General features: G+C 61.0%; 42 protein-coding genes and 4 tRNA genes (1 of these 46 only partly in view). 11 read left to right on the plus strand and 35 right to left on the minus strand.

Going from position 1 to position 41,954, the window contains the following annotated elements; all coding sequences use genetic code 11:
- The 3 genes from rne to M5B42_RS10145 form a co-directional block, all read left to right on the plus strand.
- A protein-coding gene (gene rne, locus M5B42_RS10135; RefSeq protein ID WP_248745709.1) for a ribonuclease E crosses the window boundary here: on the plus strand, window positions 1-826 show its final stretch. Its footprint begins 2,501 nt before the window's first position; 826 of the gene's 3,327 nt are visible here — the last part of the coding sequence; its start codon lies beyond the left edge, outside the window; its stop codon occupies window positions 824-826.
- A gap of 210 nt (window positions 827-1,036) precedes the next feature.
- The gene (locus M5B42_RS10140; protein ID WP_248745710.1) at window positions 1,037-3,166 is read left to right on the plus strand and encodes a pesticin C-terminus-like muramidase; all 2,130 of its coding nucleotides are present in this window, start codon (window positions 1,037-1,039) and stop codon (window positions 3,164-3,166) included.
- Between the two features lie 4 nt (window positions 3,167-3,170).
- Window positions 3,171-3,590, plus strand: coding sequence for a hypothetical protein (locus M5B42_RS10145; protein ID WP_248745711.1), 420 nt, complete (start codon window positions 3,171-3,173; stop codon window positions 3,588-3,590).
- 68 nt (window positions 3,591-3,658) lie between these two features.
- On the opposite strand, the gene M5B42_RS10150 is transcribed toward M5B42_RS10145, so the two are convergent.
- The 12 genes from M5B42_RS10150 to M5B42_RS10205 form a co-directional block, all read right to left on the minus strand.
- Window positions 3,659-4,249, minus strand: coding sequence for a nucleotidyltransferase family protein (locus tag M5B42_RS10150; protein ID WP_248745712.1), 591 nt, complete (start codon window positions 4,247-4,249; stop codon window positions 3,659-3,661).
- Window positions 4,242-5,228 (minus strand): XdhC family protein, encoded by a 987-nt coding sequence (locus M5B42_RS10155; protein ID WP_248745713.1) that lies wholly within the window; start codon window positions 5,226-5,228, stop codon window positions 4,242-4,244. The genes M5B42_RS10150 and M5B42_RS10155 overlap by 8 nt, the downstream gene beginning before the upstream one ends.
- Entirely contained in the window at window positions 5,228-7,546 is a 2,319-nt protein-coding gene (locus M5B42_RS10160) for a xanthine dehydrogenase family protein molybdopterin-binding subunit (RefSeq protein WP_248745714.1), read from the minus strand. Before M5B42_RS10160 ends, M5B42_RS10155 begins: the two co-directional genes overlap by 1 nt.
- Window positions 7,543-8,013: a (2Fe-2S)-binding protein gene (locus M5B42_RS10165; protein WP_248745715.1), complete on the minus strand. Its 471-nt coding sequence runs from the start codon at window positions 8,011-8,013 to the stop codon at window positions 7,543-7,545. Before M5B42_RS10165 ends, M5B42_RS10160 begins: the two co-directional genes overlap by 4 nt.
- 272 nt (window positions 8,014-8,285) lie before the next feature.
- Window positions 8,286-9,305 carry a UDP-N-acetylmuramate dehydrogenase gene (gene murB, locus M5B42_RS10170; RefSeq protein ID WP_248745716.1) on the minus strand — a complete coding sequence of 340 codons (1,020 nt, stop codon included), beginning with the start codon at window positions 9,303-9,305 and terminating at the stop codon, window positions 8,286-8,288.
- Window positions 9,302-9,766, minus strand: a complete 465-nt coding sequence (locus M5B42_RS10175) for a low molecular weight protein-tyrosine-phosphatase (protein WP_152737135.1) — start codon at window positions 9,764-9,766, stop codon at window positions 9,302-9,304. Before M5B42_RS10175 ends, murB begins: the two co-directional genes overlap by 4 nt.
- The gene (gene kdsB / locus M5B42_RS10180; protein WP_152737136.1) at window positions 9,766-10,530 is read right to left on the minus strand and encodes a 3-deoxy-manno-octulosonate cytidylyltransferase; all 765 of its coding nucleotides are present in this window, start codon (window positions 10,528-10,530) and stop codon (window positions 9,766-9,768) included. Before kdsB ends, M5B42_RS10175 begins: the two co-directional genes overlap by 1 nt.
- On the minus strand, window positions 10,527-10,712 hold the full coding sequence (locus M5B42_RS10185; RefSeq protein ID WP_007931663.1) for a Trm112 family protein: 186 nt from the start codon (window positions 10,710-10,712) through the stop codon (window positions 10,527-10,529). Before M5B42_RS10185 ends, kdsB begins: the two co-directional genes overlap by 4 nt.
- 25 nt (window positions 10,713-10,737) lie before the next feature.
- Window positions 10,738-11,748 (minus strand): tetraacyldisaccharide 4'-kinase, encoded by a 1,011-nt coding sequence (gene lpxK, locus M5B42_RS10190; protein WP_248745717.1) that lies wholly within the window; start codon window positions 11,746-11,748, stop codon window positions 10,738-10,740.
- Window positions 11,748-12,176: a biopolymer transporter ExbD gene (locus M5B42_RS10195; protein ID WP_103496757.1), complete on the minus strand. Its 429-nt coding sequence runs from the start codon at window positions 12,174-12,176 to the stop codon at window positions 11,748-11,750. Before M5B42_RS10195 ends, lpxK begins: the two co-directional genes overlap by 1 nt.
- Complete coding sequence (locus M5B42_RS10200; RefSeq protein WP_177100317.1) at window positions 12,173-12,808, minus strand: MotA/TolQ/ExbB proton channel family protein; 636 nt, start codon at window positions 12,806-12,808, stop codon at window positions 12,173-12,175. The genes M5B42_RS10195 and M5B42_RS10200 overlap by 4 nt, the downstream gene beginning before the upstream one ends.
- 116 nt (window positions 12,809-12,924) lie before the next feature.
- Window positions 12,925-15,141 (minus strand): DNA internalization-related competence protein ComEC/Rec2, encoded by a 2,217-nt coding sequence (locus M5B42_RS10205; protein WP_248745718.1) that lies wholly within the window; start codon window positions 15,139-15,141, stop codon window positions 12,925-12,927.
- Window positions 15,142-15,277: 136 nt separating this feature from the next.
- On the opposite strand from M5B42_RS10205, the gene M5B42_RS10210 reads away from it, so the two are divergent.
- Window positions 15,278-15,799, plus strand: a complete 522-nt coding sequence (locus M5B42_RS10210; RefSeq protein WP_152737138.1) for a DUF2062 domain-containing protein — start codon at window positions 15,278-15,280, stop codon at window positions 15,797-15,799.
- A 6-nt stretch (window positions 15,800-15,805) separates the two neighbouring features.
- Here the strand turns inward: M5B42_RS10210 and M5B42_RS10215 are convergent, their stop codons facing one another.
- The 3 genes from M5B42_RS10215 to M5B42_RS10225 all read right to left on the minus strand — a co-directional run bounded on the left by M5B42_RS10215 (window position 15,806) and on the right by M5B42_RS10225 (window position 18,271).
- A complete protein-coding gene (locus M5B42_RS10215) occupies window positions 15,806-16,585 on the minus strand; it encodes an ABC transporter permease (RefSeq protein WP_152737139.1) in 780 nt (259 codons plus the stop codon).
- Window positions 16,582-17,514, minus strand: coding sequence for an ABC transporter ATP-binding protein (locus M5B42_RS10220; RefSeq protein WP_248745719.1), 933 nt, complete (start codon window positions 17,512-17,514; stop codon window positions 16,582-16,584). The genes M5B42_RS10215 and M5B42_RS10220 overlap by 4 nt, the downstream gene beginning before the upstream one ends.
- Before the next feature lie 133 nt (window positions 17,515-17,647).
- The gene (locus M5B42_RS10225; protein WP_248745720.1) at window positions 17,648-18,271 is read right to left on the minus strand and encodes a glutathione S-transferase; all 624 of its coding nucleotides are present in this window, start codon (window positions 18,269-18,271) and stop codon (window positions 17,648-17,650) included.
- Between the two features lie 308 nt (window positions 18,272-18,579).
- On the opposite strand from M5B42_RS10225, the gene M5B42_RS10230 reads away from it, so the two are divergent.
- Together M5B42_RS10230 and M5B42_RS10235 are read left to right on the plus strand one after the other, a co-directional pair.
- On the plus strand, window positions 18,580-21,027 hold the full coding sequence (locus tag M5B42_RS10230) for an acyl-CoA dehydrogenase (RefSeq protein ID WP_248745721.1): 2,448 nt from the start codon (window positions 18,580-18,582) through the stop codon (window positions 21,025-21,027).
- A gap of 96 nt (window positions 21,028-21,123) precedes the next feature.
- Window positions 21,124-21,531 carry a PA2817 family protein gene (locus M5B42_RS10235; RefSeq protein ID WP_100940784.1) on the plus strand — a complete coding sequence of 136 codons (408 nt, stop codon included), beginning with the start codon at window positions 21,124-21,126 and terminating at the stop codon, window positions 21,529-21,531.
- Between the two features lie 27 nt (window positions 21,532-21,558).
- On the opposite strand, the gene M5B42_RS10240 is transcribed toward M5B42_RS10235, so the two are convergent.
- Complete coding sequence (locus M5B42_RS10240; RefSeq protein WP_177094646.1) at window positions 21,559-22,494, minus strand: LysR family transcriptional regulator; 936 nt, start codon at window positions 22,492-22,494, stop codon at window positions 21,559-21,561.
- A 103-nt stretch (window positions 22,495-22,597) separates the two neighbouring features.
- Between M5B42_RS10240 and M5B42_RS10245 the strand changes: the two genes are divergently transcribed.
- Both M5B42_RS10245 and M5B42_RS10250 read left to right on the plus strand, forming a co-directional pair.
- Complete coding sequence (locus M5B42_RS10245) at window positions 22,598-23,236, plus strand: LysE family transporter (protein WP_248745722.1); 639 nt, start codon at window positions 22,598-22,600, stop codon at window positions 23,234-23,236.
- A 177-nt stretch (window positions 23,237-23,413) separates the two neighbouring features.
- Complete coding sequence (locus M5B42_RS10250; RefSeq protein ID WP_248745723.1) at window positions 23,414-25,153, plus strand: dipeptidase; 1,740 nt, start codon at window positions 23,414-23,416, stop codon at window positions 25,151-25,153.
- Between the two features lie 138 nt (window positions 25,154-25,291).
- Here the strand turns inward: M5B42_RS10250 and M5B42_RS10255 are convergent, their stop codons facing one another.
- From M5B42_RS10255 to M5B42_RS10275, 5 genes are all read right to left on the minus strand, one after another.
- Complete coding sequence (locus M5B42_RS10255) at window positions 25,292-25,492, minus strand: hypothetical protein (protein ID WP_248745724.1); 201 nt, start codon at window positions 25,490-25,492, stop codon at window positions 25,292-25,294.
- Between the two features lie 210 nt (window positions 25,493-25,702).
- Window positions 25,703-25,778, minus strand: a tRNA-Gly gene (locus M5B42_RS10260).
- Between the two features lie 3 nt (window positions 25,779-25,781).
- Window positions 25,782-25,857: transfer RNA gene (locus M5B42_RS10265), tRNA-Glu, on the minus strand.
- Window positions 25,858-25,962: 105 nt separating this feature from the next.
- Window positions 25,963-26,038, minus strand: a tRNA-Gly gene (locus tag M5B42_RS10270).
- A 2-nt stretch (window positions 26,039-26,040) separates the two neighbouring features.
- Window positions 26,041-26,116: transfer RNA gene (locus M5B42_RS10275), tRNA-Glu, on the minus strand.
- A 331-nt stretch (window positions 26,117-26,447) separates the two neighbouring features.
- Here M5B42_RS10275 and M5B42_RS10280 point away from each other — a divergent pair.
- On the plus strand, window positions 26,448-27,218 hold the full coding sequence (locus M5B42_RS10280) for a hypothetical protein (protein ID WP_177100331.1): 771 nt from the start codon (window positions 26,448-26,450) through the stop codon (window positions 27,216-27,218).
- A gap of 67 nt (window positions 27,219-27,285) precedes the next feature.
- On the opposite strand, the gene M5B42_RS10285 is transcribed toward M5B42_RS10280, so the two are convergent.
- A complete protein-coding gene (locus M5B42_RS10285) occupies window positions 27,286-27,630 on the minus strand; it encodes a YggL family protein (protein ID WP_152737145.1) in 345 nt (114 codons plus the stop codon).
- A gap of 231 nt (window positions 27,631-27,861) precedes the next feature.
- Here M5B42_RS10285 and dacB point away from each other — a divergent pair, with 231 nt between their 5' ends.
- Window positions 27,862-29,316, plus strand: coding sequence for a D-alanyl-D-alanine carboxypeptidase/D-alanyl-D-alanine-endopeptidase (gene dacB / locus M5B42_RS10290; RefSeq protein ID WP_152737146.1), 1,455 nt, complete (start codon window positions 27,862-27,864; stop codon window positions 29,314-29,316).
- A gap of 38 nt (window positions 29,317-29,354) precedes the next feature.
- On the opposite strand, the gene rlmKL is transcribed toward dacB, so the two are convergent.
- On the minus strand, window positions 29,355-31,622 hold the full coding sequence (gene rlmKL / locus M5B42_RS10295) for a bifunctional 23S rRNA (guanine(2069)-N(7))-methyltransferase RlmK/23S rRNA (guanine(2445)-N(2))-methyltransferase RlmL (protein WP_248745725.1): 2,268 nt from the start codon (window positions 31,620-31,622) through the stop codon (window positions 29,355-29,357).
- Window positions 31,623-32,238: 616 nt separating this feature from the next.
- Between rlmKL and M5B42_RS10300 the strand changes: the two genes are divergently transcribed.
- The gene (locus M5B42_RS10300) at window positions 32,239-32,454 is read left to right on the plus strand and encodes a ribosome modulation factor (protein WP_002553055.1); all 216 of its coding nucleotides are present in this window, start codon (window positions 32,239-32,241) and stop codon (window positions 32,452-32,454) included.
- A gap of 116 nt (window positions 32,455-32,570) precedes the next feature.
- Here M5B42_RS10300 and M5B42_RS10305 read toward each other — a convergent pair whose 3' ends face one another.
- From M5B42_RS10305 to M5B42_RS10360, 12 genes are all read right to left on the minus strand, one after another.
- Complete coding sequence (locus M5B42_RS10305; RefSeq protein ID WP_100940793.1) at window positions 32,571-33,593, minus strand: quinone-dependent dihydroorotate dehydrogenase; 1,023 nt, start codon at window positions 33,591-33,593, stop codon at window positions 32,571-32,573.
- A gap of 87 nt (window positions 33,594-33,680) precedes the next feature.
- Window positions 33,681-34,280 carry a winged helix-turn-helix domain-containing protein gene (locus tag M5B42_RS10310; protein WP_103499197.1) on the minus strand — a complete coding sequence of 200 codons (600 nt, stop codon included), beginning with the start codon at window positions 34,278-34,280 and terminating at the stop codon, window positions 33,681-33,683.
- A 193-nt stretch (window positions 34,281-34,473) separates the two neighbouring features.
- On the minus strand, window positions 34,474-34,782 hold the full coding sequence (locus M5B42_RS10315; protein ID WP_152737149.1) for an acyl carrier protein: 309 nt from the start codon (window positions 34,780-34,782) through the stop codon (window positions 34,474-34,476).
- Window positions 34,779-35,234: a SycD/LcrH family type III secretion system chaperone gene (locus tag M5B42_RS10320; RefSeq protein ID WP_103499195.1), complete on the minus strand. Its 456-nt coding sequence runs from the start codon at window positions 35,232-35,234 to the stop codon at window positions 34,779-34,781. Before M5B42_RS10320 ends, M5B42_RS10315 begins: the two co-directional genes overlap by 4 nt.
- Before the next feature lie 44 nt (window positions 35,235-35,278).
- Window positions 35,279-36,088: a helix-turn-helix domain-containing protein gene (locus M5B42_RS10325; protein WP_152737151.1), complete on the minus strand. Its 810-nt coding sequence runs from the start codon at window positions 36,086-36,088 to the stop codon at window positions 35,279-35,281.
- Between the two features lie 122 nt (window positions 36,089-36,210).
- Complete coding sequence (locus M5B42_RS10330) at window positions 36,211-37,197, minus strand: OmpA family protein (RefSeq protein WP_248745726.1); 987 nt, start codon at window positions 37,195-37,197, stop codon at window positions 36,211-36,213.
- A gap of 107 nt (window positions 37,198-37,304) precedes the next feature.
- Complete coding sequence (sigX, locus tag M5B42_RS10335; protein ID WP_100940799.1) at window positions 37,305-37,895, minus strand: RNA polymerase sigma factor SigX; 591 nt, start codon at window positions 37,893-37,895, stop codon at window positions 37,305-37,307.
- A 90-nt stretch (window positions 37,896-37,985) separates the two neighbouring features.
- A complete protein-coding gene (locus tag M5B42_RS10340) occupies window positions 37,986-38,810 on the minus strand; it encodes a mechanosensitive ion channel domain-containing protein (RefSeq protein ID WP_100940800.1) in 825 nt (274 codons plus the stop codon).
- A gap of 2 nt (window positions 38,811-38,812) precedes the next feature.
- Window positions 38,813-39,058 carry a CrfX protein gene (locus tag M5B42_RS10345; protein WP_103499192.1) on the minus strand — a complete coding sequence of 82 codons (246 nt, stop codon included), beginning with the start codon at window positions 39,056-39,058 and terminating at the stop codon, window positions 38,813-38,815.
- A 64-nt stretch (window positions 39,059-39,122) separates the two neighbouring features.
- Window positions 39,123-40,118 carry a zinc transporter ZntB gene (locus M5B42_RS10350; RefSeq protein ID WP_248745727.1) on the minus strand — a complete coding sequence of 332 codons (996 nt, stop codon included), beginning with the start codon at window positions 40,116-40,118 and terminating at the stop codon, window positions 39,123-39,125.
- 26 nt (window positions 40,119-40,144) lie between these two features.
- Entirely contained in the window at window positions 40,145-40,636 is a 492-nt protein-coding gene (gene rraA, locus M5B42_RS10355; RefSeq protein WP_103499191.1) for a ribonuclease E activity regulator RraA, read from the minus strand.
- A gap of 153 nt (window positions 40,637-40,789) precedes the next feature.
- Window positions 40,790-41,779 carry an alpha/beta fold hydrolase gene (locus tag M5B42_RS10360; protein WP_152737154.1) on the minus strand — a complete coding sequence of 330 codons (990 nt, stop codon included), beginning with the start codon at window positions 41,777-41,779 and terminating at the stop codon, window positions 40,790-40,792.
- Window positions 41,780-41,954: the final 175 nt, after the last annotated feature.

The raw sequence follows: 41,954 nt of genomic DNA on the forward strand, positions 1-41,954 counted from the left end.
GATCAGTGCCCCAGCCGAAGCCGAGGCGCACCAGCAGGCCGAACTGGCCACTGCCGCGATCCAGGAAACCCCGGTGGTTGAAGCTCCGGTCGTTGAAGCCACCACCCCGGTGGAAGCGCCAGCGGTACCGGAAGTGGAAGTCGCCCCGGTTCGTGAAGCCGAGCCCGTGGTTGAAGCCGCCGTCGAGCCAGCGGTTGCCGCTGAACTGCCGGTATTCGTGGCACCTGAACCGGCCATCGAAACCGCGGTTGTCGAAGCACCGGTTGTTGCAGCGCCAGTCGTTGAAGAACCTGTTGCTCCAGCCCCTGTCGTCGAAGCTCCGGTTGCGGAGCCCGCGCCAGAGCCGGCTCAGGAAGTCCAGGCCACGTTCCAATGGTCCGAGCCAGCCGTCGAAGCACCTCAGGCACCCGTGACCGAAACTGTGGTGGCTGAAGAGCCCGCCGTGGTTGCACAGCCAGAGCCTGCTCCGGTGGTTGCTCCAGTCGTGGCTGAAGTCGCTGCACCGGTTGCCGAGGCGGCTCCGGCCAGCGCCCTGACCAGCAACGGTCGCGCTCCGAACGATCCGCGTGAAGTGCGTCGTCGCAAGCGTGAAGAAGAGCGCCTGGCTCAGGAAGCTGCCGAACGTGCCGCTGCTGCCCCCGCAGTAGAAGCCGTGGTCGCAGCCGAACCGACGCCTGCGCCTGAAGCGACTCCAGCGGAGTTCGTGCCGGCTGAAAGCGGAGCGGCTGCACCGACCATCGACGAAAACCTGCAGTCCGTCGAAGAAGTGGTTGAACATAACCACAAAGCCCAGGAAGAAGCCCACGAGCCTAAACCCCTCGCCTGACTCTGACGGCTGTTGAAAAGCCCCGCCTGCAGCGATGCAGGCGGGGCTTTTTTTGTCCGCCATTCATAGCCCACCTCCTTTCCTGCCTGAAGATCCAGCCGCCATGCAGCAAGGAAAAGCCCTACATCACAAACTGAAGCCCACTGACTGACTCCCGCTTTTCGTCGGCGCACAGTCAGCCTCTCAGGGACGGGTGAGAGGGCAATGTTCATGAAGAACGCAAACAAGAGGCTGGCCTGGTGCTTTCCTTTCAAGGTTGCAGGTGCTCGCAGCCGGGAAGTCGCGGACCCGCAAACCTGCTACGACGCCCTGGCCAAAGCCACGGGCGGCACCTACCCGCTGGGGCAAGGCGGCCTCTGGCATGGCGGGGTGCATTTCGACAAGAACACGGCGGCGCTCCTCGACCAGGAGGCCGTACGTTGCATTGCCGATGGCGAAGTCATTGCCTACCGCATCGATCAGGCCTACCCCACCTCCCCCAAGGCCAACGGCGAGCCGGCGGCCTATTCAACGGGGTTCGTGCTGATCAAGCATTGCCTGAGCCTTCCCGGCCAGACGTACAGCGCAATCTCCCCGCTGCCGCCACAGTCGCTGACGTTCTACAGCCTCTATATGCATTTACTCAGTTGGGAGCACTACCAGCGCGACCCCGGCAGAGCCAGGCCGGCTTTCTGGATGGAAGAACCTCAAGCCAAGGCCCGGGTCATCTCTCTCGATACTCCGTTCGCCATCAAGGCCGGAGCACTGATCGGTCATCCCGGCATCTTCAGTACACCCAGTCATGGGGATGGCGAAGGCCTGCTGCATCTGGAAGTCTTCAGTTGCGACGATGTGCCGGCCTTTATCGAAAAGAGTCGCGCCTATGCCGCCAGCCTCCCCGAGAGTGAAAGAAGCCTGGCCCGCATCAGTAGAATCGCCAGTGCTCTGGTGCCACACACTCCTGATATCAACGCCAGTCACCCGCCGAAGATGGCAAAACGCAGCCTGCGGACGCTCCCGGGCCTGATCCTGCCACGGGTGGTCCTCGATAACCTGCCGTCCGATCACCGGATCCGCGACACCTTTGCCCTGCCCGGCCTGAAGCCCTACACCCAGCACTGGTGGCACCTCAAGAACCGCATGGCCGATGCCAGTGGCCAGCGTGTCAGCGGCTGGCTGGGCGAGAGTGCGCTGTTCTTCGACGACTACAGTCCGTGGGATTGGGCCGGCTTTGATTGCCTGCGCGAAACGACCTGCCATAGCGAACAGTTGGCCTGTCACTTCCAGGCCATGGAGTTGTTCAGCAAGGCACAACAGGCCGACTACGACTTGCAGGTGCACAAGGCGAACAACGGCCCGATCAAGACCCGACTGCGTCAGATTATCCAGGGCAACGCTGATTCCATCGCGGTCAGCCCGCTGCTGACACCAAAGCGAATTCGCGCCGCGCTGGACAATCCCCATCACGCCCAAGCCATTTCGCAGTTGATTGTTCATTATGAAAGCGAGTGGTTCTGGAACCCCGCCAAATGGAATGAACTGGATCACCTGCTACGACACAGTGACAGCGAACCCAATAAACGCTGGGAGCAGGAGAAAAAGCGGATTCAGAAACTGTCCTGGTGGGCCGAGTTGGCGGGAAAGCATGGGATCAATCCGGACGGGAAAGCCTGGTACTTTCATCCCATCGGGTTATTGGCAAACTTTGTGGTCATCGAAGATGAAAACGACCTCAAGTGGCTCACGGTGGAGCGAGGACAACTGACGTTTGATGTGGAAGGTAATGATATTGATGATCCAACCCATCCGCTGCATATCTACTTCAGTCGCAAGGTGCACTGGCCGGGTGGGGCATCGGGAATAACCATTGGTCGCGGGTATGATCTGGGACAGAACAGAAATGCCGAAGCCGATCTGGCGGCGGCCAATATTCCTGAGCCGTTGTATAGCTGGTTGATTGGGGCCAAAGGGCTTCGTGGTCAGGCGGCAAGAAACTATCTCAAGGCTGCCAGCTCGGAGATCAAAAGACTTTCCATCTCTAGAAAGCAACAGCATGAACTCTTCCAACCCGTCTACGATTTTATGGAAAGCGAGGTCCTTCGAGTCTCAGAAAAAACCGACATCACAGACAAGTATGGGAAATTGAACTGGCATTCAACCCACAGAGCGATCAAGGACCTAATAGTCGACTTAAGATACCGTGGGGATTACGACGCCCGATCCAGGGCACTGCTGCAACGACACCTCATAAACAATGACCTCGACAAACTGTACTCAGTCATCAGCACCCCATCAAACTGGCCAAACGTACCCAGCGACCGCTTCAACAGGCGCATAAGCTACCTAGATAAATCCAGGTAACCACATGAAGAGCACAATCATTCTACTACTCATTTCGGCCCTCACCAACGTCAACGCAGCCAGTGATAAAGCAAACTACAACACCATATACGAAGCTCACTCAAGAAGAATCGGCGAAGTCGTAGCCCGCTACATTAAAACCCACGATGACCCCTGCCTGACTATAGAAGTGCTGGATCCGGACAAAAAATGGATTATTCTATCCAGAAAGAAAATATGTTCCATAAACGGAAAATCTTTTATAGATCAAGTTACTTATTCAAATTTTGAAAAAATAACCTTCTCGGACAAAGGGATAACTAGCAGCCTACTTGTTTTCCCTCTATTGCCCGCTGCACGAGAGAGATACGACTGTCTGATCCCAATCAAAGGTCCCACAATAGGAGCGCTCGCCTGCTCGAAACCGACATACGAGTACGATTAAACCCGAGCCAATACCAACGAACAGCCAAATTTCGTTGATATCAGAAGTATCGTCTAGCTAAATACTCGCTACAAAAACATCAAATGCTCAGGCCTATCAACATCCCAAAGCACACCAGGATCTTCGACAGAAACCTCTCGCACTTTGCCTTCCGCAAACAGTGGCTTGGCCCCGCGATCTCCCGACAAACCCATCAGGGCCGGTCCAAACGAACGCCCGAATCCCACCGGATGCCCATACTCACCTCGAAAAACCGGCACAAAAACTCCGTCGCCCTCAATCCCTGCCATCACCTGTGCAATCGTCCCCGGCAGGATAAACGGCATATCCCCCAGCACCACCAGCCAGCCCGCCGATTCGGCCGTCGCCGTCACTGCAGCGGCGAGACTGTCGCCCATGCCCGTCGACTCGATCAGCAGCACCCGGCAGCCATACACCTGCGCCAGACGAATGACCTCCAAGCGATCCGCCGTCGTCGCCAATAACCGGGTTCCAAGCCCCTGCGGCAAACTCAGCAGCACATGCTCCAACACAGCCCGCTCGACACCATCACGCCCAACACAGCGCGCCAGCAATTTGTCCTGATCGGCCCCCGCCGCCTGTCGAAAACGACTGCCCTGCCCCGCCGCCAGGACAAGGGCCGTGACCGCCTCATTCACTGGTCGCCAGCTCCGGCTTTTTCTGCCGTAACTCGACGCCGTTCTTGATCGCGACGATTTCCGCCATCAAGGACAAGGCAATCTCCGCGGGTGTATGGCTGCCGATATGCAGGCCAATCGGACCATGCAGGCGAGCAATGGCCTCCGCACTCAAGCCCAACGCCGCCAGATTATCTCGGCGCTTCTGGCTATTGACCCGCGAGCCCAGCGCACCGATATAAAACGCCCGGGAATTCAGCGCCGTCAGCAGCGCCATATCGTCAAGCCGGGGGTCATGGGTCAGGGCGACGATCGCCGTGCGTTCGTCGGTCTGGATATTCAGCACCGCCTCATCGGGCATGCCCGGTACAAAACGCCCGTGCTGTTCTTCCCAGCCGTAGACGAACTCCTTGCGCGGATCGCAGATCAAGACTTCGAAATCCAGCAACCGGGCCATTTCCGCCACGTAGCGCGACAACTGACCGGCACCGATCAGCAGCAAGCGCCAGCGCGGACCGTAGATCGCCCGCAAGCGCTCACCGTCAAAACTCAGGGTGTCGCTCTTGCCCGCGTCGCTCAAGGTCACTTCGCCGGTGGCCAGGTTCAGCTCCCGAGCGACAATCTCATGGGCCTCGCAGCGCGCCAGCAACTGCGCCACCCAACCCGGATCGCCTACCCGCTCCTCGGTCAGGCGCAAGGTCCCACCACAGGGCAGGCCAAAACGCGCAGCCTCGTCACGGCTCACGCCATAGGTCACCAGTTGCACCGGCGGCCCGCCGTCCGACAGACGTCCATCCTGCAAACGCTGGATCAGGTCATCCTCGATGCAGCCTCCGGACACCGAGCCGATCACCACGCCGTCCTCGCGCAAGGCCAGCATCGCCCCCGGCGGCCGTGGCGCACTGCCCCAGGTCTGGACTACGCTGTAGAGCACCACCCGCTGCCCCGCGCGACGCCATTGCAGGACACTGCGCAGGACATTCAGATCGACACTGTCCATCAGGCTTTCACCTGGTTCCAGCCTTGCAGCTGGTAACGCACCGGCAGGTTGCGGATACGCTTGCCGGTGGCGGCAAAGATCGCGTTGCACAGCGCCGGCGCAATCGGTGGCACGCCCGGCTCACCGACACCGCCCAACGGCACCTCGCCCGGTGGCGTGACCAGATGCACCGCCACCTCCTTCGGCGCCAGGGACATGCGCGCCACTTCGTACATATGGAAATTGTCCTGCTGGACCTTGCCCTCCTTGAAGCTGATCTCGCCCAGCACGGCGTTGCCCAGGCCCATGACGCAGGCCCCTTCGAACTGCGAACGGATCCGCTCCGGGTTGATCTGCGGGCCGCAGTCCACGGCGATATCGGCCTTGTGCACGATCAGGCTGCCATCATCCTTGACCTCCACCTCGATCACCGCCGCCACGTAGGTGACAAAGCTGTAATGCACCGCCAGCCCCAGGCCACGCCCCGGCGGCAACTTGCGCCCCCAGCCGGCGGCCTTCGTCGCGGTTTCCAGGACCACGCGCATACGCCCGGTATCGATGGGATAACGCTCGGGGGACTCACCGTAGTTCCACTGATCGCTCAGGGTACGCGGGTCGATCTGGCGATCCGGCGCCAGCAACTTGAGCTGATAGGCCAGTGGATCCTGGCCGGCTTTATGGGCCAGTTCATCGACAAAACTCTGGATGGCGAAACCATGGGGGATATTCGATACCGAACGGTACCAGCCCACCCGCGTATGCACCTTGGCCTCCGGGTTTTCCAGGCGCACGTTGGGAATGTTGTAGGCCATGTTGGTAAAGCCCATGCCCAGTTCAAAGGCGCCCTCGTTGTTCATATTGGGCGCGAACAGTGCCGTGATACTCGGTGCCACGGTGCGGTGCAGCCAACCGGACGGCGTGCCATCCTTGTTCAGGCTGGCCCGCAGGTATTCCGCCGACACGGTGTGGAAATACGAATAGTGGATATCGTCCTCGCGGGTCCACTGCACGCGCACGGCCTGGCCCGGCATTGCCTTGGCGAGAATGGCCGCCTCGATGATGTAGTCAGGCTTGGACTTGCGCCCGAAACCGCCGCCGAGCAGGGTCACGTTGACCGTCACCTGGTCGAAGCCGATCCCCAGGCGCTCGGCGATCCGCTCGCGGGTCACCTGGGGTGCCTGGGTCGGCGCCCAGGCTTCGCAGTAGCCGTCGTTGAAACGGGCGATGGCAACCATCGGTTCCATCGGCGACTGGGCCAGGTGCGGCAGGTAATAACCGGCTTCGAACTGGCTGTCGGCGCGTTTCAGGGCCTCCTCGACATTGCCGGTATCGCGCACCACCTTGCCCGGCTGGCGTGCCGAAGCTTCCAGCTCCTGACGGTAGGTCACAGAGTCATAACTGGCGTTGGCACCGTCATCCCAGACGATCATCAGCGCGTCGCGGCCCTTGATCGACGCCCAGGTATTGCTGGCAATCACCGCCACACCACCCAGCGGCTGGAACTCGGAAGGCAACGGACGACTTTCGATTTCCACGACCTTGAGCACGCCCGGGACCTTCAGCGCGGCGCTGGCATCAAAGGATTTGACCTTGCCGCCGTACACTCGAGGACGAGCTACAGTGGCGTAGACGGTGCCTTCAAAATGCACATCGGCACCGTACAACGCTCGACCATTGACGATATCCGCGCCGTCGATGGCCCGGAACGCTTCCTTGCCGATATAGCGGAATTCCGACGCTTGCTTGAGCTTCAGGCTGTCGCGGGCAGGAACGGCCAGTGCGGCGGCCGCGGCCGCCAGGGCACCGTAACCGAGCTCGCGCCCGCTCGGGCTGTGGATAACCTTGTGCAGCTGCGCCCGGCATTCCGCCACCGGGACTTTCCACTGCGCGGCCGCCGCCTGTTCGAGCATGGTCCGGGCCGCCGCGCCGCAACGCCGCATCGGTTCGTACCAGTGGCGCATGCTGCGGGAACCGTCGGTGTCCTGGTTGCCGAAACGCACCTCGTCGCCCGGCGCCTGCTTGACCTTGACCCTTGCCCAGTCGGCCTCAAGCTCGTCCGCCACCACCATGCTCAGGCTGGTGCGCACGCCCTGGCCCATCTCGGCGCGGTTGCAGATCACCGTCACACTGCCATCGGCCTCGATACTCACATAGACCTTGGGATCATCGACCCAGCCATTGGGCATATGGTCGGCCCCATATTTCTGCTCGCCTTCGGCAAAGGCCTCGGGCAGGCCCCAGCTTGCCGCCAGGACCAGTGCACCGGTGGCGCCGACACCCTTGAGAAAGCCACGCCGGCTGAGATTGCTCAGGACGAAATCGTTCAGGGACGGGTTCATGCCTTGGTCTCCTGCAGATGGGCCGCAGCCTGGTGAATGGCCGTCTTGATGCGGTTATAGGTCCCGCAACGGCAGATATTCCCGACCATGGCCTCTTCGATCTGGGCATCGCTGGGCTTGGGGTTGACCTTGAGCAAGGCCGTGGCCGACATGATCTGCCCACCCTGGCAGAAGCCGCACTGGGCAACGCCGCCGTCCAGCCACGCCTGCTGCACAGCCTGGCCGACCGGATCGCTGTGCAGGTTGTCGATGGTGCTGATGCTCTGCCCCGCCACGGAGCCGACCGGGGTGATGCAGGAACGTGCCGGCAGCCCGTCGATGTGCACGGTGCAGGCACCGCACAGTCCCATGCCGCAGCCGAATTTGGTCCCGGTATAACCCGCCACATCACGGATCGCCCAGAGCAGCGGCATGTCCTCGGTGACGTCCAGTGGATGGTCTTGACCGTTGAGTTTCAGGGTAATCATGGGCACGCCCGCATAGTTCAAGGTTATGGGGTCGAGCCATCCGCCGTTGAGTGCCACGGTTCGACACGGGGCGGATCGACTCAGGCTAATAGGCTCTCTCATGAAGCAAACGCTTCATCGGGCCTTTCATGGGATCTGTTTTTACGCCGTTGGCCGGCGAAGGGAAAGCCGTATTCGGAAAAAAGCCTTGTGTACGCTGGATCGCTCTGAATCGGGCTTGCCGGTGATAACGCTGCGACAGATGCCAGCGCTATCACCGAAAAAGCATAGCCTCAGTAGAGATTCGGCTCCATTTCCAGCTCAACGGTAAATCGTTGCAAAATGTCAGCCTGGATCCGCCGGGCCAGGGCCAGCAATTGCAGGCCGCTCGCCGTGCCATAGTTGACCAGCACCAAGGACTGCAAAAGGTGTACACCTGCATCTTCTTCGCGAAAACCTTTCCAGCCCGCCGCCTCGATCAACCAGCCCGCCGCCAGTTTCACCTGGCCGTCAGGCTGTGGATAACTCACCAGCCCGGGATGCGCCAACTTCAATTCGGCAGCCTGGGCAGCCGACACCAGGGGGTTCTTGAAGAAACTCCCGGCATTGCCCAGCACAGCGGGATCGGGCAGCTTTTCGCTGCGGATACTGCAAATGGCCCGACTGACATCGCTGGCGGTCGGCTGGCTGACCCCCTGCTCGGCCAGGCGCTGGGCCACCGGGCCGTAGCCCAGGTGCAGATGCTCGGCACGGCTCAAGGCAAAGCGTACACGCAGGATCAACCAACGCCCGGCGGCGTGTTTGAACAGACTGTCGCGATAACCGAACTGACATTCCTGCAGGGAAAACTCGCGCAACTCACCCGTCTCGCGATCCAGCGCGGTCAGGCCGGCAAACACATCCTTGATCTCGACCCCGTAGGCGCCGATGTTCTGCATCGGGGCTGCACCAACGGTGCCGGGAATCAGGCTGAGGTTTTCCAGACCGTTCCAACCCTGGGCCAGGGTCGACAGCACAAAGGGATGCCAGGGCTCGCCGGCCTCGGCTTCGATCACGACATTGATGCCATCATCGCGCAGCAGGCGAATCCCCCGGGTGCCCATGCGCAACACCAGCGCCTGGATATCCGCGGTCAGCAACAGGTTGCTGCCGCCACCGATCACCAGCAACGGCAACTGATGCTGCGCCGCATAGGCCAGGGCCTCGCGGACATCGACATCGCTGTGGGCCTCGGCGAACCACTGCGCACGAACATCGACACCAAAGCTGTTATAGGGTTTGAGGGAGACCCCGGCTTGCACTTGCAGGGTCATAGACGCCCCTTGAGTTCGATCACCAGCCGATCGCTGGCCTGTTCGATCAGGTCCAGGACCTGCTCGAAACCCTGTTCTTCGTCGTAGTACGGGTCCGGCACTTCCTCCACCGCCCCGTCATAACGTCGCAGGAACAGGTCCAGTTCGGCCTTGCCCTGGGCCGGCTGGAGCAACTTGAGGTTGCGCAGGTTGCTCTGGTCCATGGCCAGGATCAGATCGTAGCGGTTGAAATCCGCCGCCGCGACCTGTCGGGCACGCTGGGCCGACAAGTCATAGCCGCGCATCCGCGCCGCCCGCTGGCTGCGGCTGTCCGGCGACTTGCCGACATGCCAGGCACCAGTGCCGGCGGAGGCCACTTCGATCTGTTCGGCCAGGCCAGCCTCACGCAATTTGTGCCGCAACACTCCTTCGGCCGTGGGCGAACGACAGATATTGCCCAGGCAGACAAACAGAACCCGCATCAGGCCTCCAGCAACCGACGAACACGATCAAGGTCTTGTGCCGTATCGACGCCGGTCGGTGGCGCCTCCAGGGCATCGGCGACATGAATCCGCACGCCGTGCCACAGCGCTCGTAGCTGCTCCAGGCGCTCGGTGGTTTCCAGCCAGCACGGGCCCCAGCTGACAAAGTCATGCAGGAAACCGGCACGGTAGGCGTAGATGCCGATATGCCGGCGGAACGGTATGCCTGACGGCAGTTGCTCGCGGCTGATGGCGAAGTCATCCCGCGCCCAGGGCAGGGTCGCGCGGCTGAACGTCAGCGCCAGGCCGTTGATGTCGCTGACCACCTTGACCACATTCGGGTTGAACAGGGTTTCCACGTCGTGGATCGGCTCGGCCAGGGTGGCCATGCGCGCTTCACTGTGGGCCGCGAGGTTGGCCGCGACCTGATCGATCACCACGGGGGGAATCAGCGGCTCGTCGCCCTGGACGTTGACGACGATGTCATCCGCCGCCAGGCCCAGCAAAGTGGCGACCTCGGCCAGGCGATCGGTGCCGGACTCGTGATCTTCGCGGGTCAGCAGCACTTCGGCACCAAAGGCCCGGCAGGCCTCGACGATACGTGCATCATCAGTGGCCACCACCACCCGCTGGGCGCTGCTTTTGCACGCCTGCTCCCAGGTGTGCTGGATCATCGGCTTGCCGGCGATCAGTTGCAGCGGCTTGGCCGGCAGGCGGGTGGAGGAAAAGCGCGCCGGAATCACGACGACGAACGGGGTGCTCATTTGTCCAGGCGCTCGTCGGTGCTCAGGGTCCGGGCTTCGCTTTCCAGCATGACCGGAATGCCGTCGCGGATCGGATAGGCCAGGCCCGCGCCCTTGCTGATCAGTTCGGTCTTGTCGGCGCTGAGCTTGAGGGGACCTTTGCAGATCGGGCAGGCGAGGATGTCGAGCAGTTTGGTGTCCATGAGGATTCCCTGGATAAAAACGGGTTTAGGGCAAGAGACGGTCGGGCAACAGGCGCAGCAGCTGGGTGTCGAACCAGGCCGTGAAGGCCTCGGACGGTAATGCATCCACCGCCAGGTACCACCAGTCGGGCGCCGCGAAGGCCCGGCATTTCACCGCATCCTTTTCGGTCATCACCAGTGGCAGCGTCGGTTCGAAGCTCAAGGCTGCGGCGCTGTACTCGGCATGATCGGCAAAGGCGTGGGGCACAGGCTGCCAGTGTAGCGTTTCAAGGGTGTTGAAGAAACGTTGCGGGTTGCCGATACCGGCGACCGCATGCACGGTCTGTCCGGGTGGAAAATGATCGACGGGCTTGCGCTCGCCGGTCAGCAGGTTGACCAGCGCCGTCGGCTGCAGGTGGAAGGCGAAGCCGTTGTCACGGTCCTCGCTGGCACCGTTGTAGAGCACGCCATCGACACTTTGCAGGCGTTCAATCGGTTCGCGCAGTGGGCCGGCGGGCAGGCAACGACCATTGCCCAGGCCCCGGACGGCATCGATCAGTACCAGTTCCAGGTCGCGGGCCAGGCGGTAATGCTGCAGGCCGTCGTCGGACAGGATCAGGTCGAGTTTTTCCGTCGCCAGCAAGGCCCGGACCGCTCGACTGCGGTCCGGGTCGATCATCAACGGCACGCCGTTGCGCTGGACGATCAGCAGCGGTTCGTCACCGGCCAGTGCCGCAGCCTGATCGGCTTGCACACGCCAGGGTAACTGCGGCGGCTTGGCACCGTAGCCGCGACTGACCACACCGACCCGCAGGCCGCGCTGCCGACAATGCTCGATCAACCAGAGAATCATCGGGGTCTTGCCGGTGCCGCCGACAGTGATATTACCCACCACGATCAACGGCACCGGCGGCTGGTAGATCATTCCTTCACCCGCGACGAAACGCGCACGCTTGCCGTCGACCACCCGCCGATACAGCCACTCCAGCGGACGCAGCAGGGTCAATGCCGGATGACCGTCGTACCAGGCGGCGAGCAGGCGCTCGGAGAAGCTCATCAGGGGGCCGGCGCCGCTTCGACAGTGGTCATGCGCAGATGGCTGAAACCCAGCTTGCCGGCCGCATCCATTGCGGTGATCACGGCCTGATGCTGGGTCTTGCCATCGGCGCTGATCGACAGTGGCAGGCTGGTATCGCCGCCGGACTCTTTCTGCACCGCGTCCATCAGGCTGGCCAGGTCATTGCTCGGCAGGCGCTGGTTGTTCACCGTGTAGACACCCTCGGCACTGATGGCGATATCCAGCTGCTTGGGAATATGGTCCTCGGCCGGCGAGCCGCTGACCGCCTGCGGCAAGTCGACCCGCAACTCGGTCTGGCGGGTAAAAGTGGTGGTGGTGACAAAAAACAGCAGCAGGACGAACACCACGTCGATCAACGACGTCACGTTGATATCCACGGGCTCCAGGGGCTTGCGGCGGAATTTCACGCTTTGCCCTCTGGCATGTCGACGTCGCGGTCGCCTTGCACCACCTCGACCAGCTTGATCGCTTCCTGCTCCATGCCCACTACCAGCTCATCGACCCGGCGCAACAGGAAACGATGGAAGAACACCGCCGGAATCCCGACCATCAAGCCCGAAGCCGTGGTGACCAGCGCCTTGGAAATCCCCCCGGCGAGCACGGCGGCATTGGTGGTCATGCCCGTACTCATGAACGAGCTGAAGATATCGATCATGCCCAGCACCGTACCCAGCAGCCCGAGCAAGGGCGCCATGGCGGCAATAGTGCCGAGGGCGCTGAGGTAGCGCTCCAGTTCGTGGATGACCCGGGCAGCGGCTTCCTGGATGCACTCTTTCATGATCTCGCGACCATGCTTGGAGTTGGCCAGGCCCGCGGCAAGGATCTCGCCCAGGGGGGAATCGGCGCGCAGTTGCTTGAGTTTTTCCTTGTCCAACTGCTTGTCCTTGATCCAGCGCCAGACCTGCCCGAGCAGATGCTCCGGGGTCACGCGGCTGGCCCGCAGCGTCCATAGGCGCTCGGCGACGATGCCCGTTGCAGCGATGGAGCTCAAAATGATCGGCAGCATCATCCAGCCGCCGGACTTGACCAATTCCCACACAGTGACAGTCCCCTCGAAAAAGTGCGCCACTCTAACATAGGGGTTGCGCGGGCCGAAGATCGTGATGACGCATGCCGGGGGACTTTAATAACCCAGGGTTATTGAAAGGCAGCGGGCTATTGCCGCCAGAAGCGTCGTGCGGCTTGCAAGGACCGCGGCTCGTCGAAACGCCCCAGCACCAGGCGCAGTGCGCCCTGCTCCGCGCTGTCGAAGATAGCCATGTCCAGAGCTTTGTAACGCGCGATGACCTGTGGGTGGGGATGACCGAAGGCATTGCCGCGCCCACGGGAAATCAGCACGCCGCGCGGGGCCAGACGTTGCAGGAAAACCATTGATGAGGAACTGCGGCTGCCGTGATGGGGCGACTGCAACCAATCGCTGGCAACGGCCAACGGACTCTCGAGAAAGGCCCGTTCGGCCTCGATATCGATATCGCCGGTCAGCAGTAGACGCTCACCATTGGCTTCGATCTGCAAGACGCAGGAGGATTGATTGCTGTCGCGGGCCAGAGGCCAGCGCCACAGGGAAAAGCGTACGCCATCCCACTGCCAGTGCCGGCCACTGACACACGGCTGGGCCTGCAACGCCGCTGGCAAACCCTCGACGTCGCCGCCGAGCACCTCGCTCACCGGCAAACCGCGTTGCACGGCCAGGGCCCCACCGGCGTGATCGGCATCGGCATGGCTGAGCAACAGCGTGTCGAGCCGGCGTACCCCCAGCTTGCGCAAGGATGGCAGCACCACCCGTTCGCCCTGGTCGAACTCGCCGAAGCGCGGTCCGGCGTCGTACAGCAGGCTGTGCTCACGGGTTCGGACAAGGATCGCCAGGCCCTGGCCGACATCCAGTTGCCAGACCTCGGCCTCGCCCTGGGCCACTGGCGTTGAAGGCGCGAATACCGCCAACGCCGCCAATGGCCACCCCAAGGGACGCAGAGGAATACCGGCCGGCAGCAACAGCAGCAGGATACCCAGGCCACTCAGCGCCCAGGCCCACAACGGAACCGCCGCCGGTATCCAGGCCGGCACTTGCGCGGCCAACCATTCGAGCCCTTGAAACAACCCAGCGAGCAAACCGCCGGCCAGCCACAGCAGCCCCTCGCCCAACCAGGGCAGCGGCAACAGCAGCGTGCCGAGCAGGGCCAAAGGCAATACCAACAGACCGATCAAGGGCACGGCGACCCAGTTGGCCAACGGCGCACTGAGACTGACCGGCAGGCCCAGCAACAGCAACGCCGGAAGCAGGCCGAGGGCAATCACCCATTGCCCCCGGCTCCAGCTCTGCCAGAAGCTCCAGGCACCCAGTCGCCCACTGAAGGTGAAGATCAGCACCGCCACGGCGGCAAAGGACAGCCAGAATCCCACCTGCAGACTCACCAGCGGGTCGAACAACAACACCAGGTTCAAGGCCGCCAGCAACGGCACCAGCGCCCCCAGATGGCGATAACGCAAACGCCACAACAGCACCATCGCAAGCATCACGCAGGCCCGGCGCACTGGCACGCCGAAACCCGCCAGCAGCGCATAGCCCAGCGCCGCCGCAAACGCCAGGCCACAGGCCCACGGCAACCAGGGCCAGCGGCCCGGCCACAGGCCATAACGCGCCAACCCGGCGATCAGGGCGTAGACCAATCCCGCGAGCAAGCCGATATGCTGGCCGGAAATCACCAGCAGATGCAGGGTGCCGGTGTCCTGCAGCACGCGCCAGGTCTGCATTGACAGTCCCGAACCGTCACCAAGCACCAGCGCCACCAAGGTGGCCGATTGCCCTTGGGCATCGACTTCCAGCAAACGCCGCCTGATCGTATCGCGCCAGGCACTACTGGCGGGCCCCAGCAATTGCCCATCCTTGATCGTGCCGGTCGCGCCGATACGCCGGGCGAGCAGCCAGGCCTCATAGTCGAACCCGGCGGGATTGAGCAAGCCGTGTCCACGCTTGAGCTGCACCGCCAGGCGCCAGCGCTCGCCGCTGCGCAGATCCGGGCCGCCGAACCAGGACAACCGCAAACGCGCCGGCAGCCGGGCCCGACGGGAAATCGCGCCGTCCAGTTCGAAGCGCACCACCTGTTCTCCCCGCTGCGGCAGACCGACCACCCGCCCTTCCACCCACAGGGTCTGGCCCTCCAACGCCGGCGCCAGTCGATCGTCCAGCGCCCGTTGCGCCTGGTAACAGGCCCAACTGAAGCCGAACAGGAATAACGCCAGCGGATAAGTGCGAAACGGCAACAACATCAAGCCGAGCATCGGCAGCACCAGCAACAGCCATCCAGGCGGCAGTTGCGGCAGGAATCGCAAGAGCACAAACCCCGCCGCCAGCGCCAACATCCCTGTTCGCATAAAGCACTCCTTGAACCCGTTCAGCTCTCGGAATAGCCGGGTTATGCGGACGGTGCTTTATTTACTGTCACAAAGTCTGAATCGGCCGCCCGTAAAATCCGGGCATACTGCCCGCCTGAACTGCCCGAGAAGCCTTATGCCGCGTCGCTTATTCAAACGCTACATGCCGGACCCGACCCGCATCAGGGAACACAAACACTTACGCTTTTTTGGTCCCCTGCTCCACGACCCGAACCTCTGGCACCTCAATCGGCACTCGGTGGCACGGGCCATGGCGGTGGGCTTGTTCGCGGCCTTGATGCCGATGCCCTTGCAGATGCTGCTGGCGGCATTTCTGGCGATTCTCGTGCGCGGCAATATGCCGATTGCCGTCAGCCTGGTGTGGCTGACCAATCCACTGACGATCCCGCCGATTTTCTATTGCGCCTACCAGCTCGGTGCCTGGTTGCTGCACGTGCCGCCCCGCGGCCTGCCGGATGAATTGACCTGGGCCTGGATCAGCGGGCAGCTGTCGACGCTCTGGCAACCGCTGTTGCTGGGTTCGCTGGTATTGGGAGTGGCGCTGGGCGCCCTGGGTTATTACCTGACCATGAGCTACTGGCGCTGGTGGGTGGCCAGGCAATGGAAGCGGCGCCTGGAACGACGCCGCCATCCATGAAACCCGTTACTGGCGCATACCGCGGCCACTGACCAGCAGTCGCGCGCAACCGATATAGAGGGCCAGGGTCGCCACGACCATAAAGGTGATGGCCACGCTGATGCGGATGTCCGACACCCCGAGAATGCCGTAGCGGAAAGCGTTGACCATATGCAGCACCGGGTTGGCCAGCGACACGGTCTGCCAGAACGGCGGCAGCAGGGTAATCGAGTAGAACACCCCGCCGAGGTAGGTCAGCGGCGTCAGCACGAAGGTCGGGATAATAGAGATATCGTCGAAGTTACGTGCAAAGACCGCGTTGATAAACCCCAGCAGTGAGAAGATCGTCGCCGTCAGTACCACCACCAGCAAGGTCACGCCCAGGTGATGGACCTGCAAATCGGTGAAGAACAGCGACAGCAAGGTCACGATAATCCCCACCATCAGCCCGCGCAGCACACCGCCCAGGGTGTAGCCGATCAGGATGGTATGGGGCGAGACCGGCGAAACCATCAATTCCTCGATGGAACGCTGGAACTTGCTGCCGAAGAAACTCGAGACCACGTTGCCGTAGGAGTTGGTGATCACCGACATCATGATCAGGCCTGGCACGATGTACTCCATATAGGTGAAACCACCCATGCCGCCGATCTGCCTGCCGATCAGGTTACCGAAGATCACGAAGTACAGGACCATGGTGATGGCCGGCGGCAGCAGGGTCTGCGGCCAGATCCGGGTAAAACGCCGGACTTCGCGGTAAACGATGGTGTTGAGGGCGACCAGGTTGGGTTGCAGTTCCGAACTCATACCGCCACCTTCGACAGGTTTTTTTCCACCAGGGACACGAACAGCTCCTCGAGGCGATTGGTTTTGTTACGCAGGCTCAGCACTTCGACCTGCTGCGTGGCCAGTTGCCCGAACAGCGCGGTGATGCCCACCGCCTTGTCGACCTGGACTTCCAGGGTGCGACTGTCGAGCAGCTTGCTCGGATAGCCGATCAGCTGGGGCGGCTGCTGCAGGTCATTCTTCAGGTCGAGCAGGAAGGTTTCCACATGCAGCTGGCTGAGCAACTGGCGCATGCTGGTGTTTTCGACGATGGTGCCGTGATCGATGATGCCGATATTGCGGCACAACTGTTCAGCCTCCTCCAGGTAGTGGGTGGTGAGGATGATGGTGATGCCTTTCTGGTTCAGCTCGGTGAGAAAGGTCCACATCGAACGACGCAGTTCGATGTCGACCCCGGCGGTCGGCTCGTCGAGGATCAGCAGGCGCGGTTCATGCACCAGTGCCCGGGCGATCATCAGCCGGCGCTTCATGCCGCCGGACAACGACCGCGACGGCACGTCGCGCTTGTCCCACAGGCCCAGTTGGGTCAGGTACTGCTCGGCGCGTTCCTTGGCGATTTTCGCCGGAATGCCGTAGTACCCGGCCTGGGTCACGACGATATCGAAGGTCTTCTCGAACTGGTTGAAATTGAACTCCTGCGGCACCACGCCAATGCAGCGCTTGAGTGCGGCGGGTTCGCGATCCAGGTCGTGACCGAACACCTTCACCGTACCGCTGGTCTTGTTCACCAGGGTCGAGAGGATGCCGATGGTCGTGGATTTGCCAGCACCGTTAGGGCCGAGCAAGGCGAAGAAATCACCTTCGGCGACATCCAGATCGATACCACTCAGGGCCTGGAAACCGTTGCCGTAGGTTTTGGTTAGCTGCCGGATGGACAGAGCGGAACTCATATCGGATTCATGCACCAAGAAGGGAGGAAAGAACTAAATAAGGGCACACCGTTTTGAATGCAACGGCGGCGAACCAGACGCATGGTGCTTGGCCTCGCCGCACAAGTACAGCAACCGGCGTTAATAGTGGCTATTAAGTCAACGCGGTCATGACCGCCCGCTGATAGGCCGGACGCTGTTTCAGGCGTTCGTACCAGGCACTCAAATGAGGCATCGGCGGGCGTTCGATGGACATTTCGAACCAGGCATAGATAAAACTGCCGAGGGGAATATCACCCATGCCGATCTCGTCACCCGACAGGTAGGGTCGCTCGGCCAGCGCCGCATCGACCCGCAGCAACAGGTCGGCGCAGATCTTCAGCGAAGCGTTGATCGCGGCCCAATCCTGTTGCTCGGCGGGGGTACGCAATACCCCCCAGAACACCCCGCGAAACGGGGTGGCAAAGGACGAGGTGGTCCAGTCCATCCACTTGTCCGCCTGGGCCCGTGCCTGCAGATCATTGGAGAACCAGTGGGAGCCGGCGGCATGCTTGGCGGTCAGGTAGCGCACGATGGTGTTCGATTCCCAGAGGACAAAATCACCGTCCTCGATCATCGGCACCAGCTTGTTCGGGTTTTTCGCACGATATTCGGGCGTATCGACGACACCGAACGCTCCGCCGGCATCCAGAGACTCGTAAGGCAGGCCAAGCTCCTCGGCACACCACAAGGCTTTCCTGACGTTCGACGAATTTTTCCTACCCCAGATTTTCAGCATGACCGCCTCTCTATGGATAAATGCCGACGCAGTCTACGCCCGAACAGCGCAGGCTCAAATCCTTGCGCACGAGGAAAGCAGCAGAGCGGATAACACGCGTCGTGATGCAGAGCGTGACGAAATCGACGAACTCCACCGACACGGGACGGTCACTATCGGTAGCCTGCTCACTTTTAGACCAGGCCGCCCGGGCCGTTACACTTGTAAACATGTGCCTACAGATTTGAACACACATCCCCAAGCCCTGTTTACCGGATGCCGACTAAGCTCAATCGGTGCTTTGGCGCTGTCTTTATGGAGGATTGAATATGCTGCTGTTGTGGATACTGGTACTGGTGATCGGCGTCGCCTGGCTGGCGCATCGCCGAATCGCTCCGCTTCCCGTACTCGGCATAGTCGCCGTCTACCTGATCGCGATGGGCCGGTTCGGCCATGGGCCGGGCGCTCTGATGCTGGTGCTGTGGGTGTTGCTGGCGGTGGTCGCGGCCGCGCTGTTGCTGCCCGACCTGCGCCGCAGGCTGTTCACTGCCCCACTGTTCGCCTGGTTCCGCAAGGTCCTGCCGCCCATGTCCGAGACCGAGCGCGATGCCATCGACGCCGGAACCGTCTGGTGGGATGGCGAACTGTTCAGCGGGCGCCCGGACTGGAACAAGCTGCTGGCCTATCCGAAGGTCCGGTTGAGCGAGGAAGAACAGGCGTTTATCGACGGGCCGACCGAAGAACTCTGCGCCATGGTCAGCGACTGGCAGATCGGCCAGGCCATGGACCTGCCGCCCAAAGCCTGGGCGCATATCAAGGAGCACGGCTTCTTTGCCCTGATCATCCCCAAGGAGTTCGGCGGCAAGGGCTTTTCAGCCTATGCCCACTCCCAGGTGGCGATGAAACTGGCGACCCGCAGCGGCGACCTCGCCTCCACCGTGATGGTACCCAATTCCCTGGGCCCGGCCGAACTGCTGCTGCATTACGGTACCGATGAACAACGCAATCACTACCTGCCACGCCTGGCCCGCGGCGACGATATCCCGTGCTTTGCCCTGACCGGGCCGCTGGCCGGCTCCGATGCTGGCTCCATGCCGGACACCGGGGTGATCTGCAAGGGCCAATGGCAAGGCGAGGAAGTCCTCGGCTTGCGCCTGAACTGGGAAAAGCGCTACATCACCCTCGGCCCGGTGGCGACCTTGCTCGGGCTGGCCTTCAAGGCCCATGACCCGGAGCATCTGCTGGGCGAAGAGGAAGACCTGGGCATCAGCCTCGCGCTGATCCCCACCGACACCCCGGGGGTCGAGATCGGCCGGCGCCACCTGCCCCTCGGCGCGGCCTTCATGAACGGCCCGAACTCGGGCAAGGACGTGTTCATCCCGTTGTCGTTCCTGATCGGCGGCCAGGACATGCTCGGCAAGGGCTGGATGATGCTGATGAACTGCCTGTCGGTGGGTCGCTCGATCTCCCTGCCGGCGGTGGGTACCGGCGCGGCCAAGTTCACCAGCCTGGTGACCGGCCAGTACAGCCAGGTCCGCGAACAGTTCAACGTACCGCTGGCCGCCTTCGAGGGCATCCAGGAAGCCCTGGCCCGCATCGGTGGCAACGCCTGGCTGATGGACAGCGCGCGGATGCTCACGGCCAATGCCGTCGACCTCGGCGAGAAACCCTCGGTGCTCTCGGCGATTCTCAAGTATCACCTGACCGAACGCGGTCGCGAGTGCATCGGCCATGCCATGGATGTGCACGGCGGCAAAGGCATCATCATGGGTCCGAACAACTACCTGGGCCGCAGTTGGCAGGGCGCGCCGATCTTCATCACCGTGGAAGGGGCGAACATCCTCTCGCGCAACCTGATGATCTTCGGCCAGGGCGCGATTCGCTGCCATCCCTTCGTCCTCAAGGAAATGGCCCTGGCCGCCCGCGAGGATCACGACCAGGCGCTGGTGGAATTCGACAAGTTGCTGCTCGATCATATCGGCTTTGCCGTCAGCAATGCCGCCAGCACCCTGGTCCTGAATCTCGGGCTCGGGCACTTCGAAGCGGCGCCGGGCAATCGCCTGAGCCAGGGTTATTTCCGCGCGTTGAATCGCCAGGCGGCGGCGTTCGCCCTGCTGGCGGACCTGTGCATGATGCTGCTGGGCGGCGAATTGAAGCGTCGCGAACGGCTGTCGGCACGCCTGGGGGATGTACTCAGCCATCTGTACCTGGCGTCGGCGGCGCTCAAGCGTTATCACGACCTGGACTCCCCGGACTATCTGCAACCGCTGTTCACCTGGGCCATGGAAGAGAGCCTCGGACACTCCGAACGGGCCCTCGACGAGTTGCTGAAAAACTTTCCGAACCGCGTGCTCGGCTGCCTGCTCCGAGTGGTGGTATTCCCCTTCGGTCGTCGACACACCGGCCCTTGCGACGAGTTGGATGCCGAAGTCGCCGCCGTGCTCGGTCGGGCCAAGGGCGATCCGGCGCTGGAAGCCGTGCTTGAAGGCTGCTACCGCCCGCAATCGGCAAGCGATCCGGTTGGAGCCCTGCAACACGCCTACGATTTGCTGGGCGCCAGCCATGCGCTGCAGAAAAAACTGCACGTCGCACTCAAGAGCGGCCAGGTCAAGCCGCGCGCCGAAGAGTCGGCCATCGATGCCGCCCTGGAGGCCGGCGTATTGCAACCGGCCGAAGCCGAAAGCCTGCGCCAGGCAGAAGCTGCCCGGCGCAAGGTGATCGACGTGGATGATTTCAGCAAGGAAGAACTACGCCCTGGCAAAGGCAAGGTCCGCTAGGTGCGCGGGTCAGGTGCCTGCTACGGAGCCTGACACGACAACGGGCGCCGAGAGCCTTATACTCTCGCGCCCGTTTTACCCTTGAGGACCCCTGTCATGTCCAACCTCGTTGCCGATCACCTGGTCCTGCTCGACCACCTGCGCAGCATTCTGGTCGCCGTCGGCGAAGCCGAGCAGGTCCCCGAAGAAAGTCACGCGCTGTTCCTCGAACGTTTCGATGAGTTGCGCGCGCAACTGCCGGTCGAACCGGTGGAAAGCCAGTACCTGGGCCAGGACCTGCTGTGCCAGGTGATCCTGCGTTATCCGCAAATTGCCCACCTGGTACCCCGCGACCTGCTGTGGTTCTTTGGCGGCGACTGCCTGCATTACATGCCGGATGACGAACTGGAGCTGTACCAGGCGCTGGAAGAGCGCCGCTATGAAGCCGAGCAGAACGACGAACCGTTCGACTGGAACCAGGAAAAGCAGCTGCTGGCGCTCTCGACCCAGGACAGCAAGCACTGATAAAAGCCGCTCCATCAGGCTGGGAGCCTACAGCGCCTTGCGCAATGTCGGCTCCCGGGCCAGACGCTCCACCAGGTAGTCGATAAACACCCGCAACTTCGGCGACAGGTAGGGTGTCGGCGTATACAGCAGCCAAAGGCCGCCATGATAGGAGGCCAGAAACGTCCAGGCCGGCAACACCTGAACGATCAAGCCCTGCTCCAGGGCATGCCGCGCCGTGAAATACGGCAGGCTGCCAATGCCGATATGCTGCAACACCGCATCCAGCCGCACCCCCGTGTGATTGGCCGCATAACGCCCGCGGACCCCGACGGTCACCGACTTGCTGCCCTGCCTGAACTTCCAGCGCGCGTCATTGGGCGTGTCCCCCAGATAGATGCAACTGTGCTCCAGCAGGTCATGGGGGTGCTGCGGCGTGCCGTGTTCAGCCAGGTACTGCGGCGTCGCGCAGAGCAGATGCTCGATGGGCATCAACTGGCGCCCTACCAGGCCGACCGGCGGATGATCGGTAATACGCAGGATCAGGTCGACATTGTCCTCGATCAGGTCCACCGGTCGATCTTCGAGAATCATCTGCACATCCACCTGTGGATAACGCCGCAGAAACTCCGGCATATGCGGATGCACGACAAAACGCCCCACCGCCTTCGGCACGCTGACCCGAACCAGCCCCTGGGCCTCGTGGGTGTACTGACCACTGATCTCCATCACCGATCGCGCCGCACTGACCATTTCCCGGCAGCGCTTGAAGGTCTCCTCGCCGCTGTCGCTCAGCCGCAATTTGCGTGTGGTGCGCTGCAGCAGGCGGGTCGCCAGGGCCTTTTCCAGACGGGAAATCGAGCGACTCACCGCCGAGGGCGATAAACCGAGCTGGCGCGCGGCTTCCGAGAAACTACCGGTCTCGACCACCTTGACGAAAATCGCCATTTCACTCAGCAACGCCAGCGGCAGATTGATGCTCATGACGCACAGGTCCATTGATATTTGATCGGATTATCACAGGCTAACAGCCTTTTTATACTGGCGACACCCAATCGACCTGACGACCATTCATCCCGGAATCACCATGAATCCCCACTATTTGAACGAATTCCTCGCCCTGGCGGCCATTCACTTTCTCGCCGTGGTCGCCCCTGGCCCCGACTTCGCCGTGACCATCCGTCAGAGCGTGCGCTTCGGCCGGCTGATCGGCGTGATCACCGCCCTCGGCATCGGTGCCGGGATCTCGGTGCATGTGCTCTATACCCTGCTCGGCGTCGGCGCCTTGATGCACAGCGCGCCCTGGCTACTGAATGTCGCCAAGGTGATCGGCGGCGGCTACATCCTCTACCTGGGCATCAACCTGCTGCGCAGCAAAGCCCGGGCGGCGCGCGCGGATTTCGGCCAGACCGCCGACGAGCTCCCCCAGCAGAGCCCGGCCAAGGCCTTTATGGTCGGCTTCCTGACCAATGCCACCAACCCCAAGGCCACCCTATTCTTCCTGGCGATCTTCACCACGGTGGTCAGCGCCTCGACCCCGCTGGAAATCCAGGCGCTCTACGGCCTGTGGATGTGCAGCGTCAATGCACTCTGGTTCATCCTGGTCAGCCTGCTGTTTTCCAGCGAGCGGGTCCGCCAGGCGTTCCTGAAAATGGGCCACTGGTTCGAACGCACCATGGGCGTGGTGCTGATTCTGTTTGCCGGGCGCCTGATGCTGTCTTTATAAGCAGCCCACCGACGAGGCCTTTGAGCGGGAAAAAATCCAGCGCGGTTTGCATTTCCTTAAGAAAAATCCCACACCAAGGGCTCCCGTACAGCGGCCCTATGGTGTTAGTTTGGAAAAATATCTGTCCTATCGATCAGATATCTCTCACAAACTGCTTGCAAAGGAATGCTTCCCGCAATGAATTTCCCACTCAAACACCTGGCCACCACCACCCTGATGCTGGCCAGCCTTTCGTTGTTCACCACGCCCGCACAAGCCAACATCGCCCCCCAACAGAACGCGGCCATCCTCAGCACCCTGAATGACGCATCGGTCACGGATTTCAGGCAGTTCCTCGCACGTCTGGGCAAGAGCGAGCTGGCCAAGACCGACGACCTCGGTCCGGCCATCAGCGCCTTCCTCGACAACAAGACCCTTCCCCCCGAACAGCAAAATGAGATCCATCGCCTGCTGGGCCTTTATGCACGGGTGAAATACGGCAATGCGGCCACCGAGACCTTGCGTGAGCTGGTAGCCATCCCGACCTTCCGCGTGGACGGCGTGGCCCAGCACGAGAATCCCGAATTCATCAGGATCGGCGAAAAAATCAAGGATCTGGCCCAGGCCTTCAACCTGAACTTTCGCAACATCGACAACCGCGTCTATGAAATTTCCCTGGATGGCAGCGGCGATGAAGTCGTGGGCATTCACGCCCATGCCGACGTGGTGCCGGTGACGCCGGAAAACTGGGTACTGAAAGACGGCACCCGCCTCGACCCGTTCAAGGTCACCCTGATCGGCGACCGCATGTATGGCCGGGGCACCGAGGATGACAAGAACGGCATCGTGGTGGCGCTCTACGCCATGAAAATCATCAAGGAAGAAAAGCTGCCACTGGCGAGAAACTTCAAACTGCTGGTGGACACCACCGAAGAAACCAGCGGCGACGCCATCCCCTATTACTTCGAACACAATCCGGTCCCCAACTACAATCTGGCGCTGGACGGCGGCTACCCGGTGGTGATTGCCGAGAAAGGCTACGGCACGGTCATGGCCAACTTTGCCCGACGCCAGGCCGAGGGCAAGGGTGCGGAGATCCTCTCGCTGACCGGGGGCATGGCCACCAACCAGATACCGTCGACGTCGGTCGCCACCCTGGCGAGTGACAAGCCCGCCGAACTGGCCGCCAGCCTGCAGCAGGCCGGTACTGACTATGCCAAGCGCAATGGCGGCAACTTCGAGATCAGCGCCAAAGTCGTCGGCAAGGAGATCAAGCTCACGGTCACCGGCGTTTCCGCCCACTCCTCCGAACCCGAGTCAGGGGTCAACCCGGTGGCGAGAATGCTGGACTTTATCAACAGCCTGGACGGCCAGATCGCGCTCAAGCACAACCACATCACCGACGCCGCCCGCTACGCCGCCGACAACTGGGGCCTGGACTACCTGGGTGGTAAATTGGGCGTGGGATTTTCCGATGTCTTCATGGGACCGCTGACGGCGTCCCTGACCTATGTCGGGATGGATGAAAAGACCTTCAAGCTCGCAGTCAACCTGCGGGTGCCGAAGGGCAAATCTCCGGAAACGCTCAAAGGCGAAATCGCCGGCAAGCTGAGCACTTGGAGCCAAAAGACCCACATTGCACCAGCCTTCAACTATTCGATCGCCGAACCGATGTACCGCAACCCCGAGGGGGAATGGGTCAAGGCATTGCTGGCCGTGGCCAGCGAGAACCTGGGCATGGAACACAAGTTCGGCACCTCGGCCGGCGCGACCTCGGTCCATGAGTTGCCCAATGGCGTGCAGTTCGGCCTGGCCAGACCTGAGGTCAAGTACACCGGCCACACCGACAACGAGTTCAAGAGCGTCGAGCAATTCCTCATGGACCTGCAGATCGTGACCGAGATGATGGGGCGAATCGGGCAGTTGCCCAAGCTCTGATCCCTCTCAGGACCCGCCCTTGCGGCGGGTCCACTGTCGCAGTCGAGCAGCCCCCACCTTAATCACCTAAAAAAGCGGAGCTCCGTAGAGCTCCGCCTTGAAAGAACCTCAAATCATTCAAACTGAATACCTACGAATTTACTCAGGTGTTGTGTACCAGCGACCGTCTTCGTGCTGATATTGATACTCTCCACCTTTTACAGAAACCCCCGCCTTCGTGTTGCTTGACTGAACTGACGTTCCACCACCCGTACCCGTCTGCCGAGTGGGGTCATTACCACCACTCATGAAACTAGGTGAGTCCTTGGGTGCGTCAACTGGATTGTTTGTATCGGCCATGACCTGTACTCCTTTGTGATTTACAGGAGTTTGTATTTTTTGTTTTTTCCAAGTATCTGGCTACTGTCAGAAATGACAGGTTTTTATATTTATTTGAAATTTTCACCCGCGCGAATACTTCTATCCACCCTTGCCAGGGTGCTACCTGCTCTGACTTAAAACGCACAAACAAAAACGCCGCTCATCACTGAGCGGCGTTTTTGTTGAATATGGAGCGGGAAACGAGACTCGAACTCGCGACCCCGACCTTGGCAAGGTCGTGCTCTACCAACTGAGCTATTCCCGCAAATGGCGTCCCCTAGGGGACTCGAACCCCTGTTACCGCCGTGAAAGGGCGGTGTCCTAGGCCACTAGACGAAGGGGACACGCTAACTGAAACACATGGTGTGTATTTCAGTGCCCAAATCCGACTCCGAAGAGATCGGTTCTGGTTTCACTCAGCCCCGCCCGAAAGCAGTGCTGTTTAAAAATGGAGCGGGAAACGAGACTCGAACTCGCGACCCCGACCTTGGCAAGGTCGTGCTCTACCAACTGAGCTATTCCCGCAATGGCGTCCCCTAGGGGACTCGAACCCCTGTTACCGCCGTGAAAGGGCGGTGTCCTAGGCCACTAGACGAAGGGGACACACTACAACATTCACTCCCTGCCGCGCTTCGCTGTGTGCTTTACGCTGCAAGTGGCGCGCATTCTATGGATGGATCGAAGGGTCGTCAACCCCCAAGGATAAATTTATTTAAATCAATGACTTCGCCACCCTTTACAGGCCTTTCCCGGCGCCCCTCGCGTCTGCCCCTTGGCGCCTATATTCTGGCGCCCGACAAGACGCTATAGTGATCGAGGGAAATAGTGGCGATGTGCTCTATCCCAGGCGCCATGCAGCGCGTCGATCAATGCTATCGGCGAAAACGCCAAGCCACTACACTCGTTCGCATTACACCTTGAAGAGGTCTTAACGGTGACACCACTCATGATCACCCTGCTGGTCGCAGCCGGGATCTTTCTCCTGATCGCCATCGGCTTCCTCAATCATATGGCTGAAAGCCGCAAACTCGAGAAGGCCCGAGTCAAGGTCGAACTCAACGACCGCCTGCGTCGTTGCGGCGAAATCACCGAGACCTTTCCCGGCCAATTGATGAGCCCGGCCCTCAAGCTGCTGCTGACACGCCTGGAACTCAACGTGAACCAGCGCCTGTTGAATATGGACAAGACCAACAGCAAGTTCAGGGCTCGGGTGACCGAACTCACGGCGCTGGTCAGCCAGGGTGAGTCGATTCCGATCAACAACCCGCCCGGCCCGATCCAGACCGAAGCCAAGGCCAAGGATGTACGTTTCCTCCTTGAAGCCCTGCACGGCCAGATCACCCGTGCCGCCCAGGACGGTTTCCTCCCCGCCACCGAAGCCAAGCACTGGATCCGTGAAGTGCGGCATATCCTGGTCTTGCTGCATATAGAGTTCTTCAACAATCTCGGCCAGCATGCCCTGCAACAGGAACAACCGGGGCAGGCGCGCCTGGCCTTCGAGCGTGGCGTGCAATACCTGCGCAAGCAGCCTGAACCGGCTGTCTATAACGAACAGCTGATCTTCATGGAGAAGCTGCTGGCCCGGGCCAACTCCATGGTGCTCACCAACATCAAGCCTACCGAAGAAGACGTCAACGAACTGACCCAGGGCCTGAAGGACGTCGAGGCCGACGCCGACTGGAAGAAGAAAGCCATCTACGATTGATCAAATCCCAGGCATAAAAAAACGGACAAGCCAGGCTTGTCCGTTTTTTTATGTACTGACCGGGAAATCAGGCGACCGGATTGATCGGCTTGTCCGGGTACCAGACGTCCATCAACGGGCTGACTTCAACGGAGGTCAGTTCGCTGCGGGTCTTGAGCCAGGCTTCAACGTTAGCGCGTTGTTCAACGCTGACCGAGCCACGTTTCTGCAGGCAAACCAGACCGTAGTCATCGCCGCCGACATAGCCCAGACCGTTGGCTTCCATCGCTTCTTTCAGGAATGCGTCGAGGAAAACGTCGATAGCCTCTTCACTCAGGTCTTCTTTGAAATCCAGGTTCAGCTCAAAACCCAACTCCTGAAATTCATCGACGCACAGCTTTTTGCGCAGACGCTGGGAACGGTTAGTCGCCATGAAACAATCCTCAAAAGTAATAACGGGCGGCACTTTATCAGTTTAAGGCTGCAATTGCCCGGATCTGTGGCGACAGCTGGTCGATCCGTGGAAAAAAATCAGCCATGCGCGGCTGGCCCAAGGCCCAAGCTTGATTGCCTTCGGGCATAATGCCGTCACTTTCACGACCATTGAGGGATTTTTCTCCACATGCCCTCGTATTTTCCCCTCGACGGTAGGGCTCTACTTCATATGATCAAATCTTTACGTCCGCTGCTGCTCGCCGGCCTTCTCCTTCCCCTGGCCTTCCCCACTTACGCAGCGCCCGTCAACACCACCCTATCTCCCAAAGTCCAGCAGGCGCTCAGAGCCAGCAAGCTGCAAAACGACGCCTTGTCCCTGATGCTGGTGCCACTCGACGGCCCAGGCGTGCCCACCGCGGTCAATGCCGACGTATCGGTGAACCCGGCCTCGACCATGAAGCTGATCACCACCTACGCCGCCCTGGAAATGCTCGGCCCCAACCATCAGTGGAAAACCGAGTTCTACACCGATGGCCCCCTGAGCAACGGCGTCCTGCAAGGCAACCTGTACCTCAAGGGCGGCGGCGATCCGAAGCTGAACATGGAAAAGCTCTGGCTGCTGATGCGCGACCTGCGCGCCAACGGCGTGAACCAGGTGACCGGCGATCTGGTCCTCGACCGCAGTTTCTTCATCCAGCCGCAGTTGCCGGAGTTCAATGACGACGGCAACGACGAGAACAAGCCGTTCCTGGTCAAGCCCGATGCGCTGATGGTCAACCTCAAGGCCCTGCGCTTCGTCGCACGCAACGACTCGGGCAAGGTACTGGTCTCGGTGGAACCACCGATTGCCAGTATCCGTATCGACAACCAGGTCAAGGCGGTCAATGCCAAACAGTGCTCCGGCGACGTGCGCTACAACCCGGTGGCCCAGGATGACGGCAGCACCCTGGTCACCGTCAGCGGCCAACTGGCCGAAGGCTGCAGCTCGCAGACCTACCTGTCACTGCTTGACCATCCGGCCTACGCCGCCGGTGCCGTACGCGCCATCTGGCAGGAACTGGGTGGCAGCATCCATGGCAAGGACCGTTCCGACGTGGTGCCCAAGAGCGCACGCCTGCTGGCCCGGGCCTATTCGCCGGACCTGACGGAAATCATCCGCGACATCAATAAATACAGTAACAACACCATGGCCCAGCAACTGTTCCTGAGCCTGGGGGCGGAGTATCGCAACGATGCCGACGGCGATGACGCCAAGGCGGCGCAGCGGGTGGTGCGTCAGTGGCTGGCGAAGAAAGGCATTATCGCGCCGCACCTGGTGATGGAGAACGGTTCCGGGCTGTCCCGTGCCGAACGGGTCAGTGCGCGGGAAATGGCGAGCATGCTGCAGTCGGCCTGGAAGAGCCCCTATGCCGCGGAGTTCATCAGTTCGCTGCCGATCGTCGGTACCGACGGCACCATGCGCAAGCGCCTGAAGCAGACAGCCATGCGGGGCGAGGCGCATATCAAGACCGGGACCCTGAACACCGTGCGTGCCATCGCCGGCTTCAGCCGCGACGATAACGGCACCACCTGGGCGGTGGTGGCGATTCTCAACGACCCGAAACCCTGGGGGGCCTCGTCGGTGCTAGACCAGGTGTTGCTGGACCTGTACCGCCAGCCCAACGTGGCCGGCTCGGACGAATAACCCGGGACCTGGACATCAGGGCCCGGGATCCGTGGTGATCAGCGGGCGCTGATTTTCCAGGCGCGGTGGATCTTGCTGTTGCGGGCGAAATCCGGGTCCAGGGTCTGGGCACTGATTTCCTCGACGGCATAACGTGTCGCCAGGTGCTCGTCCAACTGGAACTTGCGGAAGTTGTTCGAGAAATACAGCACGCCGCCCGGTGCCAGGCGCGCCACGGCCAGGTCGAGCAACTGCACGTGGTCACGCTGGACGTCGAACACGCCTTCCATGCGCTTGGAGTTGGAGAAGGTCGGCGGGTCGATGAAGATCAGGTCGAACTCATCGCGACTGGCCTCGAGCCAGGCCATCACATCCCCCTGCTCCAGGCGGTTCTTGTCGGAGAAACCATTGAGCGACAGGTTGCGCCGCGCCCAGTCCAGGTAGGTTTTCGACAGGTCGACGCTGGTGGTGGTGCGCGCACCGCCCTTGGCCGCGTGCACACTGGCGGTCGCGGTGTAGCAGAACAGGTTGAGGAAGCGTTTGCCGGCCGCCTCTTTCTGGATCCGCAGGCGCATCGGCCGGTGGTCGAGAAACAGACCGGTGTCGAGGTAATCGGTCAGGTTGACCAACAACTTGACGCCACCTTCGTTGACCTCGGTGAACTTGCCCTGGGCGCTCTGGCGCTCGTATTGCTTGGTGCCGCTCTGGCGCTCGCGGCGCTTGATGATCACGCGGCTCTTGTCGACATTCAGCGCCTGGGGAATCGCCGCCAGGGCATCGAACAGGCGGGCCTGGGCCTTTTCCGGATCGATGGACTTGGGCGCGGCGTATTCCTGGACGTGCACCCAGTCGTGGTACAGGTCGATGGCCAGCGAGTATTCCGGCATATCGGCGTCGTACACCCGATAGCAGTCGACGCCTTCACGCCGGGCCCACTTGCCCAACTGTTTGAGGTTCTTCTGCAGACGGTTGGCGAACATCTGCCCGCCTTCGCTCAGGCGCGCCTGCTCGACCACTGGCGCGGGAACCGGCGCTGGCTTGATCGGATTGCCGTTCTTGTTGAATTTCGGTGCTTCAGCCACTTCCTGCGCCAGGACTTCAGCCTGCTCGCGCTCGATCTGGCGCTGTTCCGGTGTGCGACGCTCGCCAGTGACGAACTGATCCGGCAGGACCTTGATCAACAACAGCTTGCATGGCAAGGCGCCGTTCCAGAACGAGTACTGCTTGTGGCTGCGAATGCCCATGCGCTTGCCCAGGTCCGGGGCACCGGTGAACACTGCCGCCTCCCAGTTCAGGCAGGACTGGCGCAGGCGCTCGCCAAGGTTCTGGTAAAGATAGAGCAGGCTGGCTTCGTCGCCCAGGCGTTCGCCATAGGGCGGGTTGCAGATCACCAGGCCTGTCTGGTTCTGGTCCGGGCGCGGCTCGAAGGTTGCCACCTCACCCTGGTAGACCTTGATCCATTCGCTCAGGCCGGCACGCTCGATGTTGTTGCGCGCAGGCTGGATCAGTCGCGGATCGGCTTCATAACCACGAATCCACAGCGGCGGCTTGGCCAGGCCGGCTTCGGCACGCACGGTGGCTTCCTCGTGAAGCTTTTTCCACAGCGCCGGTACATGCCCGAGCCAGGCGTCGAAGCCCCAGTGAATGCGGTTGAGGTTGGGCGCCATATCGGCGGCGATCATCCCGGCTTCCACCAGGAAGGTCCCGACACCACACATCGGGTCGGCCAGGGCCCCGCCTTCGGCGGCAATCCGCGGCCAGCCGGAGCGGATCAGGATCGCCGCCGCGAGGTTTTCCTTCAGCGGCGCGGCGCCCTGCTGCAGACGATAGCCACGCTGGTGCAGGCTGTGGCCGGACAGGTCGAGGGAGAGGATCGCTTCGCCACGGTCCAGGCGCAGGTGAATGCGCAGGTCCGGGCTGATCTTGTCGATGGACGGACGCTCGCCGGTCGGGGTGCGCAGCTTGTCGACAATCGCATCCTTGACCTTCAAGGCGCCGAAATGGGTGTTGTCGATGCCCGAACCATGGCCGCTGAACTCAACGGCCAGGGTCCCGTCGCAGACCATATGGTCCTGCCAGTCGACGTCGAGCACGCCGTGGTAAAGGTCCTCGGCGTCCTTCATCGGGAAGCGCTTGAGCACCAGCAGCACGCGGTTGGCCAGTCGCGACCAGAGACACAGGCGATAGGCGGTCTCCATATCGGCCGTGCCGCGAATGGCCGAGGTGTGCTCGCGCGCCTCCTCAAGGCCAAGCCCGACGGCTTCCTCAAAAAGCAGGCCTTCAAGGCCCTTGGGGCAAGTGAGGAAGAGTTCGTAACGATCCGACATGGGAATTCCAGGGCTTATAGCCTTCAAGGAACGGGCAAACGCATCGCCCGCTCGGTTTCGATCAAGCGCTTTTCTCGAAGAGCGCTCGTGTGGCGCACCATTGCGCCTGTCCACCCAGGCAGATCCTTCAACCCTTGGATTGAAAGAACCTTGATGCCTGGACAGCTCAACTCTCGTAATAAAAACTCTTTTTAACAAAACTCTCGTAACAAAAAGTCACATCGCGACCCTTCGTCGAATAATACCTGACGACAACGGGTCGGTATTCGCAGTAGAGAATGAAACTCATCATTCATCTAAGGGCTGATCGTAGCTGGGTTTTCTCCAGCAATACGAGCAAACGGCCATCACATCTTATGGCCTTAACACCATTATCGTTACGTCCTTATGACAAAACGGTCATTCACACGCCCCTGCGCATTGGTTAGAACTCACAACAGGTTGACGTCGCAATGGCGTCAACACCCCGCCCTACCGCGAAATCGCCCAAGCGCTTTTGCGTACCAGGGCGGAGCTCGCCACGCCGGCAGCGAGCACCAACGGCAGATGCATTCTGCCCGACTTCGCCAAGAGGTCGACGGGACATATAACAGTCAACCAGTGAGGGCAACACCCTATGAGAAGACTTAAGCGTGATCCGTTGGAAAGAGCATTTTTACGCGGATATCAATACGGCGTTCATGGCAAATCCCGCGAGCTTTGCCCCTTTACTCTACCGTCGGTGCGCCAAGCCTGGATCAATGGCTGGCGAGAAGGACGCGGCGACAACTGGGACGGTATGACCGGCACTGCGGGAATCCACAGACTCAACGAACTTCACGCTGTCGGCTGATCAGGGCACATTCCGACATGACAATTTGAGCAACAACCGACTTACCATGCACGCCCCATCCGGGCGGCGGGCTTCGGCCCAGGGGCTCCTACGGAGCCCTTTTTAATGCCGCAGGCTTAACGCCGCAACGCCGCGATGGCATCCACCGACTGGCGAATCAACGCCGGCCCCTTGTAGATGAACCCCGAATACACCTGCACCAGGCTGGCCCCGGCGGCGATCTTCTCAGCCGCGTGCTCCCCCTCGGTGATACCGCCCGCCGCGATGATCGGCAAACGCCCGGCCAGTTCAGCAGCCAGCACCTTGACGGTATGGGTGCTCTTCTCGCGTACCGGCGCGCCGGACAGGCCACCGGCCTCGTCGCCGTGGGCCAGGCCTTCGACACCGACACGGCTCAGGGTGGTGTTGGTGGCGATCACCGCGTCCATGCCCGACTCCAGCAACGCCTGGGCTACCAGCACGGTCTCTTCGTCGGTCATGTCCGGAGCGATCTTGATCGCCAGCGGGACGTATTTGCCATGCTGCTGGGCCAACTGTGCCTGGCGCACGCGCAGGGCCTCGAGCAGTTGCTTGAGCGAATCGCCGAATTGCAGGCTGCGCAGGCCCGGGGTGTTCGGCGAACTGACGTTGACCGTCACGTAGCTGGCATGGGCATAGACCTTGTCCAGACAGATCAGGTAATCATCGACGGCACGCTCCACCGGCGTGTCGAAGTTCTTGCCGATATTGATGCCGAGGATGCCGCTGTAGCGTGCGGCGCGCACCCGCGACACCAGGTTGTCCACCCCCAGGTTGTTGAAGCCCATGCGATTGATGATCGCCTCGGCCTGGGGCAGGCGGAAGATCCGTGGTTTCGGATTGCCCGGCTGCGGCCGTGGCGTCACCGTGCCGATTTCAACGAAACCGAAGCCCAGTTGGGCAAAACCGTCGATGGCCGCACCGTTCTTGTCCAGGCCCGCGGCCAGGCCCACCGGGTTGGGAAAGTCCAGGCCCATGACCGTCACCGGGTTCGACGCCGGAGCCTTGCACAACAGGCTGTTAAGCCCCAGCCGCCCACCCGCGCCGATCAGGTCCAGGGACAAATCGTGGGAGACTTCCGGAGAAAACTTGAACAACAACTGGCGGGCCAGGTTATACATGGGCGGGCTTGACTCGGATGGCGGCGATAGTGGCCGGCGATTATAGCCGGGCCCCGGCAAAAACCATAGGCGCACCACGAGCCTGACTTATCCGCAAGGCGGCAATGCGGTTGCCTCGGCGCAACCTTGCAGGCTGGTGACCAGGGCCAGGCGGGCCAGCGCCTGGTGATTGCCGGCTTCCAGCTCCAGGACCCGGGCGACCGCCGCCCGGGCCTGCTCGACCCCCGCGCCGCGATCACACAGCCCCAGCATCGACAGGGCCAGCCAGGTATCGGCCAGTTGCAGCGCACTCCAGGGCTCGCAACAAGTGGCCACCCGCTCGGTCGGCAAGACGCTCAGAGGGTCCCCCAACACCGGCAGCAACGGCACCACCGGGCCGGTAAAGCGATAGCCCTTGCCGTAGACGGTGGCGATATAGCCCTTGCTCTCCTCGAGCAACTTGCGCAGCACATAGATACAGCGCGTCAGCGACTCCTCGGCCGCGTCCATGCCCGGCCAGACGCTGTCGAGCAAGCGGTCCTTGGTCACCAGTCGTCCAGCCGAACCCAGCAACAGGCGCAGCACCTGCAACTCCTTGGGCGGCAGATGAATTCCCCGGCCGCACCTCACCAGGTTTCCATCGCTTTGCAATATCCATTGGCCAAAGACGAAGGTTTGTCGCGGAGTCTTTCCAGTGGCGCTGTCCATAACCTCGACGCAATCCTCTATAGAGATGTACGACCATTCAAAAATAAACCCGGGAAAAGGGTCTATTCACGAGGAACGTCACGACTATAGGAATTCACATCGAGCCATGTCGGTAGGACATTTCCCGCATAGAAAAGGAATATTCAACAAGATGGCAGCACCGACAAAACCTACAGGCTCAAGGCTGATTCCTTCATACAAACTGCGCCCTAATGCAGGAACTCTGGTAGCTCCCCGCCTCTCCCCGGGCATTTCCTACAAGGCGACACAGATCAGCCACAGTCCGCCAGCGCCCGACCTCGTCGATTGACAGCCTGATACGAAACGCCGCATTGAGCCGCTCAACCAGCTCGGCAAAGTCGACGTCGCCACTGCCCAGGTCTTCGAGCAGTCTCGACTCGAAACGGATCTTTCTGCGTGGCAGTGAAAAATGCTCGGCCAGCAACACCATCACCTGTTGCTCGATAAAGTAGTCACACTCTCCCGGAACCAGGTAACTCATAGACTCGCTTTCCCGCAAACCGCGCCGGAACATGACGGCATGGAGCCCGCCTGCAAATCCTCGAGATAGGCCCGCGAGCGCCGTGGCAGCTCGCCATCAACCGCCTGCCTGAGCACATAGTCGAAACAATCCCGAGCCTTGGCCTGCGCGCCAAGCGCCAGTTGACACTCGCCGGTATAGAACATCGGCCGGTAGTCGCCACGGTCCTGGGCAAACGCCACCGCATACAGCTCGATGGCCTTGCGGTAGTGCCCGGAGACCTGATAGACCGCCGCCAGCCCCATCCAGTAATGGCTGTTGTAAAAGTCGTAGATACACAGGAAACGGAAGAGTTTTTCCGCTTCCTCCAGGCGTCCTTGCTCCTGGAACTGGCAGGCATGGGCATAAAGGCCCTGCACCTGTTCGTTACCGGTTTCGCTCATCTCCTTGAGCGCCTCTTTCGGGCTACACATCGCCACACCCCCGAGGAACACGTCAGTTGCTGACGTCTTGACTGTCACGAGATCATCAAACCCATGGACGCCTGGATATCGCAGAGGCGGCTGGGCGCCACGCCGAGCAGTTCACGGACCTCCTTGGAAAAGTGCGACGAAGAGGCATAACCGAACTCCAGCGCCACATCGGTCAACGAACACTCGCCGCCGATCATGCTCAGCAGGGCCTTGGCCGTGCGCCAGTCACGCAACTCGGGCTTGGCCGCACAGCCCAGCGCCTGATGGCACAACCTTCGAAAATGCGAGACCGACACGCCATAACGCTTGGCCAGGCCAATCAGTTTTTCATTGGCCGTGCCCTGCTCCAGGAGAAAACGCACCAGCCAGTAGTTCGGGCTTTGCCGCAGGACTTCGGCAAAGCCTTGATGGGCGGGATCGGCGCGCAAGGCGCAGTCGATATACCAGGATTCCAACAAGGTCCTGCTGGCCGATACCCCGGCTGACAAGGGCAAGGCCGCCCAGGGCGTCGCGGCCGATCGCGCCCGTTCGAAACCCATGCCCTGGTCGATAAACACCTGCAGCTTGACCAGGCTCGCCTCCACGGGGCGCTCGCTGAGCAGGTCACCGCCGATGACCCGCAACATGCCCCGCGCCACCAGCAAGCCCTGCCAGCCCGGCGGCAGGCACCAGGACACGCTCGCCTCGTCATGGGCCAGGCACACGCCGGCCTCTCCCGCCTGTACCTGTACGACCTGTTCACCATATAAAAAGCCCGGACACCTGGTCGCGGATAGTTGATCACTCTGCACACTGCGCCCCGTCTCGTTCTTATTGAGCGGTGCGATGATGGCCGGGTGGCGCCCGCCAATCATGATGAAAATCTGATGAAGCGTTGTCCGAAAGCACACGAGCACAGGTCGGTGCCCGTGCCGGGCTCAAATTGCAGGCGAAAAAAAGCCCGGCCTAAGCCGGGCTTTTTCTTACCGCAAAGTCATTACTGACCTTGTTGGGCTTCTACTTCAGCTTCTACGCGACGGTTGATCGCGCGACCGGCTTCAGTGGCGTTGTCAGCCACTGGGCGGGTTTTACCGTAGCCTACCGACTGGATGCGGTTAGGAGCTACGCCGTCCTGGACCAGGACCTGTTTCACAGCATCAGCACGACGCTGGGACAGCTTCTGGTTGTAAGCGTCAGGACCGACGTTGTCAGTGTGACCAGCAACAGTAGTAGTAGTACGTGGGTACTGCTTCATGAAGTCAGCCAGGTTCTTCACGTCGCCCTTGCTGTTAGGCTTGACAACGGACTTGTTGAAGTCGAACTTGACGTCCAGCTGAACCTTGACAACTTCTGGAGCTGGAGCGGATTCAGCTACTGGAGCTGGAGCCGCTTCTACTGGAGCTGGAGCAGGAGCCGGAGCTACTTTGCCGCCGCTGCCGCCGAAGTTCACGCCCAGGCCGATCAGAGCCTGGTAGTCCCAACGACCGTTGTCCAGCTTGTAGTCAGCTTCACCGCCAACACGAGCGTACAGGTTGTCAGTGATGTAGGCCTTCACACCGGCACCGGTGGTCAGGTAGGTCGAACCGTCACGGCCGGTGTGGCCGTCAGCGGCTACGTTGGTCATGCTGCCGTGGGACACGCCGCCTTCAACATAAGGACGGAACATGTCGCCGACTTGACCGAAGTGGTACTGGGACTTCAGACCGAAGTGATCACCATTGATCTCTTGGTTGCCAGTGGCGCCGCTCGAACGGGTGTAGTCGTCCTTACGGTAGGTCAGGTTCACGGAAACGTCGTCGGTCAGGAAGTAGCCGATCGAGACGCCAGGAGTGCGACCATTCTGGTAATCGTCGACGCTGTGGTTCCAGGTCTTGCCCCAGAACGCTTCACCTTCGACCGCGCCTTGGCCTTGTGCCAGTGCGCCGAACGAAGTAGCGGCAATGAGAGAGCCAATGGCCAAGCCCAAGGTGTTTTTCAGTTTCATCCGTTAAATCCCCATCTGGTGATTGTATAGCAGTCCCACAAACCGGGGGACAACTCGGCGGCAAGTGTAGCAGAACTTGCCTACACGTAAGAGACATTTGCGCTGAACTAAGTTTCAGCGATACCCGCAAATTTCTCACGCAATTTGTCGAGGGCCCGTTTATAGCGCATTTTCGTGGCGCTCAAGCCCATGTGCATGATGTCTGCAATCTCCTGAAACTCCAGCTCTGCGACAAATCGTAGCACCAGAATTTCCCGGTCAATCGGATTCACATGCACTAACCATCGATCCAGTCCGCCCTTTTCCTCAGGTTTCGGCGTCTTCTCTTCAGACGCTTCCTCAAGGGGGTCAAGACTCAACGCATCCATCAAGCGCCGCTTTCGGCGCTCTTTGCGATACTGCGTAATACATTCGTTGTACGTGATGCTATATAGCCATGTCTTGAACTTGGATTTACCCTCAAAGTTCTTAAGGCCATACAACACCTTCAACATCACTTCCTGACAGACATCGTCCGCATCGCGTTCGTTCCCTAAATATCTTGAACAAACGCTGAACAAGGTACGTTGATAGCGCCGCATCAACTCTTCATAGGCGCGGGTCACATGAAACAGCTCCGAATGCGCACGCGCCACCAACTCCTCATCGGTGAGTTCGCGGGGGTCGTAGCGCATGGAGAGCGATTGAGCTTTATTCAAAACGAGTCGGGCCGACAGTCAGGTCAATGTCCGCCGCAGCCATGGCTGCGGGCATTTTTGCGGCGGCATAGAGTAGCAGGGTTTGCCGGGTTAGCGGCTGCTCACATGCTGCTCCAGCAAGATCCGATTGGAGAGAGAGACTAGCTCACCCTCATCGGTCAGCAATGTGGTCTTGACCGTGCCAATCTCTTCAATCTGTCCTTCGACCTCACCCACTCGCACTTGTTGCCCAACCTGATACAACTCACGCACATAAATTCCCGCCAGGATCTGCCCGGCGATCTCCCGACTACCCAAGCCCATGGCCAGCGCAACGGCCAGGCCAACGGTAATGAGCACGATCACGATCACATGGTTCAGCAGGTCGGTCTTGACCTCCAACTGACTGATCGCCACCGAAATACTGATGATAATCACCAGGCCCTGGGCAACCCGCCCCAGGCCCGACGCATAATCCAGGCCAACCCCTTCGGCCGCGCCACGCACCAGCCCGCTGACCAGCTGTGCCAGCAAAACCCCCACCAGCAGCACCAGGGCCGCGCCGAATACCTTCGGCAAATACAGGGCCAGCATGTCGAGCGTAGCTGAAACTCGCTCAAGTCCAAGGGATTCGGCCGCCGAGACCAGGAAAATCAGCAAAATGAACCAATAGACGATCTTGCCGATCAGTGTCGAGATCGGCACCTGGAGGCCGGCACGCCCCAGCAGCTTGGTCAATCCGGTGCCGCCCATCAGGCGATCCAGGCCCAATTTGGCCAACAGCTTGGACAGCAGGGTGTCGAGCAGCTTGGCCACGACAAAGCCCAGCAACACCACCACCAGCGCCCCGAACAGGTTGGGGATGAAATTCGCGACTTTGGTCCACAAGGCAGTCATTGCCGTGACGAGGCTCTGGGTCCAGAGATCAAGTTCCATATTCAGTCAGCCTTATCCGTGGAGCGAGCAATAGGGGTACGACGAGAGACCGGCAAAACATGGGCCGATCCGTTGTTCAGGGCAATCATCAGCGCCTGCAGCCAACGGCCCATCAGACTGAAGAGATCACCGGCGCCGACCTGCCGGTTGGCGGTTTTCAGGACACGCCCCAGACAAGCGTCGTCGTCACGGGTGGACGGCGAGGCCTTGAGCATGTCACGCAGAGATTGTTCGAACGGATCGTGCATACGCACCTCTCGGTATATCTGTGAAAGACGCGATCACTTTTTTGCAGGTCACATGAAACATGTTTCAAACCCAGCGCAAACGTCGGAAAAGCCACCATTGTCCGACGGCAACGGCGACGATCAGCAGACATGCGATGACAAAACCGTAGGGGTCTCCGGACCACGGAATGCCGCCGACGTTGATCCCCAGCAGACCGGTCAGGAAGCTCATCGGCAGGAAGATCCCGGTGATGATCCCGAAACGGTACATGGTCTTGTTCATGCGCACGTTCAGGCGTCGGTCCTCGGCCTCAAGTACAAGCCCCACGCGCTCGCGGGTCAATTCGAGCTCTTCCAGGTAACGGGTCAGGCTGTTGTTCAATTCGTTCCAGTAACCGGCTTCTTCGTCGGCGAACCAGGGCAGCTTGATCCGGCTCAACTGGCCGAAAATATCCCGCTGCGGCGCGAGGAAACGTTTCAGCCCGGCCGCTCGACGACGTATCTGCACGATGGCGCCATGTTCAGGGCTATACCGTTCGTCGGCATCTATCTTTTCTTCTTCGTCATCGACCACTTCCGAGAGATCGCTGACCAGATCCTGCACCTTCAGGGTGAGGTATTGCGCGATGTAAAGGATCAGTTCGGCGGCGTTTTTCGGCCCCTTGCCCTGCTCCAGTTGCACCAGCAACTCATCGGTGGCGCGCAACGGCCGCAAACGCAGGGAAATCACCCGCTGATGGGCGGCAAAGACCCGCACCGAGACCATGTCTTCAGGCTCGGCACCGGGATTGAGGTTGACCCCGCGCAAAAACAGCAGCAACTCGCTATCGGGCAATGGCAACAGGCGTGGCCGGGTATTCTCTTCCAGCAGCAGGTCGCAGTTGAACTCGCTCAGGCCGCTGGAGGTGCGCAACCAGGCGTGGGTCTGCGGATGGCTGCGATCCCAGTGCAGCCAGAGGCTTTCCTCCGGCTGCAACTGCAAGCCATCGAGCTCTGTCCGAGCAATCGAGCGCGCACCGCCCTTACCATCCAGAACCAGGGCATGAACCAGCCCCCACTGCGCGTTTTCTTCCTCGAACATCCTTACCCCATTTTGTTGCAAAAAATTTACTCAGGCATCTTCAGCGGGCTCGGCGCGATGATCACGCCGTTGTTGTCCGCGTAGATGTACTCGCCCGGGCGAAAGGTCACGCCGGCAAAAGTGACCGGGACATTGAGGTCGCCGATGCCACGCTTGTCGGTTTTCATCGGATGGCTGGCCAGGGCCTGCACCCCCAGGTCGGTCTGGGCGATCACGTCGACGTCACGGATGCAACCGTAGATCACCAACCCTTCCCAGCCGTTCTTCGCCGCCTTCTCGGCCAGCATGTCGCCGAGCAGGGCACGGCGCAGGGAACCGCCGCCATCGACCACCAGCACCTTGCCCCGACCATCGAGCTCGACCTGGTCCTTGACCAGGGAGTTATCCTCGAAGCACTTGATGGTGACGATCTCACCACCGAAGGAATCGCGGCCACCGAAGTTGCTGAACATCGGCTCAAGCACCTGTACCAACTCCGGATAGGCGTCGCACAGATCGGGGGTGACGTAATGGTCCATGGGTAAACTCCTGTAGGTGGAATCGAGAATGCCAGACTACGCAGGTCGCGCTACAAGATGAAACGCTTGCCCCGGTCGAATGTTTAGACAATGACCCAAACCGCTCAATGCGTCATATCTTAGCCTTTACCATCCGTGAGCGAAATGCCCTTGTCAGGGCGTTTCCTGAACAACGGCTGACTCAGCCTGTAGGAAAACCTGCTGGTCGCGCAACCAATCGGCCACCCTTGGCCAGACTTCAGCCTGTGCCGGCTTGCTCACCAGCATCTCGACATGGCCGAAATCCGAGCTGAAACCCTGCTCGCGGCCCAGGCAGAGAAAGTGCTTGTGCGCCGATCCGATCTGCTCGAACAGCTTGCGACAGGCCCAGGCCGGATCCTGGTGATCGCCCACCGCGGTGACGGCCAGCACCGGCACGTCCACTTCGGCCAGGCCACCCCACCAATCCCGCTCGGCGTCCCGGAAGCGCCCGAACAGGCCGTACCAGCGCAGGCTTTCGAGGGCCAGGCCGATGGGCTCGTCCTCAGGGCCGCGCTTGAGGCGCGAACCGGACAAGTGGGCGAAGCGCCGCAGCAGCAGGCGACCGCCCCACTCCACTGGCGGAATCTTCAACGGCCAGTAGGTGCGACTGACCTGGCAGCCGAACAATGCCGCCGAAGCGACGGCAGGGGCGCCCAGGTATTGACCGCCCAAGGCAGCCGCCAGGGTGATGCCACCCAGGGAATGGCCGATCCAGTGGGGAATCTGCCCACTTTGTTCACGGACGAACGCGGCAATGGCCGGCAGGTCATAACGGGCGTAATCGGCCACGCGATTGCGTCGATAGCTGTGGTTGCGCGCCGATAGTCCGTGACCGCGCATTTCCGGGATCCATACGTCGAACCCGGCACGCGCCAGGTAGGCGCCCAGGCCGATGCCCTTGGCGGAATACCAGAAGCGCCGATTGGAAAAGCTGCCATGCAGCAGGATGACCGGCACGCCACGGGCCTCGGGCTCGTCGGCGAGGCCCAGGCGGGTGACCGCCAGTTCGACGGTGGCGTCGGGGCTGTTGGCCGGTTTCAAACGATAGACGTCTTCACAGAGATCGCCACGACGCTCGGCGCTGATCAAAGCGACCGGAAAAAGATTGCTGCTGCTTTGCATAAGGCTCTTGCACAAAAAAGGGCGGCCCAAGTGGACTCGCCCTGAAAATAAGATTTTACAACATCGAAGACCGGTTCTACTTACGACATAAGTCTGTAGGAACATGGCTTGCCAGCGAAGCTTTCAGCGTTCTCAAGGACGCCTTCGCGGGCAAGCCCTGCTCCTACAGTTCTCA

It is taken from the genome of Pseudomonas sp. MWU12-2037, assembly GCF_023242345.1.
GTDB lineage: Bacteria > Pseudomonadota > Gammaproteobacteria > Pseudomonadales > Pseudomonadaceae > Aquipseudomonas > Aquipseudomonas gingeri_D.

Excerpts from the sequence above, each read along its gene's own strand:
- M5B42_RS10140 (WP_248745710.1), top strand. The coding sequence starts at position 1,037 with ATGAAGAACGCAAACAAGAGGCTGGCCTGGTGCTTTCCTTTCAAGGTT.
- M5B42_RS10145 (WP_248745711.1), top strand. The coding sequence starts at position 3,171 with ATGAAGAGCACAATCATTCTACTACTCATTTCGGCCCTCACCAACGTC.
- M5B42_RS10155 (WP_248745713.1), bottom strand. The coding sequence starts at position 5,228 with ATGGACAGTGTCGATCTGAATGTCCTGCGCAGTGTCCTGCAATGGCGT.
- M5B42_RS10160 (WP_248745714.1), bottom strand. The coding sequence starts at position 7,546 with ATGAACCCGTCCCTGAACGATTTCGTCCTGAGCAATCTCAGCCGGCGT.
- M5B42_RS10165 (WP_248745715.1), bottom strand. The coding sequence starts at position 8,013 with ATGATTACCCTGAAACTCAACGGTCAAGACCATCCACTGGACGTCACC.
- murB (WP_248745716.1), bottom strand. The coding sequence starts at position 9,305 with ATGACCCTGCAAGTGCAAGCCGGGGTCTCCCTCAAACCCTATAACAGC.
- M5B42_RS10175 (WP_152737135.1), bottom strand. The coding sequence starts at position 9,766 with ATGCGGGTTCTGTTTGTCTGCCTGGGCAATATCTGTCGTTCGCCCACG.
- kdsB (WP_152737136.1), bottom strand. The coding sequence starts at position 10,530 with ATGAGCACCCCGTTCGTCGTCGTGATTCCGGCGCGCTTTTCCTCCACC.
- M5B42_RS10185 (WP_007931663.1), bottom strand. The coding sequence starts at position 10,712 with ATGGACACCAAACTGCTCGACATCCTCGCCTGCCCGATCTGCAAAGGT.
- lpxK (WP_248745717.1), bottom strand. The coding sequence starts at position 11,748 with ATGAGCTTCTCCGAGCGCCTGCTCGCCGCCTGGTACGACGGTCATCCG.
- M5B42_RS10205 (WP_248745718.1), bottom strand. The coding sequence starts at position 15,141 with ATGCGAACAGGGATGTTGGCGCTGGCGGCGGGGTTTGTGCTCTTGCGA.
- M5B42_RS10210 (WP_152737138.1), top strand. The coding sequence starts at position 15,278 with ATGCCGCGTCGCTTATTCAAACGCTACATGCCGGACCCGACCCGCATC.
- M5B42_RS10215 (WP_152737139.1), bottom strand. The coding sequence starts at position 16,585 with ATGAGTTCGGAACTGCAACCCAACCTGGTCGCCCTCAACACCATCGTT.
- M5B42_RS10220 (WP_248745719.1), bottom strand. The coding sequence starts at position 17,514 with ATGAGTTCCGCTCTGTCCATCCGGCAGCTAACCAAAACCTACGGCAAC.
- M5B42_RS10225 (WP_248745720.1), bottom strand. The coding sequence starts at position 18,271 with ATGCTGAAAATCTGGGGTAGGAAAAATTCGTCGAACGTCAGGAAAGCC.
- M5B42_RS10230 (WP_248745721.1), top strand. The coding sequence starts at position 18,580 with ATGCTGCTGTTGTGGATACTGGTACTGGTGATCGGCGTCGCCTGGCTG.
- M5B42_RS10235 (WP_100940784.1), top strand. The coding sequence starts at position 21,124 with ATGTCCAACCTCGTTGCCGATCACCTGGTCCTGCTCGACCACCTGCGC.
- M5B42_RS10240 (WP_177094646.1), bottom strand. The coding sequence starts at position 22,494 with ATGAGCATCAATCTGCCGCTGGCGTTGCTGAGTGAAATGGCGATTTTC.
- M5B42_RS10245 (WP_248745722.1), top strand. The coding sequence starts at position 22,598 with ATGAATCCCCACTATTTGAACGAATTCCTCGCCCTGGCGGCCATTCAC.
- M5B42_RS10250 (WP_248745723.1), top strand. The coding sequence starts at position 23,414 with ATGAATTTCCCACTCAAACACCTGGCCACCACCACCCTGATGCTGGCC.
- M5B42_RS10255 (WP_248745724.1), bottom strand. The coding sequence starts at position 25,492 with ATGGCCGATACAAACAATCCAGTTGACGCACCCAAGGACTCACCTAGT.
- M5B42_RS10285 (WP_152737145.1), bottom strand. The coding sequence starts at position 27,630 with ATGGCGACTAACCGTTCCCAGCGTCTGCGCAAAAAGCTGTGCGTCGAT.
- dacB (WP_152737146.1), top strand. The coding sequence starts at position 27,862 with ATGATCAAATCTTTACGTCCGCTGCTGCTCGCCGGCCTTCTCCTTCCC.
- rlmKL (WP_248745725.1), bottom strand. The coding sequence starts at position 31,622 with ATGTCGGATCGTTACGAACTCTTCCTCACTTGCCCCAAGGGCCTTGAA.
- M5B42_RS10300 (WP_002553055.1), top strand. The coding sequence starts at position 32,239 with ATGAGAAGACTTAAGCGTGATCCGTTGGAAAGAGCATTTTTACGCGGA.
- M5B42_RS10305 (WP_100940793.1), bottom strand. The coding sequence starts at position 33,593 with ATGTATAACCTGGCCCGCCAGTTGTTGTTCAAGTTTTCTCCGGAAGTC.
- M5B42_RS10310 (WP_103499197.1), bottom strand. The coding sequence starts at position 34,280 with ATGGACAGCGCCACTGGAAAGACTCCGCGACAAACCTTCGTCTTTGGC.
- M5B42_RS10315 (WP_152737149.1), bottom strand. The coding sequence starts at position 34,782 with ATGAGTTACCTGGTTCCGGGAGAGTGTGACTACTTTATCGAGCAACAG.
- M5B42_RS10320 (WP_103499195.1), bottom strand. The coding sequence starts at position 35,234 with ATGTGTAGCCCGAAAGAGGCGCTCAAGGAGATGAGCGAAACCGGTAAC.
- M5B42_RS10325 (WP_152737151.1), bottom strand. The coding sequence starts at position 36,088 with ATGATTGGCGGGCGCCACCCGGCCATCATCGCACCGCTCAATAAGAAC.
- M5B42_RS10330 (WP_248745726.1), bottom strand. The coding sequence starts at position 37,197 with ATGAAACTGAAAAACACCTTGGGCTTGGCCATTGGCTCTCTCATTGCC.
- M5B42_RS10340 (WP_100940800.1), bottom strand. The coding sequence starts at position 38,810 with ATGGAACTTGATCTCTGGACCCAGAGCCTCGTCACGGCAATGACTGCC.
- M5B42_RS10345 (WP_103499192.1), bottom strand. The coding sequence starts at position 39,058 with ATGCACGATCCGTTCGAACAATCTCTGCGTGACATGCTCAAGGCCTCG.
- M5B42_RS10350 (WP_248745727.1), bottom strand. The coding sequence starts at position 40,118 with ATGTTCGAGGAAGAAAACGCGCAGTGGGGGCTGGTTCATGCCCTGGTT.
- rraA (WP_103499191.1), bottom strand. The coding sequence starts at position 40,636 with ATGGACCATTACGTCACCCCCGATCTGTGCGACGCCTATCCGGAGTTG.
- M5B42_RS10360 (WP_152737154.1), bottom strand. The coding sequence starts at position 41,779 with ATGCAAAGCAGCAGCAATCTTTTTCCGGTCGCTTTGATCAGCGCCGAG.